The 45,383-nt window shown below is 54.6% G+C and carries 41 protein-coding genes and 1 riboswitch; of the genes, 23 read left to right on the forward strand and 18 right to left on the reverse strand.

Annotation, left to right across the window (positions count from 1 at the left end):
• On the forward strand, nt 1-417 hold a 417-nt coding region (locus tag C0623_11110), incomplete at its 5' end, for a hypothetical protein (GenBank protein PLX98795.1).
• 457 nt (nt 418-874) lie between these two features.
• Here C0623_11110 and C0623_11115 read toward each other — a convergent pair.
• Complete coding sequence (locus tag C0623_11115; protein PLX98796.1) at nt 875-1,321, reverse strand: hypothetical protein; 447 nt, start codon at nt 1,319-1,321, stop codon at nt 875-877.
• 316 nt (nt 1,322-1,637) lie between these two features.
• Nucleotides 1,638-1,823, reverse strand: coding sequence for a hypothetical protein (locus tag C0623_11120; GenBank protein PLX98797.1), 186 nt, complete (start codon nt 1,821-1,823; stop codon nt 1,638-1,640).
• Between the two features lie 111 nt (nt 1,824-1,934).
• Here C0623_11120 and C0623_11125 point away from each other — a divergent pair, with 111 nt between their 5' ends.
• The gene (locus tag C0623_11125) at nt 1,935-2,711 is read left to right on the forward strand and encodes a hypothetical protein (GenBank protein ID PLX98798.1); all 777 of its coding nucleotides are present in this window, start codon (nt 1,935-1,937) and stop codon (nt 2,709-2,711) included.
• 4 nt (nt 2,712-2,715) lie between these two features.
• Here the strand turns inward: C0623_11125 and C0623_11130 are convergent, their stop codons facing one another.
• The 7 genes from C0623_11130 to rpoH form a co-directional block, all read right to left on the reverse strand.
• Nucleotides 2,716-8,514: a hypothetical protein gene (locus C0623_11130; GenBank protein ID PLX98799.1), complete on the reverse strand. Its 5,799-nt coding sequence runs from the start codon at nt 8,512-8,514 to the stop codon at nt 2,716-2,718.
• 37 nt (nt 8,515-8,551) lie between these two features.
• Complete coding sequence (locus tag C0623_11135; protein PLX98800.1) at nt 8,552-9,781, reverse strand: hypothetical protein; 1,230 nt, start codon at nt 9,779-9,781, stop codon at nt 8,552-8,554.
• Nucleotides 9,782-9,820: 39 nt separating this feature from the next.
• Nucleotides 9,821-10,321, reverse strand: coding sequence for a hypothetical protein (locus tag C0623_11140; protein ID PLX98801.1), 501 nt, complete (start codon nt 10,319-10,321; stop codon nt 9,821-9,823).
• A gap of 26 nt (nt 10,322-10,347) precedes the next feature.
• On the reverse strand, nt 10,348-14,649 hold the full coding sequence (locus C0623_11145; protein PLX98802.1) for a hypothetical protein: 4,302 nt from the start codon (nt 14,647-14,649) through the stop codon (nt 10,348-10,350).
• Between the two features lie 105 nt (nt 14,650-14,754).
• Nucleotides 14,755-14,842, reverse strand: a riboswitch (cyclic di-GMP riboswitch).
• A gap of 232 nt (nt 14,843-15,074) precedes the next feature.
• The gene (locus C0623_11150; protein PLX98803.1) at nt 15,075-16,661 is read right to left on the reverse strand and encodes an acetyl-CoA hydrolase; all 1,587 of its coding nucleotides are present in this window, start codon (nt 16,659-16,661) and stop codon (nt 15,075-15,077) included.
• 347 nt (nt 16,662-17,008) lie between these two features.
• Nucleotides 17,009-17,749: an outer membrane protein assembly factor BamD gene (locus tag C0623_11155; GenBank protein ID PLX98804.1), complete on the reverse strand. Its 741-nt coding sequence runs from the start codon at nt 17,747-17,749 to the stop codon at nt 17,009-17,011.
• A gap of 91 nt (nt 17,750-17,840) precedes the next feature.
• Nucleotides 17,841-18,647 carry an RNA polymerase sigma factor RpoH gene (gene rpoH, locus C0623_11160; GenBank protein PLX98805.1) on the reverse strand — a complete coding sequence of 269 codons (807 nt, stop codon included), beginning with the start codon at nt 18,645-18,647 and terminating at the stop codon, nt 17,841-17,843.
• 255 nt (nt 18,648-18,902) lie between these two features.
• On the opposite strand from rpoH, the gene C0623_11165 reads away from it, so the two are divergent.
• From C0623_11165 to C0623_11210, 10 genes are all read left to right on the forward strand, one after another.
• Nucleotides 18,903-19,274 (forward strand): fluoride efflux transporter CrcB, encoded by a 372-nt coding sequence (locus C0623_11165; protein ID PLX98806.1) that lies wholly within the window; start codon nt 18,903-18,905, stop codon nt 19,272-19,274.
• An 84-nt stretch (nt 19,275-19,358) separates the two neighbouring features.
• Nucleotides 19,359-19,700, forward strand: coding sequence for a hypothetical protein (locus C0623_11170; protein PLX98807.1), 342 nt, complete (start codon nt 19,359-19,361; stop codon nt 19,698-19,700).
• Nucleotides 19,700-20,158 carry a hypothetical protein gene (locus tag C0623_11175; protein PLX98808.1) on the forward strand — a complete coding sequence of 153 codons (459 nt, stop codon included), beginning with the start codon at nt 19,700-19,702 and terminating at the stop codon, nt 20,156-20,158. The genes C0623_11170 and C0623_11175 overlap by 1 nt, the downstream gene beginning before the upstream one ends.
• Nucleotides 20,158-20,799, forward strand: a complete 642-nt coding sequence (locus C0623_11180; GenBank protein PLX98809.1) for a methyltransferase — start codon at nt 20,158-20,160, stop codon at nt 20,797-20,799. The genes C0623_11175 and C0623_11180 overlap by 1 nt, the downstream gene beginning before the upstream one ends.
• Before the next feature lie 20 nt (nt 20,800-20,819).
• Nucleotides 20,820-21,224, forward strand: a complete 405-nt coding sequence (locus C0623_11185) for a hypothetical protein (protein PLX98810.1) — start codon at nt 20,820-20,822, stop codon at nt 21,222-21,224.
• 238 nt (nt 21,225-21,462) lie between these two features.
• Complete coding sequence (locus C0623_11190) at nt 21,463-22,020, forward strand: hypothetical protein (protein PLX98834.1); 558 nt, start codon at nt 21,463-21,465, stop codon at nt 22,018-22,020.
• A gap of 86 nt (nt 22,021-22,106) precedes the next feature.
• The gene (locus C0623_11195) at nt 22,107-22,802 is read left to right on the forward strand and encodes a hypothetical protein (GenBank protein ID PLX98811.1); all 696 of its coding nucleotides are present in this window, start codon (nt 22,107-22,109) and stop codon (nt 22,800-22,802) included.
• Between the two features lie 17 nt (nt 22,803-22,819).
• Nucleotides 22,820-22,999 carry a hypothetical protein gene (locus C0623_11200; GenBank protein ID PLX98812.1) on the forward strand — a complete coding sequence of 60 codons (180 nt, stop codon included), beginning with the start codon at nt 22,820-22,822 and terminating at the stop codon, nt 22,997-22,999.
• A gap of 127 nt (nt 23,000-23,126) precedes the next feature.
• Entirely contained in the window at nt 23,127-23,573 is a 447-nt protein-coding gene (locus C0623_11205; protein PLX98813.1) for a hypothetical protein, read from the forward strand.
• Nucleotides 23,557-24,588, forward strand: a complete 1,032-nt coding sequence (locus C0623_11210) for a hypothetical protein (GenBank protein PLX98814.1) — start codon at nt 23,557-23,559, stop codon at nt 24,586-24,588. Before C0623_11205 ends, C0623_11210 begins: the two co-directional genes overlap by 17 nt.
• Before the next feature lie 54 nt (nt 24,589-24,642).
• Here C0623_11210 and C0623_11215 read toward each other — a convergent pair whose 3' ends face one another.
• The 5 genes from C0623_11215 to C0623_11235 all read right to left on the reverse strand — a co-directional run bounded on the left by C0623_11215 (nt 24,643) and on the right by C0623_11235 (nt 29,826).
• Entirely contained in the window at nt 24,643-25,848 is a 1,206-nt protein-coding gene (locus tag C0623_11215; GenBank protein PLX98815.1) for a hypothetical protein, read from the reverse strand.
• On the reverse strand, nt 25,848-26,537 hold the full coding sequence (locus C0623_11220) for a macrolide ABC transporter ATP-binding protein (protein ID PLX98816.1): 690 nt from the start codon (nt 26,535-26,537) through the stop codon (nt 25,848-25,850). Before C0623_11220 ends, C0623_11215 begins: the two co-directional genes overlap by 1 nt.
• A gap of 97 nt (nt 26,538-26,634) precedes the next feature.
• Complete coding sequence (locus C0623_11225) at nt 26,635-27,867, reverse strand: ABC transporter permease (protein ID PLX98817.1); 1,233 nt, start codon at nt 27,865-27,867, stop codon at nt 26,635-26,637.
• 1 nt (nt 27,868) lies between these two features.
• Entirely contained in the window at nt 27,869-29,092 is a 1,224-nt protein-coding gene (locus tag C0623_11230) for an ABC transporter permease (protein PLX98818.1), read from the reverse strand.
• Nucleotides 29,093-29,094: 2 nt separating this feature from the next.
• Nucleotides 29,095-29,826 carry an outer membrane lipoprotein-sorting protein gene (locus C0623_11235; protein ID PLX98819.1) on the reverse strand — a complete coding sequence of 244 codons (732 nt, stop codon included), beginning with the start codon at nt 29,824-29,826 and terminating at the stop codon, nt 29,095-29,097.
• An 80-nt stretch (nt 29,827-29,906) separates the two neighbouring features.
• On the opposite strand from C0623_11235, the gene C0623_11240 reads away from it, so the two are divergent.
• From C0623_11240 to C0623_11260, 5 genes are all read left to right on the forward strand, one after another.
• Nucleotides 29,907-31,907, forward strand: coding sequence for a formate dehydrogenase (locus C0623_11240; GenBank protein PLX98820.1), 2,001 nt, complete (start codon nt 29,907-29,909; stop codon nt 31,905-31,907).
• Nucleotides 31,904-32,611, forward strand: coding sequence for a transcriptional regulator (locus C0623_11245; protein PLX98821.1), 708 nt, complete (start codon nt 31,904-31,906; stop codon nt 32,609-32,611). Before C0623_11240 ends, C0623_11245 begins: the two co-directional genes overlap by 4 nt.
• A gap of 95 nt (nt 32,612-32,706) precedes the next feature.
• On the forward strand, nt 32,707-32,907 hold the full coding sequence (locus tag C0623_11250) for a DUF2892 domain-containing protein (protein ID PLX98822.1): 201 nt from the start codon (nt 32,707-32,709) through the stop codon (nt 32,905-32,907).
• A 144-nt stretch (nt 32,908-33,051) separates the two neighbouring features.
• Complete coding sequence (locus C0623_11255; GenBank protein ID PLX98823.1) at nt 33,052-33,429, forward strand: hypothetical protein; 378 nt, start codon at nt 33,052-33,054, stop codon at nt 33,427-33,429.
• Between the two features lie 131 nt (nt 33,430-33,560).
• Entirely contained in the window at nt 33,561-35,258 is a 1,698-nt protein-coding gene (locus C0623_11260; protein PLX98824.1) for a hypothetical protein, read from the forward strand.
• Nucleotides 35,259-35,269: 11 nt separating this feature from the next.
• Here C0623_11260 and C0623_11265 read toward each other — a convergent pair whose 3' ends face one another.
• The gene (locus tag C0623_11265; protein PLX98825.1) at nt 35,270-37,228 is read right to left on the reverse strand and encodes a hypothetical protein; all 1,959 of its coding nucleotides are present in this window, start codon (nt 37,226-37,228) and stop codon (nt 35,270-35,272) included.
• Between the two features lie 99 nt (nt 37,229-37,327).
• Nucleotides 37,328-38,032: a hypothetical protein gene (locus tag C0623_11270; protein ID PLX98826.1), complete on the reverse strand. Its 705-nt coding sequence runs from the start codon at nt 38,030-38,032 to the stop codon at nt 37,328-37,330.
• A gap of 177 nt (nt 38,033-38,209) precedes the next feature.
• Between C0623_11270 and C0623_11275 the strand changes: the two genes are divergently transcribed.
• The gene (locus tag C0623_11275) at nt 38,210-39,181 is read left to right on the forward strand and encodes a YitT family protein (protein ID PLX98827.1); all 972 of its coding nucleotides are present in this window, start codon (nt 38,210-38,212) and stop codon (nt 39,179-39,181) included.
• Nucleotides 39,182-39,192: 11 nt separating this feature from the next.
• Here the strand turns inward: C0623_11275 and C0623_11280 are convergent, their stop codons facing one another.
• Nucleotides 39,193-39,498, reverse strand: coding sequence for a hypothetical protein (locus tag C0623_11280; protein PLX98828.1), 306 nt, complete (start codon nt 39,496-39,498; stop codon nt 39,193-39,195).
• A 134-nt stretch (nt 39,499-39,632) separates the two neighbouring features.
• Between C0623_11280 and C0623_11285 the strand changes: the two genes are divergently transcribed.
• From C0623_11285 to C0623_11305, 5 genes are all read left to right on the forward strand, one after another.
• Nucleotides 39,633-41,072, forward strand: a complete 1,440-nt coding sequence (locus C0623_11285; GenBank protein ID PLX98829.1) for a GntR family transcriptional regulator — start codon at nt 39,633-39,635, stop codon at nt 41,070-41,072.
• 203 nt (nt 41,073-41,275) lie between these two features.
• Nucleotides 41,276-41,764, forward strand: a complete 489-nt coding sequence (locus C0623_11290) for an NrdH-like redox domain-containing protein (protein PLX98830.1) — start codon at nt 41,276-41,278, stop codon at nt 41,762-41,764.
• A 4-nt stretch (nt 41,765-41,768) separates the two neighbouring features.
• The gene (locus tag C0623_11295) at nt 41,769-42,662 is read left to right on the forward strand and encodes a phospholipase (GenBank protein ID PLX98835.1); all 894 of its coding nucleotides are present in this window, start codon (nt 41,769-41,771) and stop codon (nt 42,660-42,662) included.
• 9 nt (nt 42,663-42,671) lie between these two features.
• The gene (locus tag C0623_11300) at nt 42,672-42,920 is read left to right on the forward strand and encodes a hypothetical protein (GenBank protein ID PLX98831.1); all 249 of its coding nucleotides are present in this window, start codon (nt 42,672-42,674) and stop codon (nt 42,918-42,920) included.
• A complete protein-coding gene (locus C0623_11305) occupies nt 42,920-43,570 on the forward strand; it encodes a hypothetical protein (protein PLX98832.1) in 651 nt (216 codons plus the stop codon). Before C0623_11300 ends, C0623_11305 begins: the two co-directional genes overlap by 1 nt.
• 15 nt (nt 43,571-43,585) lie before the next feature.
• Here the strand turns inward: C0623_11305 and C0623_11310 are convergent, their stop codons facing one another.
• On the reverse strand, nt 43,586-44,806 hold the full coding sequence (locus tag C0623_11310) for an osmotically inducible protein C (GenBank protein ID PLX98833.1): 1,221 nt from the start codon (nt 44,804-44,806) through the stop codon (nt 43,586-43,588).
• Nucleotides 44,807-45,383 lie beyond the last annotated feature (577 nt).

Raw genomic sequence — 45,383 nt, forward strand, 5'->3', positions numbered from 1 at the left:
CTCCAGAGAGCTCTCGGCTCTCTCGTCGGTTTGCTCCTGGCAACGAGTGGTTGCCCCCACCTCGGATATTTCCGGCCTATGGCACGATTCCATCTGCCCCTGTCGTCGGAAGAGGACACCTTTATGCGGGCCGCCGGGATGTATCTTCTGGGAACGTACTTGTCGGCGCAAGGGGATAAACGCCTGGAGTTGAGCCTGGATGGATTGAAGGATATTTATCATAACCTCGGCATAATCAATACAGCCATGGCCCGTCGTCTCCGCCAGGCTGCGCAAAACGATGCCTCGGTTAATGCCCTGATTCTGCTCGATATGTTTGTCAAGAATATGCCGTCTTTGCTGGAAGATAAACTGGAAACCTTACGGCCGCTTTTTTCGTCTTATTTCGCTAAGCCCGGTATTCAGGCAGGGAAATAGTCAATATCGGGTTTTACCTGTTTTGGTTTGTAGCTGATAATCGGTTTTTTATCGGGAGTTTGTTTCGACATTCTGCGGTTATCGGTTCGCTGACTGAAAAACTGCAAACTGGAACAATCTCTTCTTCTGGGTTTTTTCACGCCAAGGTGTGCCCCATTCGACAATGAAATTCGGGATCTTCTGCAATGGCTGGCCGGTTGAATCTGGATGCCCGCTCTGGATTCCGGATTCACGCCAGGATTGAGATGATCATCAGGCTTTGTAACCCCGATAGCGGTTTGCTGGTGTTTGAGCACGATGGTGGTTCCGTGCACGGTCTGGACTGTTGCCGGACGATTCCGGAACACGGTGACGTAGCGCGCTTATGCTTGCCTGGACGTATAGACTGTATCGGGTCGTTAATATTGATTCCGGCTCTCTTTGATCTCGTTGACCAGACCCGCACCACGTATCGTTTCTACGTACTTTTTATCCCCCTGATATATGGTTCATCGCGTTTTATCGGGAATAAATGGTGCGCACCCAAATACCGCCATACTTTTTCAATCGCACCATGAAAGCATAATTCCAGTTCGCCGGTATCACCCGCCTGATGATCAGGTTCCCTCACTGCGCAGATTTTAATCCGGCAGTCACTGGCGTTCCCTGAACGCCGGATTAAAATCCGCTTGCTCGGCGGTCTCATATATGGCCCCGGTAGAGCAGTGGAAATGTTAAAAATGCTTTCTACAGGGGACACTTCTGTAATTCGGGTAGTGTCCCCGTGCAACTTTTCGACTCCGATCGGGAATCCATTGATGATTTTGACCCACCCCCGGTGCTCTTGAGGTCGCCCTTTGGCACCGCGTTCACTGAACCGTAGCCCAACCGCAACCGCCACGGAGACGTGCTGCGTTTGCCTCAAGGCAAACTCCTGAGCAGCAAAGTTGAACAGAAATAATCCTGACCGTACAAAAAAGCCCCCTGCAAGGGAGCCGTTTTCTGCATACTCTTTTATGGCTCAATAAAAGAGTATGGCGGAGTGCGCGGCCGCGACCGCGCGGTTCTCCCAACGTAAACTTTTCTCCGGGGACACTTCCCTGAACTTCGGGAAGTGTCCCCATCTAACAGGTGCCGCCATAAACAAAACCAATCAAAACCGTCGGTATCGAACGACCGGCTCCTGACTTTTCTTGCTTGTCCTGAGCCAGCTGAAGGAGGAGTCTAACGTTGTATTCACTCTAATCTGCGAAGAACCTAATATATAGCTGTTTCGGGCTGCTCTCTTCTTCGGGGCAATGACTGTTATTTATTGCCTGTTTCGAAAGGGAAATCGCCTGTTCAATAATTGCACACGTACCGGTATGCTCTGTATTGTGAAAAGTGTCAATAAATTCAATGGTTTGCATTTTTTTAAATGAATTCATCTGCGCAGAAATTGAACCAGAAGCTCCCGCCTGCCAATGAAATAAATTCAATGATTACAGCATGTTATGGCTATTTTTTAGTTGGCATTCTTCTCGCTAATATAGATAGTCATGAACACAAATCTGACATACAAGCCATTCCAGAGTTTTCTTCTCCTTGCGGTCATCTTTGCCCTGGTCGGTTGCGGCGGCGGTGGCGGTGGCGACGTGGGTACCAATTCAAATAAAGTCATAACGACCCCCGATCCGACCGAGGTCACCGAACTTCAATACCTGACCGATACCTATGGTTTGCAGCAGCCCGATTATATCTCGGTCAACGAAAACAGTCTTGGTCTGGTTCTGCGGGCCGAGTTGATTGCGGCAGAGGATGATGAAATGTGGTTTGATACGAACATCCTGCGAATCGATTGTCCGGCCGACATCGAGCCGGGTTCCTATGACCTGGGGACGGATGAGTCGATCTGCCGTCTGACCATATTCAACGGATTCGCATCAACATCGCTTATGACCGTTGGGGGAACACTCGAGATTGTTGAAAATGGAGAGTGGTTTTCCGGGAGTTTTGAAGCCCTGCATGTTGATGCCAGCTTTGCCGATGAACCGATGAACTGGTTGTCGGCAAGCTTTTCGGCGCCGGTCGGAACCGGTGAGCCGGTAGCCGAATCCGGGCCGCCGGTGCCAACCGGGGCACAGACATTGTTTACCGATCATTGCAGCAGCTGTCACGAACTGGCCTCACTGTCACGCATGGGCCCCTGTGTTTCGGAGCTACTGGAGGTCGACCCGGAACATATACCGATCAGCCTGGTCCCGGATGAAGTTTACGCTCTGAAAGTCCTTATGAACGCAACTGATCCAGTGGATGGTCTGACCCTTCCTCACTGATTCCTCAGTTGCGACCCATCCAGCGGAGTGCGTCTCGAACCGAGTTTTGGTCGAACTTCATGCGGAATTTCACATAAGGACCCTGGGCGGTGTACTCGGCCTGCGAGAAATCATCATCCTGGAAGCCCTGGTAATTGTAGCCGAGGCTGATCCAGAAGTTTTCAGCCGGTGAGTACCCGATCGAGGCGCCGGAGTGATAGAGCGATTGACCAAGTTCCTGAACGGTCAGAGCGCTACCATGCAGTCCGACATCGATCCGGTTGCTGATGTCGTGGCGCCATTCACTTCCGAAGAGCCAGGTCATCCCGGAGTAGTCGATTGTACCGAAATCGTCGGCGGCATAACGGACGCCTGCCTTGAAATTCAAACGATTATTTGCATTGGCACGCCAGAAGGCATTGAGCCGTTCGACGATCTTCCAGTGTGCGGTTTTCGCGGTTGTAGTTTCGTTCAATGAGGTCGCCAGATCGAGCCGGTTCAGGATCAACCAGACCCGGTTGTCGGGACGATAAGCAAGGCCGAAGCTCAGATCAGCATCAGTCGACGTGCTCTGGTCAGATCGATCCGTTGTGAAGTAACTGCCATGCAGGCTGAGGCCCAGGAACGTTTCTGGCTCGACGATTGACCCGGCAAACAGTCCCCACCGCTCTTCCGTGTCACTGGTGCGGTACTCAACCCGGGTGTCGAAGGTCCAGTCAATTTCACGGTACGAAAGGCCAGTTGAAAGAGCCGTAAAATCTTCGGAACTGCCGGATGCCGGTGGTTGATCCGGGTGGAATGAGCTGTTATTAGTTCCTGAGATGAGCTGACTTCGATCAACCGAAAAGTTGAGGCTCAGCTTCGGGTTGATCTGCCAGGTCTGCAGCAGGCCAAGATTGCCAAAGACCCGGCGACCGGCTTCATTGAGGTTCTGTTCCATCGAGGTCCGGATCTGCCCACCGTCCCATGGGGTGGCATTCAGTCCAACCCGGGTGCTGGCCGTATCGGCCGCATCGCCGGCGGTGATCTCCTGCTCGGCAAACAGTGACACCGAACGGTTCAGTTTATAGTTAGCGCCGACCGCCGTCCGGGTCGGGTAATCGCGGTTTTCGTTGTTAGCGATCGACTGCTCGTGACGCAGGGTCAGGTCAAGTTTTTTGGTGACATGATAATCGGCAGCAAAGGTTATTTGGTCAGAAGTTTCCGTAAGTCCGGTTGGCTGGTCGTCTTCAGCGTGGCGCAAGCCGGCACTCAGATTGTAGCGCTTGTCGTGATAATTAAGCGCAGCTTCCTCAACGGTCCGTTTGATGGCGGACGTCAGGTTTTCCTGCTTGTAGAATTCGGCGTCAACATCAAGCCTCTGGCTGAACCGGTAACGCAGATTCGTGCCGAATTTACGCGTTCCCGATTCACTGGCATTTTGCTGGCCGAGACCGAACCCTGCATCCTGCTCGCGCATATAGGCTGACAAGTCGAAGAGTCGGGTACGGTGTTCAATCTCGGCCAACCAGGCGTCACCCTCCGTGTCGAGGAGCGGGGTAGTGGTCCCGGTTGTTGCCCATTCACCGGAAACGGTCAGGCTGTCGGTCAGTTTCAGCTTGGCGTCAACACCGTAAAGATCGCTCGCAACGGCATTCTGCCCTTCGTGGACCAGGCTGGCGCCGATTTCGACATTGCCATTGCCGGTCCGGCTGTAAGCGCGGCCGCCGTAGGTATAATCCTCAGCCCCTTGTGCCCCGGTTTCATAGTCAACGGTAATGAAGATCGGGTTGAGCCCCTGATCGCGGCTCTGTATCGGTTGCTTGAAGAAGATGGTGCCGGCGAAATAATCGATGTCGTAGTCAAGATGTCGTTGTAATGAACGGCTTTCGAGAATCTGCTCACTATGGAACCGGTCGCGGGTTTCGAGAACGATTTTTTCCGAATTGATGACAATGTCACTCTGGCTGAGCCGATAGAGTCCCGAAGTGCCATCCCCCCGGATTTCGTCACGGACAAAACCCTGAGCTGTTTCACTGGCAAAGGCCGAGTAACCGAAGTGTTTACCACTCCATTCAGATTTGAGGCCGGTCAGGCTCCTGTTGTAACGGGAGAGATCGGTTACGTTCATGCCGGTGTTGATGTCACCGAACATGGTATAGAAGCGTTCGCGTTCAATCCTGATAAAGAGCTTCTCGGCGCTGGCGGCAGCGTAACCCTGTTCGGAGGTGTCGCCGTACACCGTATAATATGTTCCCGGATCGATGATTTGTTGCAGGCTCCGATCTTTCAGGTCTTCCTTGTCCGAATCGTAGGCGAGGGTCAACAGCCATTCGCCCCTGATCTGACCCTTGGCGAAGAAAGCGATGCGGCCGTCATCGTAATAGTCTTCTTCCGGCGCGTTCGGATCGAGCGGCTGGATGTTACCGGAAATCGAGTTGTAGCCGGCGGTCCCTTCGCCAAGACCGACCAGAATCCAGTCCCGTTTTTCCGGAGCGATGTAAACGTCAGCCTCAACTTCGGAATCCTCGTAACCGAGAACAATGTGATAGAGGCCGGCTTTGTTGACCGGATCGAATGTTGCCGTCCCCGAGCTGTTGACAGTGAGCAGATTGGCATCGGGAGCGTTCGGCAAGCGGCGGTTCTTGATCTCCGCCGGGATGAGCTCACCATTGCGGACCTCCAGTTTTGCTCCGGCCGGGATGCGTTGGCCGGATTCATCGTAAGTTGCAACCTGGATTTTGACCGGCGTACGCCCATCGGCAATATTGCCTTCGGTATCGATAACTTCGAGACGGGCAATCTTGCCGGTCCGGTTGATCGTGATCTCCTGTTCGAAGCGGGTGTTGCCGAAAGGACCGATGCCCTCGATCTTGAGGTTGTGCTGCCCGGGTTCGCCGAAATCGATGCCGATATAAGTCATCAAAATGGTTTCGCTGTCCGGCTCAGTCATCCTGAAACCAACCCTTTCCTCAGGGATTTCAGTGCCGTCGACAGATAGTTTCGGTTTCAGTTTTGAATCAATTCTGACCCGGATGGCATCGATCCGGTGCGGCAGGTTATGTCCAGCAGCCGGAGAAAGAATGCCGGTTGCAACAGGTTCAGGGTCATTTTCAGGATTCCTTGATTCCAAAGCGGTTTTCAGGGACCCGGCTTTGCCGGACTGCGCTTCGATTTTTTCATTTTCCGGGTCAATAATAATCCGATGCAGGATTCGCAGCTCGGTGCGTCGGTTCAATGCCATCCCTTCCTCGGTTTCATTGTCGGCCATCGGCTCGGCGGCACCCATGCCGACGATGACGAGCTGTTCCGGATCGAGATTGAGTTGTTCCTGGAGTCGACGCGAGACAGATTCGGCCCTGGCTTCGGAGAGCTCGAAGTTGTCACGGTAGAGAATCCCTTCACGCCAACTGATGCGGCGTTCATCGGTATGTCCGACGACAAAGACCTTGATAATGTTGAGTTTTTCAATCTTTTTCGCGGCCTGGTCAACTGACGCGATATCGTCCGGACTGAGGACGGCGTTCAGGGTGCCGAAATGCGGACGTATCAACAGCTCCTTGATGGTGGCGCGCTCTCCCCTGGAGATCCAGATCAGGGTGCTTTCCGCATCCGGCGTGACCAGCCCCTGGCTTGCCGGTGTGTCGAAGTGCAGACGGGCATGGGCCGGCATTTCACCGGTGCTGGTCTCCTGATCAATGAATGTCTGGAAGATGACCGTGCTCTGCCAGGTGTCTGCCTGGTCAGGAAGAACATAAGTAAGCTTTTGTCCGTCAATCTCCGGATCGGTCAAGGTCAGATCGTTCAGACGGGAGCTGCCCGGAAGGTAGGTTGCCTCGGGCGGCAGCTCAACTTCGAGTGTCTGGTTCCGGAACGGAATATCGTTGCCCGCCAGGGTAACGGTATAGGTTGCGGCAGAGCCGATCGCGTAGTCGTTGTTGAGGGCGATTGACACCTCTCCGTTGATCGGCTTGTCGTGGATGTAGAAGTCGGCGCGCCAGAGACTGCCGGGCTGCAGATCGACAAAACGTGACTCCGGGTTGTCGGCGAAACGGGTGTGCTCCTCGCAGCTGACCGCCTCGTATCCTTCCGGCAGGGTAATCGGATCGATCTGGACAACATGGGTGCCAGGGATGACCCCTTCGATGTGGTAGCGGCCGCGGTTGTCGGTCAGTACATAGGTGCCATCCTCCAGGTAAATCCGGACCCCTTCAACGCCGGCTTCGGTGCCGCAGCCGTTCAGGACCCGCCCGGCGATAATGTTCTTGCCGTTGCCGAGTTCATCACGGACTCGAACGGTCGCATCGGCCGGATTGGAAACCTGCCCGGAAACGGCCCGGGCGAGGGCGTCGCTCGGATATTCTCCCGGCAGTATGGCGCCGACCTGGCTGCGGAAATCGATATCGACGGTTGTTCCGGTCGGGATGTCGCCGATTGAGAAAACAAGGGTGCTGCCATCGGCTGAAACGGCCGGGTCGGCAGCAGGGATTCCGTCCACGGTTGTCGATCCCGGTTGATAACGGAAACCGGCCGGCAGCTGCTGGGTGATGCTGACGGTTGTTGCTGTCACGGCTGCGGTATTTTCGACGTTCAGCGTAAAGGTGAAGATGTCACCAGACGAGACCAGGTTACGGTCGGTGCCCATTTGCAGCCAGAGCCCGGAGCTGCTTCCGGTCGTTCCCGGATCGAGCGGAACATCAACCCTGATCGGGACACCGGTGCTGACGGTAATGATTCCACCGTAGGAATCCGGGGTCTGGACAGTGTAGGCTCCGGCCGGGCTGGCTGCCGCCGATGGGAAAATATAGCCGGTTGGCGGGATGACCTGCAATCGATAGTCGCCGGCCGGGATGAGTGGGAACCTGAACCCACCGGGAGGGAAGTTGTAGGTTAATGAACCAGCTGTGACGATGCTGCCACTGACAACCCGGCCCGGGTAGGCTGAGCCATCATCGCCGAGAACAGTTGTTGCATCAAGTCCGGTAGCCTCATCAATGAGAACAACCTCCGCACCGTCTACCGGAAGGCCTGTGGCGCTGTCAAAAATGAAACCGTACGGATCGACCAGGCTGGTTGCCGAGGCCGAATCTCCGTTGACAGGATCAATGTAATCAGCCTGAATCAACTCATCGGTTGTTACTAAGAGCTGACCGTCAAAATCAACCGGAGGCAATGGGCTCAGGTAAACATAACCGATATAAATACCTGTATTTAATCCTGTTTCAGCTAACCGTAATAATTCAAGATCGCCGGAAACAGTTCCTGATACCTGGACCAGAACCGTTTCAGCAGTTGTCGTATCAATGTTTTGATCGGGATCGGTCACCCTGATAACGACAACGTCGTTATTGAGATAACTTGTTGCCGCGGTAAGGGTACCCGGATTCGGTTGCAGGATCGGGTTGAAAGTCCCCGGTGGCGCAGCAGAACTGAATTCAGTGACTGGAAGAGTGGTTCCAAGAGGATCATCAACGGTCCGCAAAAATTCGATTGTTGCGGACGAAGAGGGTGGCGAAACCAGTACTGTCGCGGGGTTCGAGTTCATGGTAAACCCGACGCCGCTGTAGGTGTAGTCAAGGGTCGCGATGTTGTCGATATTATACGCTTGAGCTGTTGCCGCCCCCGCTACCAGGAAACAGGTAACGAGCAACGCCCGTCCCAGGCGATGAAGAGACTTCATCGACAAGGACCGGCGGACCGGGAAGTGCGTCGCCGCACTTCCCGATCTGACGGGTTGAGGTTGCTGACCTCTGCTCACAGGGCGCAACAAGACGCTGAACGCAAATATACATTTGCGCCGGATGCGTTCCGTTACGGTCGTTATGTGAGAACAGGTCAGGTTCATAAGTTCCTAATCAGGCACGCTCAGGTTGCCTGACTCATCAGTCCACAGTGACAATCAGGGTAACCGTCAAGATTGAACTGGCATTCAAATCTCCGACATTGACGCCTGCAGCAAGAGCTGCTTCTGTTACCGCTGTTGTCGCACCACCGTCAATCGACCATTCAGCTGACTTGAAGGTTGTAAACGTAGGGGCCGAGTCAGTGACAGTGACGCCACTAGCGGTAGCACCGCTGGTATTCTCGACCGTGATCGTGTAGGTAATATCCTGGCCGGGTGCCGCGCTGGTCGGGCTGGCACTCTTGTCAATGGTCAGGGTCGCCCGGGTGACGGTTATGGTCGGGTTATTGACCGAACCGGAAGCACCGTCTACCTGCGAGGCAGCCGTCAGGGTCATGGCGTGTGTTCCATCGGTTGCACCCGAGTACGTACCGGCGGTCATGGTGAAGGTTAAAGTGCGCTGTTCGACGACCGGATCACCGACTGAAACGGTGACACTTGCCGCATTCGTTGTGCCAAAATCGTACAGAGTCACGGTACTGTCGGTTGTATTTTCGGTAACAGTATTGATCGTGTACGCAGTAGTCCCAATGTAGACGGTCTCGTTAGCAGCAAGGCCGTGATCGGCCGCCAGACCGGCGATTGTGATCGTGTCGGTTGCTGCGGCAGCGGTCAGGACCATCGAAGCGCCGAGGTCGACAGTGGTCGGGTTTGTGCCTAAGTAAGTCGGAGCACCGAGGTCACCTGTTTCCGCTGACCCAAGGGTCAGGTCGTAGATGTCGGTGCCATTACCTTGACTTCTTATGGTGTAGGTAATGTCCGCATCTGTTCCCTCACTAATGGTCGTGCCAGGTGAAGTGCTGTCATACAGGACCGTCGGTCCGAATGGTTGCTTATCGACAGTAACGGTTGCTGTTGCCGGGACAGGTCCCGCGTTAGGGTTACTGTTCCAGTCAACGTAAGCGGTGTTGGTGATGATGGTCCCGGCGGCCGTAGCGGCCAGTGCTGATGTCGGAGCCATTATCAGGGAGAGAAACAGGGCCGATATCATAATCCCTGTTATGTTTCTGAACATTGTCCTTGGTTTCATCTCTTTTCTCCTTTTTTTGTTAACTTTCTTCATGTCTGTTCGTTGTTTGATTGCGTTGTCGTTGTGATTCGTGGTCAGGTCTGGCGGTTTACCCGCATGCCACCAGAAGCGCGGCGCTGGCGGTCCCGCTCGAGTAAGGTTTAAGGCTTTCAGGTGGTAAGGTATGATTTCGAGGTTCATGGTTTATCTCCTTTCGGGTCTAAAATATTTTGGGGTCAATTATTGAATTATTATTTCAAATGAAACCTGTCCGCTTTCTCCGGGAGGGAGAGTGGGTATCTGCCAGCGGATATGGGTATATTTCTCCGGTGAAGCAACCTTCGTTTCGGTGTTGCCATCCGGGGTTGTGGTCTCGTATGTAAGCAGTGAAGGTTTTCTGAACGATTTGCCACTATCTATCGAGAAGAGTGGCGAAATTTGTTTGTAGGTCGTCACCGATCCGGCCAGGTAAAGCGTGCTGGAAGGAATCGGGTTGTCGATGACAACGTTTTCCGCAACGGCATCGCCGCTGTTACGGAACAGCAGCGTGAAACGGAGAGTGTCGCCCGGCACCGTATTTTCAGTCTTTACATACCGTGTTTGAATGGTGCCGTTGTCTTCGCTAACGACCTGTTTTTCGACCAGGGTATCAATGGTGACCTGGGCCGCTGCGAAGGCAGCAACAGGTAATGCCAAAATGCCGATAATTATGGAGATTGTTGTCAATTTTGCGAGTTTCATAAGCAACCTTCTTTCTTCTTCATTTGTTATTTAATGACGGTCTGGTATATGACGGTAAAGCTTTCAGCTGCCGGCAACGACCCGTTGTATGTCACTGTCCATTTGGCAACACGACCATCGCTGCCGGCCGGTGCGCCGCCGCCCCCATCGGTCAGGGTGATGGGTGTGCCGCTTTGATCTTCATAAGAGATGGTGCCGACGGTCAGTCCGCTATCCGAAAACGGACTCGGATCAATATAAGTAAAAGGTGTTCCGTTGCCGTAAGGATTGACCCCAAGCGCAACGAAATTGCTCATCATGACATCATCGAGAATCACGTTGTTTGCCGGTCCCGCTCCGGTGTTGGTGATAATAATCGTGTAGGTTATGGTGTCGCCGGGCTGGGCGCTGGCCGAACTGGCGCTCTTGAGAATCGTCAGGTTGGCTACCGGCGCGGCTACCGGAGTAAGGATGGCATCTTCCAGGTTGTTGCCCAAGACCGGGTCATAGGTACCAGCGGCAGTAATTTCAGCCGTGTTGGTGATGTCGGTCCCCGCCGTACTGAAGTCGATGTCCGCGGTGATCGTCAAGGCCGCCGAGGTCTGTTTCGCCAAAGTCAGGCCGCTCAGGTCCCAGATCCCAGTGGTTTCATCGTAGGTGGTGCCAGGCTCGGGGGTATGGCTGCTATAGGTTAGTCCCGTGGGAAGCAGGTCGGTTACCTCGAGCCCGTTAGCGCTTGTCGGCCCGTTGTTCAGGACGGTGATGGTAAAAACCACCGTATCCCCTTCCTGGGGCGTGGCGTTGTCGACGATTTTGCTCAAGGCCATATCGGCCTCCTGGACAACCAGGATCACGCTCGCGGTGTCGTTGGCCGTGTTCGGGTCGGGTAGGCTGCTGTTCGTAACGGTTGCGGTTTTGGTGAGCGTTGTGCCGCCGGTGCCGGCATCGACAGTTGCGACGAGCTCTAGCGCGATTGTCGTGCCTGAAGCGAGGGTGCCGACGTCCCAGATTCCGGTGGCTTGATCGTAGGTGGTGCCAGGCTCGGGATTATGGTTGCTGTAGGTCAGCCCTGTCGGCAGAAGGTCTTTGACCTCGATGAGGTTGGCGCTGTCGGGCCCGTTGTTGGTCAGGGTCAAGGTGTAGGTCACCGTATCGCCGACCGTAGGTGTCGGGGTGTCGGCGACCATGCCCAGGGCGAGGTCGGCGCCGCCGACGATGACCGTCACCTGGGAGGTGTTGTTAGTGCTGTCGGTTTCCGCTTCGTCGAGGCTGCTGACCAGGGCGGTGTTGACCAGGGTCGTGCCGTTCGCTGCGGTGACATCTGCGGTCACAGTGAGGGTGACGGTGGTGTAGGCCGGCAGGACGGTGTCGCCGCCGCTCTTGTTGCCGATCACCCAGATCCCGGTACCATCATTGTAAGAGGTCTGGCTCCCGTAGTCGGAGCTCGAAGAAACGTAACTGAGCCCGGCGGGGAGGACTTCGCTGATCTCGAGATTGGTTGCAGTGTTGGGGCCGTTGTTGGTGACGACAAGGGTGTAAGTGATCCTGTCGCCGGTCGAGGGGTTGTTTTGGTCGACACTTTTAACAACCGAGATGTCGGTTCCGGCTACGCCGATAAGCACGCTGTCGGTATTGTTGTCGTTAACCGGGTCTTCCTGGTCTGCCGACTGTAGCGAGGCGAAGTTGAAGAAGGTTGCGGGGTCGTTTTTGCTGATGTTTACGGTACATGTAATCGTGAGTGTGGCGGTGTTGCCCGGGGCTGCAGCAGTGATCGTGCCGACCGTCCAGAGGTTGGTCGTTTCAGAATAGCTGCCGATGTCTGCCGAGGAGCTGACATAGTCGAGTTGACCGGGAAGTTCATCAAAAATGACTACGTTGGTCGCATCGATCGACCCCTTGTTCTCGACGGTGATGGTGAAGACGATGGTATCGCCATCCTGTGGCGTCGTGTTGTCAACCGACTTGGTGATGTCGAGATCGATGTAACGGACGGTGATGTTGATGCTGTCCGAATCATTGCTGGTGTCGGCATCGACCGGTCCGGCGATAACTTCTGCGGTGTTGCTGATGATCTGGCCGGCCGTGCCGCTGGCAACGACGGCGGTTATGGTCAGTGACGTACTTGCTCCTCCGGCCAGTTCCGTAGGAGGCGGGGTGTTGTCGAAAGCCCATATTCCGGTTGCCGGATCGTAGGTGGTTCCGGCCGGCGCGGAATGGCTGCTGTAGGTCACCCCGGAGGGCAGCTGATCCTCGACCTGGATCCCGGCTGCCGGGTTGGCGCCGAGGTTTTCTAGCAGCAGCGTGTAAGTAATGGTATCTCCGACATCAGGCGTAGGATTGTCGACGTTTTTCGTCAGGCGTAAATCGGTGCCGTCAACATAAAGGGGCACGGATGCGCTGTCGTTGGTGCTGATCGGATCGCTCTGGTCGACCGAAGAGATAGCCGCGGTCTTGTTGATGCTCGCATTGCTGGTTGCATTGACCGTCGCGGTTATCTCCAGGGTCTCACTGGCGCCGTTCGCCAGGGGGCCGAGCGTCCAGGTTCCACTCCCGGAGCCAGCAGTGTAGCTGTAGCTGCCGGCGCTGGGATTGCTGCTGACATAGGTGAGTTCGGCTATGTTCCAGAGGTCGGTGAGAACGATTCCGGTGGCATCGTATGAGCCGTTGTTGGTCGCGGTCAGGGTAAAGACGACGGTGTCGCCACCGTTCGGAGTAATCGTGTCGGCCGAAAGGGTAAGAGCGATGTCTGCTCCGGTTACCGCGACAGAGGCAGTGGCGCTGTTGTTGGAAGGATCGGGGTCCACTGCCGGTGATCTGGCAGTGATGGCGGCGGTGTTGGTGATCGATGTCAGGCTGGTTCCCGGATCGACCGAAGCGACAATATCGAGACTGACGTTGTTGTTGGCAGCAAGGGTGTTGATCGACCAGATCCCGGTTGCAGGGTTGTAGTAGCTGCCGGTACCGGTATCGCTGACATAGGTGAGCCCTGGCGGGAGCAGGTCCGTGACCTTGATACTGGTGGCGTTGCTGGGGCCATTGTTGGTCAACGTCAGTGTAAAAGTGACGTTGTCACCTTCGTCGGGGGTAGAGTTGTTGACGCTCTTTGTGAGAGCGAGATCGGCTGCCGGAAGAGCTTTGATGTTGGTGCTGCGAACTTCGAACTGATCGAGGTCGGCATCAGCGGCATCGACGTAGCTGGCGGTAACAAATTCGATTGGTGAAGCCTGCAGTATTTCGTCTGAGGATGCCGGTGCCTCTTCTGTTGTCAGGCTGGCGTTAAAAACTCCCGAGTCGACTCCGGTTTCAGTCAGGGTGACGGTTACGGTGTCTCCGTTTGACACGATGGTGACGCTAACGGTTTCGCGCAGAGTCGGAATGCTGTTCTGGTCTGAATCGTCGACCCTGATAAAAAGTGGTTCTCCGGGATAGAACTCGGTGTCGGAACCATTGCCGGCGATATCGGCAACAAATGCTATGGTGGCGGTCGCAGGTAGTTCGCCGTTCGGCAGAACTTCATCGGAGAGACCGTCTGTGAGGGTCGGGGTGCCGGCGGAGGTGCCAAGGTCGGCAGTCAGGGTCTGGGCGCTGTTGGAGCTGCCGATAAAAAGGCGGATGAGTGAATCGTCGGTCAGGCCGAGGGTCGATTTGAAGATGTCGAACGGCATGCGGTAGTCGAGGTAGTAATCTCCGTCTCCGCCGAAGCTTGAAGTCGGGCCATCGGGGTCGGTCGGAGTTAGAACCCGGTAATTGCCGCTGACCGGGGCGCTGTTGAGCAATTGAGACCAGGTTTTTGTCTCGGCTTTATCGCTCGGATCGCTGATATTAGTCTTGGTGGTATTTGCGGCGAGGTAAATGCTCTCGGGTGCTTTGATACCGTCAAGCATGAGCAAGAATTCATAATCGCCGGCATCGCCGTCGGTGTCGAACAGGAAACCCCAGCCGAAGGGGTCGAGGGCGGTCAAAGAGTTGTCACGCGGGTCTTGGTCGATGCGTTGGCGAAAGTAGATATAGGTGCCATCGTTGTACATTGAGCCAGCCGGGAAATTGGTGGTGTCACCGACGATATCCCTGGACGTAGCGCTATCCTTTTGAGGGTCATCAACGAAGTCGCCGCCGTTGTAATAAAGGGCGTTCCAGTCGCTTTCAGCCGGCCAGGCTTCGGCACTGTTTACCGTGAAATGAAGTGAACCAAGCAGGAAGAAAAAAAACAGAAAAAAGTAAAAGCAGCCGTTTGATTTTTTAAAAATTAAGGCTTTTTTTGCAAGATTTACCGGTCTTGTTGCACATAAGTGTGACAAGAGTGTGACTGTTTTTGTCATTAAATGTGCATTGTTTGGCAATCTTTGCATGCTACCTCACAAAAAAACACCCGATTTATGTTGCCGAAACCGGGTGTTTGCTTGTGCTGGATACGGAGTCTGCCGTTTTGATTCTTCCAGTAAACAACACCCCTCTTCGGCGGCCAGGCTGCCTGTAAAATTCAATAATTACAGGCCCTTAACTCTGCGTCCCCGGATTTCCCCGGGTTTGCTCTTATCGGAGAGGATGTTTATGTTATTCGTCTGCTCGTTCCGTAAACCTCATAACTAATTGAATTTTCGAGTTCGTGAACGATTACGTGTGAATCTGGTTGTTCCTGTAAATATGTGCATCGAGTGTGCCAAACAGGAGTGGATTTCTAACGAAAGGCATTAAGTTACAGGGGGTTATAAAAAAAGCCCTTCCGGAAATCCGGAAGGGCTTTTGCTGTGAATCCTGAATCAGTCGGCGAAATTTATTCGCAGAGATCGACTTTGATGTCCCAGTTCTTGATGCGCATGGTGCCGTTTTCGGCCATATTCTGCTGCATCTTGAAGGCCCGATCAAACAGCTGCGGCTCATGACCGACACCCTTGGCGATACATTCCTTGGTCGACATGTCGAGGTAGTCGGTAAGGATCGGCTTGTACTCCGGATGCGCACATTTCTCGATAATGAGCTTGGCCCGCTCCTTCGGAGCAACGCCACGCAGGTCGGCCAGACCCTGCTCGGTAACCAGCACATCGAGGTCGTGCTCGGTGTGGTCAATATGCGGAGCCTTCGGCACAACGCAGGTAATGCCGAGCGGGTCGGTTTTGCTCGGACGGGTTGACGGGCTGTGCATGATCTTCAGGTAGCCGTTCCGCAGGTAGTCACCGGAACCGCCGAGACCATTGATCATCCGGGTGCCGCCGACCAGGGTCGAGTTGGCGTGGGCATAGATGTCGAACTCAACCGGAGTGTTCATGGCGATAACGCCGAGACGACGGATCGGCTCCGGAGCGTTGGCTATGGACAGCGGACGCATGACAACCTTGTCAGCATACTTGTCCCAGTTTTCGAAGAAGCGCGGGAAGCCCGGATCTTCGGAGAGGGAAAGTGAACAGGCCGAAGCGAAGTTGAGGTTACCGCCGTCGATGAAGTCGAGCATGGTGTCCTGCAGAACCTCGGTGTATACCGACAGATTCGAGAACGGGCCCTTGGCGAGGCCACCGACAACAGCGTTGGCGATGGAACCGACACCCGACTGCAGCGGCAGCAGGTTCTCAGGCAGGCGACCCTTTTTAACTTCGTGAGCGAAAAACTCCATGATGTGGCCGGCGATCGCTTCCGAAGTGTCGTCCATATCGGCAAAGGCACGGCCCTTGTCGCGGTGCTTCGATTCAACAACAGCAATAACCTTGTCGGTGTCGCACGGCACATACGGGGTGCCGATACGGCTGTCAGCCGAGGTGATCAGGAACGGTGCCCGATTCGGCGGCTTCTGCTGCATGTGAATGTCGTGCATTCCTTCGAAGGAAGGCTGGCCGGTGTTGACTTCGAGAATAATCTTGTCGCACAGGCCAATCGCTTCAGCCACGATACCGCAGGAAGAGGTCAGGGCGAGGCCACCATCTTCAGTGATCGCGGAAACCTCGAAAATGCCGATGTCATAACGGCCATTTTCGGTGTAGAAGCCGTAGCTGATGTCCTGGGCAAAGTGGCCGAGGTGCTTGTCACCCATGCGGATGCGGCCGGCGTTAATACCCTTGGCAATGTTCTTGCCGGTCTGGTAAGGCCAGCGGCGATCAATCATATCGAGGGTCGCCCAGCGGTCTTCGGTCTCGGCGCCAACCGAGGCACCGATGAAGAGGTTGAATCTCATTTTGCCTTGCAGGTTATTCGCTTCCACATGGTCAGCCAGGGCAATCGGAACCGCCTTGGGATAACCGGCCGGGGTGAAACCGGACCAGACCAGGTTTTCACCTCCCTTGAAAAACTGAACGCAGTCTTCAGCCTTCATAACCTTGTTGAGCAGGGACTTGCGACGAACGCGACTTTCGAGTGTACCGTAATCTGCCATCTCTCTCCTCCTGATAATTTTTCGGAATAACCGGGGTGAAATTTAATTCCGGTCAGTAATAAATCGGGGTAATAAAACAGTGTCGACGCAAAAATCCGACATCCTTAAACTCTTTTATTTCAGTGACTTGCTGTGAGTTTTAAGTAAAAAAAGCCAGGGTTTAATTACACGGTGAAGACCCTGGCACGTCATTTTAAAATCCTGTTATAGGATGCTGACTTTTATATAATGGCGTTCGGCCCAAGTCAAGAAAAAATCCGGATTTTAATATTAAAGAACAGTTCTGGTAAAAGCTTGCCATCCGAAGGTTTATGGACGGTTTGACCGCAGGAATGTGGCCGGAACGGTCAGAAATATTTTTCGAGAGATTTTTTTGCTTTCGGAATCAGTTTACTGTCGGGGTATTGGGTGTAGAGATGATTGAACGATTCGACCGCTTTTTCCTTGTTGTCTTTTTGCAGGTAGGCCTGGCCGAGCAGGTAATAAAGGTCGGCCCGGTCTTCAAACTCCGGAAAGTCAGTGAGGATCGCTTCGAGCCGGCCAATGGCGGCATCCGGTTCTTCGGTGCGGACATAAAACCTGCCGATGGTCAGTTCATGTTCGGCGAGGCGATTCCGGCAGAACGCGATATATCCCTTGACCTCGTCGGCGCGCGGGGTGTCGGGATAGAGCTTCAGCAGGTTGCGAAAGGTAATAATACTGTTGTTTGCGGCGGTCTGGTCGAGTCCGGCCGGCAACACCTGCTTGTAGTAGGACATGCCGAGATAGTATAGAACCGTTTCCGCCCGCTGGTTGTTCGGATGGTTTTTCAGGAAAGATTCGTAAGAGGCGGCCGCTTCAACATATTTTTCATCCTGATAGTATGCTTCGGCTATTTTCATTTCGGCCAGAATATTCAACTCGGGGGAATAGTAGCTGTCCCGGACTTTCTCCCAGGCGGCAATAGCGTCAGGGTAGAGCCCTTTTTCAAAAAGGCGTTCACCTTCCTTGAAATAGTATGCCGGCGAGTTGGTCCGGATGTTTTTGTCGGAGGAACAGCCGACAATGAAAGCGACCGCTATGAATATGATTAAAATATTTCTGTACATTCGATTTATCCAGCCCCGGTTATTAACAACGGCATGCACGGTAAGGTAATACCGGTTGTTTGTCAATGCTCTTGCCGTTCCCGGGGTCAGGTCAGATTGCTTCTTTCAGTTTACGCAGGGCATTCTGCTCGATCTGGCGTACCCGCTCCCGGCTGACGCCGAGATCATCTGCCAGGTCCTGCAGGGTTCTGTTCTCTTCATTCAGGATACGTTCCCTGATGATCTTCTGCTCCCGCTCGTTCAGTGATTGCATCGCTGTCCTGACCTGACGGCTAAGCAAATCGCTTTGCTCTTTCTCGAGCAATAGGTCTTCCTGGCTGCTCCGCTCATCGGCCAGGCTGTCGCCGAGGGTATAGTCATTCCCCTCAAAGAGTTCGACATCAATCGAGGCGTCACGGGCCATCATCCGGACACTCATCTCCGCAACGTCATTTTCCCGGAGGTTCAGTTCGCTGGCAACCAACTGGTTGGTATCGCTGCCGGTCAACTGTTTCAGCTTCTTCCGGGTCTGGTTAAGTTTGAAAAAAAGTTTTTTTTGGGCCTGGGTTGTTCCGATCTTGACCAGCGACCAGCTGCGGATGATGAAATTATGGATATAGGCCCGGATCCACCAGACGGCATAAGAGATCAGGCGGATGCCCCGGTCCGGATCAAATTTTCTGACCGCCAGCATCAGGCCGATGTTCCCTTCCTGCACCAGATCCTGCATCCGCATGCCGTACTGGCGATATTCGTTGGCAATCTTGACAACGAAGCGGAGGTTGGCGCAGATTAACTGATGCGCCGCATCGAGATCACTGTCGCTCTGGTACTTTTTGGCCAGACTGAATTCCTGCTCCCGATCAAGGATCTCGAATTGATTAATCTGGTTCATGTAGTGTTCAAAGCTGTCGGTCATTATTGGCAGATTCAAGGTATTCACCGTTTTCTCCCTGGATGAATTGTTTTTATTATCAGCCGATTAGCACTCTCTTATCGTGAGTGCTAAATAATATCAAAAATTGCATGTCGGGTCTAGGTCGATACAACGGAAAATGAACTGTGCGGATTGACAGCCCCCCTTTACCGGAGACCGCACTGCTCAATGCCGGTTGACAGCAGCCGGTTGCCGCGGAATAATGGCGACAACCTGTTCGCTTAATTGGATAAACTCATGCAGCTACTCTATATTGGCCTGTTCGGTGCTCTCGGCTGTGTTTCACGCTACCTCGTTTCGGGCTGGACCTACAGCCTGGCCGGTCGGAACCTGCCTTACGGCACCCTGGCCGTTAACGTGATTGGCTCTTTTCTGCTCGGTCTGCTGATGGAAGGAAGCCTGCGCAGTACCGTACTGACGCCGGAAATTCGCCTCGGAATCACAGTCGGCTTCATGGGCGGTTTCACAACCTTTTCAACCTTTTCTTTTGAGACAATGCGGCTTCTCGAGGATGGCAGTTTTATCCACGCCGGTGCCAATATTGTATTGAATGTCGTCGTCTGTATTCTCTTCGCCGGGCTGGGAATCTTTCTCGCGCGGCAAATGTGAGGAATGGTGGCTTTAACGAGCTCTACTGCGAAACCGACTTCTCGAAACGGCCTGCCGAAACCATCAGGCTCCCAGGAGAACGAAATGTCAAAAATGGAAGGTGAACAGACGCTGATGCGCATCTTTATCGGTGAAAATGACCGCTGGCATAAACAACCCCTGTACGAAGCTCTGCTTGAATTGTTCCGGACCGAAGGGCTGGCGGGTGCCACGGTGCTCAAGGGTGCGGCCGGATTTGGCGCCAGCAGCGTCACCCACACCGACAAGATTCTGCGCCTCTCCAATGATCTTCCGGTGATCATCGAGGTCGTTGACAGCCAGGAAAAGATTGATGCTGTGCTGCCGAAAATAGATGGCATGTTTAGCGGTGGGATGATCACCATGGAGAAGGCCCACGTAATCTATTATCGAGGAGAGAGAAAATAATGCTCGGTAAAATTGCCCGATTACTCAACAGTGATCCGACGGCTGACTCGCGTAACGAGCGGGAGCGGATCGAGGTTGCAACCTGTGCCCTGCTACTCGAAATGGCGTATGCTGATAAGTCGCTGCATGAGCTCGAAGAGCGGGTTGTGCGTGACATTGTCGCCAGTAAATTCGAACTGTCGGCCGAGTCGGTCAGCGAGCTGGTCGAATATGCCCAGCAGGCACGGGATGAGAGTGTCGACCTGTTCCGTTTCGCCCGGGTGATCAATGAAAACTTCTCAATCGAGGAAAAGCACGAAGTCATGGAAGCGCTGTGGCGGATCGTTTACGCCGATGGTGTGCTCGATAAGCATGAGGATGCACTGGCCCGGCAACTGACGTCCCTGTTGCGGATCTCCCCGAAAAAATCGATTGAACTGAAGCTCAAGGTGCTCGAAGAAATAGATCCGGATCGCTGATGTCCAGCCTTTTGCAAGTCGTCCCGTTGTCACAATCCCTGCTCGGCGATATCCTGCGCGATGGTGATCTGGCCGTCGATCTGACGGCCGGCAACGGCCATGACACATTGTTTCTCAGCCGCTGCGTCGGCCCGACCGGCCGGGTGATTTCGTTTGATCTTCAGCGTGCGGCAATCGACAAGACCGTGCATCGACTTGACGATGCCGGTATCGAGCCGGTTCATATCGGCCCGCCGGTGCCAGCAGTCTGGCACAATGTCCTGTTGATCAATGATGGGCATGAACGGATCGGTGAATATGTCGATACATCGGTCAAGGCAGCGATTGCCAACCTCGGCTACCTTCCCGGTAGCGACAAAAAACTGATTACCCGCCCGGAAACGACTCTCAAGGCCCTGAACGGAATAGCCGAACGGCTGGCGCCGGGGGGGAGGCTCGCCGTCGTTGTCTATACCGGTCATGCCGGGGGCGAGGTCGAGGCCGCAGCGGTCGCCGGATGGTTTGCCGCTCTCGATTCGCTGGCCTGGGATGTTCTGCATATCGATATTCACAATCGCCCGCAGTCACCATTTCTGCTGGTCGCCGAAAAGACCCAACCGAAAAATAATATTGCATCTCGCCCCGATATGAGTAAAATCTAATCCCAGGAGGGGGTCGGGAGATGCTGATGCAATTAAGGTCTGTTGTTATCGATACCAATCCGGAAGACCGGGCGCTGGTCAAAAATGTGTTGGTCGACCTCGGGCAAAATGTCGATGTTTGCACCAGTTTCGAATTCTGTCCGGTTTTCCAGCGACAGGCTGGGCAGTGCCAGCTTTCAAGCCCCTGTTATGATATCCAGATTGTCGGTCAAACCGATCGGTCAACCCGGGCCGGTATCGATTTTATCCACTGGCAGCGCGAGTGCGGCTGCAAGTTGGCGACAGAAAACAGTGCTGCCATGTCTGATTCGTGGTCGACCGAGCAGATCCAGATTGCCGAAGGACTCGGAATCCGTCTCTTCACCAAGCCGTATCTGGTCAGGAATCTTGTTGACTGGATTTACCGGATCAAAAACCGCCACTGATTTTTAACTCTGTCTCATCCCTTTGTGCTACTCTTCTCATTGACAGCAGTGCCCGGTCTGATGTAATCAAAACAATAATTTAGATAAATATCCGGAGATTTTTATGTCACTCATCAACCGTCTGATATCATTGTTGTTGTTCATCCTGATCTGCGTTGTTTTTTCAGCTTCGACCGCTACCGCCGGGATCAAGGAGCGGGAAAAGGTCGAACAGGCGATCCTCACCCTTGACGAAATTATGGAGATCCCGGAAAAGGGGATACCTCCGACCTTGCTGGCCAATGCCGAGGCGATTGCGATTATTCCAAACGTAATCAAGGCCGGAGTTGTGATTGCCGGCCGCTTCGGGCGCGGCGTTCTGCTGGTTCGCAATGAAAGCGGAGAGTGGGGGCACCCGATATTCATTACCATCGGTGGCGGCAGCCTCGGCTTCCAGATCGGCGCGCAGGCAACGGATGTCATCCTGGTCTTCAAGAATCGTCGTGGCACCGACAAGATCTTCCGCGGCAAGATGACTCTGGGGGCTGATGCCGCCGCCGCGGCCGGACCGGTTGGCCGTCGGGCCGAAGCCTCAACCGATGAAACGTTCCGCGCCGGCATTCTCTCTTATTCACGAAGCCGCGGACTATTTGCCGGAGTCTCCCTGATCGGGTCGGTCCTGAGTATCGATGATGACTGGAATCGCGGCTTTTACGAGCGTAAGGTCAAGCCGGAGGATCTGATTTCCGCGATCGGCTCAGCACCGGTTGTTGCCGGGGATTTGAAAAAGAAAATACGGGCCTACGCTGGGCAATAGAATTTATTCATGTTTAATCCGGAATCAGTCCCCCGGTTGCGAAATGTTTCTCGACAGTTAACAGGCGACATCGAGCGGAGGTGCACATGAGCGAATCTTTGACGATCGATTACTGCTATGAGTTTTCAGCGGACTCAAAGAAAAAATTCAGGATCTCCCTGGATCGCACCAACTTGCTGATGCCGCCGGCAGCGGTTGAATCGCCGCCGGCCTGGACCGATCTCGATTTTCACAAATGCCCGTCCTGTACCCTCGATCAGAATCAATTTCCCCAGTGCCCGGTCGCCATCAACCTGGTCTCCCTTGTCGAGGAGTTCCAGGAGTGTCTCTCGTATGATGGCGTGACAGTGACGGTCACAACCGAGGAGAGAGTCTACACCAAGGAATGTGATGTCCAGATGGGGCTGAGCCCTTTGCTCGGTATCATCATGGTCAGCAGCGGTTGCCCGACCATGGAACTGCTCAAGCCGAATGTCCGCTTTCATCTGCCGTTTGCGACGCTCGAAGAGATGGCCTATCGCAGCTTTACCATGTATCTGCTCGGGCAGTTTTACAAGCAGCGCAATGGCGGCGAAGTCGATTGGTCGTTCGACGGGTTTAAAAAGATTTTCAAACAGGTTGGTGACCTGAATCGGGCCTTCTCCGCGAGACTGCAGGCGGCCTCGCAGAAAGATGCCAGCCTCAATGCCCTGGTTAATCTCTACTGCATGGGAGAGATGACGCCCGGCGCCATCCCGGGGATTCTCGATGAGATGGAGAAATATTTTGCGGCTTACGAGTAATCGAGGATTGTTCTGGCTTGTCGGCAATTGGCCTGAGCAGAACCTTGGCCGACATGAAAAGTTGCTGCCATAAGGTTTCGGAGACCTGCCATTCTGCCGTTTCGGCAGAAATCTTGCCATGCGGGAAGACTCGAGATTATGTCTGCGATCTTCAAGGTTTGCCGGAAAATACCTGCCTGCCGTTTATGGGTGTTTAATAGAAGAAATAGTCTTTCAACGCCCTGCCTGTCCTGCCGTTCAATCCATTAAATAATTCTGTGCGTCTTTTTGGTAGAGGTTGTCTTCAGATAGTGCGACTTTGGAGGCGTATTATGCTTCGGATTCATTGATATTCAGTTTGTAGTTAAGGGGGCGGCTACTTTGATTAAGATATGTATCGTTGATGACGAAGAATCAATACGAGATTCCTTGAAGCTGTATCTCGAGGAGCAAGGGCATGAAGTAAAGGCCTTTGTCAACCCCCTGGCAATGGTAGAGCATTGCGCATCCTGTCATTTGCAAGACGATCCCTGTTTTGATGTCCTCTTTGTTGATCAGAGTATGGCGGCAATGACTGGAATCGATTTTCTCGAACATTCCCATGATATCTGTAAACTGAACCCCGATTGTAAATTTTTAATGTCGGGAGCATTGAATCCACAGACGATTTTACGCGCCAATGCGCTGGGGATAAGAACCTTACAAAAACCGGTGGCACTGAATTCTATAGATCGGATCGTATCTCTGGTTGCCAGAGCTAAAGACAGCCCGTTGGATGATCATGGAAGATGAAACGACCCCCCGTGCCGCTGATCATCAGGCAGCCAAGGATAATTGCGTGAAAGTCGATACCGGATTTAATTTCGAGAAAACCTGTTTGACCGTCGAGGCTCCTGGCCACGTTGATAACGACGTAATCGACAACTTCTTCAATTCTGTGCAGCTCCGTGGTGGGCTTTACGCCGGAGAATCGTTGCGGCTGGTGACGCCCGGTCTATCTATCGATTACGGAATTTATAATCTGAGAAATAATGGGACTGTGGAGGGTGGATACACCGTAGGCCTGCTCCTGACTTGCGATTCAGAACTCACCTGCTTCGATAAAGAAATTGTCGTCGGTGACGTCGTTTTTTTGCCCCCGAGTGCAGAAACGAATGTCATTGTCGGAGGGCAGGCGAGTTGGAGCACCCTGACCTTTAGCCGCGAGGACTTTGAAGATTATTTCAGTAGCCAGACAGATGCTCGAATAAACCCGAGGTCTTTAAACCGGGTTGCGATCATTGGAAAAAATCGCGTGACCATCAACCTCCTGCGTTTTGTCAGGGGCGTTCTCCTTTCAAACAGAAAGCCGGTTTCGGTCCCGGATTATCATCAACTCAAGCAATCGTTGACGCATCACTTGCTGGAATTATGTTTTGCCGCGGTATTCGCTGAAAAGCCGGTCCCGGTTGATCGAAAAACAACCAATAATATCGGAATTGTCGAGTCGGCCGAAGCCTACCTTAATCGCCTGGAGATGGAAGCGATCAGTGTTCTCGATCTGGCGAAAGAACTCGGTGTCAGCATCCGCAAACTCCAGTATGCCTTTCGTGATATCCTGGGGATTACACCCAAGCGCTACCTGCAGATCCGCCGACTGAACCTTGTCCGAAAACAACTGATTCTCAAACCGGATAAAACGATAACAGAGCATGCCTCCAAGGCCGGTTTCTGGCATATGGCGCAATTTACCAAAGACTACAAGGCCATGTTTGGTGAATCTCCTCGCGAAACCCTCGATAAGCATAAAAGGCTTAAATCGACGTAATACCAAGGATCGTGTCCATGCTACGCCTACCGCAAGTGCCCCGTTCGCAATTTTTTAAAAATACCAGCGCAGAAGCAGGCCTCCGTTGTCGCCGGCCGAACCGAACTCGGAGCGGGGAATGAAAATGCCCGGCACAACCGCTTGAGGGTCTTCGCCGAAATTGAAGCTGTAGAAAAGGTCGAGACTCAGGTTGTCGGTGAGCGATAACTGCAGCTGCGGCCGCAGCAGGGTCGAGTCGTCTTCGAGATTACGGATGAGGAGTCCTGAGATTGATGCCAGCGGGTGGAACTCCCATGACGGGCCGAGCAGCAGGTACTGCTGACCGGTCAGGAAGGCGAGGCCTTCATTAAAAGGGGCCGATGTTGCCGCGAGCAGGTACTCTTCCGGCCTCTCGGCGCCGGCGCCGTTGTAGAGATATTGACCGAGCAGAACCGCTCCATTATTGAACCGGTACCAGAGCTCGATCGCACCGATCGTGAAGTCCTCATGCAGGTCGCCACCCGGTTGGCCGACATCCTTGCCATTATAATAGCTGGCTTCCGCCTTGACGCCGAGGGTACCGAGATTCCCGGCAACGCCGAGGCCGAGCATTCCCCGATCGCGCAGGGTCCCACCGATGCCGAGCAGGTCGATGCCGCTCTTGTTGACGGAGAAGGTCACCAGGTAGCTGTTCCGGTCGCGGTCAGCGCCAAAGACAATGGTGCCGCCGATCTGGCCGCCGAGACCGAAATAGTAAACAGTCCGAACCGCATCGACACCGGGGCGGACATCGGTATCGAGGGCATCCGGCGGGAACGGGGCAATGATGTCGAGTGGTGAAAAAATAACGATTCGACCGAAGCCGACAGCCTGCCTGCCGATCGACCAATCAAGATCCTGGTAGCTGCCGCCCAGAGTGAGACGATCTATCGACAGCCGGTTCGACCAGCGAGCGCCGTGGTTCGAGTCGTGTTCGAGGTCGAGTCGCCGGTTCGGCGAATCCGCGGGCAGCAGAATCTGTGTCGGCGGGCCACTGTACAGGGCGAGATTGTCGATTGCAAGTTCGGCTTTGATCACGTCGCCGATATCGGTTTTCATGCTCAGCCTTTGACTGTTGGCCGAGAAAAAACCGTCATCGAGCTGGCTCCAGGTCGGGCTGTCGTACCAGCTGTTCAGGGTTTTGATGTGACCGTCGATGGTCGGCGCAGAGAAGAGATTAGCCGCCGTCGGCAACGGGAGCAGAATGCACAGGGCGATGATGAGGAGGCTGCGACTGAACATTATTCGTCCTGGCGAATGTCATCTTCAAGGCGGCCATCGCGCAGGCGGATCACCCGTTCGGCATGGGCAATGACCATCGGGTCGTGTGAGCTGAACAGGAAGGTTGTTCCTTTCTCCCGGTTCAGCTCACGCATCAGGTTGAGCAGGTCTTCGGCCGTATGCGAGTCGAGGTTGGCGGTCGGTTCATCGGCCAGCACAACCGCCGGCTCGGCGGCGATCGCCCGGGCCACGGCAACGCGCTGCTGTTGACCACCCGAGAGATCATTGGGACGTCGATCTTCGAGCCCGTCAATTCCGAGTTCGGCGAACAGGGTCTTGATCCTCTCCCGTCTCGCGTCCGGTGCGACCCCCTGCAGCATCAGGGTGAATTCGGCATTCTCAGCGGCGGTCAGCACCGGGATGAGATTGTAGGACTGGAAGATAAATCCGATCCGCCTGAGCCGGAAGTCGGCCAGCTCCTTCGGCTTCATCTCGTTGTAGTTGTTGCCGTCAACAGCAATAGCGCCCTCGGTCGCCCGGTCAAGGGCGCCGATGATATTGAGCACCGTCGTCTTGCCGCTGCCGGAGGGGCCGGCCAGTACGGAAAACTCACCCGCCTTGATAAATAGATTCAGTTCCTGCACGGCGGCGATATTCTGGTTTCCGGACGGGTAGATCTTGGTTATGTTGCGCAGAGCTATAAGAGACATGATTTTTCCTTGAAAAATAGTTGGCAGTTATCAGTTATTTCCTGTGTTTGTGAATTTTTTTAACTGTTTACTGATCACTGACTACTGTCTACTTGTTTTAATGATGCCGCATCGCCTGGGCCGGTTCGATCCGGGCTGCCTTGGCGGCCGGATACAGGGATGCCACCACGGAAAGCACCAGTACGTAAACCGACATCTGCGCCATGTAGGCATAATCCCAGGTCGCCCGCAGGACCGGGTCGAAGACAACGCCGCCGAATTCCATGGTGTCAGGTACGAAATTTCGCAGATCAATACCGACTTCGGCAAGGTACCAGGTCAAAAGACTTCCGAGGATATTGCCGAGAATCATCGCAATCAGTCCGATCATGAAGGCTTCAGCCATAACCATCTTGCGCAGCCTTCCGGGGGTTGCGCCGACCGCGAGAATGACCCCGAATTCACGAATCCGTTCCATAACCGACATCAGCAGGGTGTTGACAACGCCGATCGTCACGATCAGCACGATGATCAGGAAAATTAACTTCTGACTGGCGTAATCGAGCTTGATCGCATTGGCGAGATTGGCCATTGCGACTTCCCAGCTGACCGCGTGAAGGTCTGAGCCGGCGGGAAGTTGCCTGGTGATGACCGGAAGCAGCTGCTCCTCGAGATCGGAGTTTTCGAGAATGACGGCGAGTTCATGGATCGCGTCACGGTCGCCGGTCATTCCGGCGGCGCGCTGCCGCCCGACCATAACCAGCGAGCTGTCGACCTCGCGAATTTTCGATTCAATGACGCCGCGGATGCGGAAGAGTTCACTGACCAGTTCGCCTTCCGGTCCCTGGGCGGTCACGACAAACTTGTTGCCGATGTTGAGCTTCAGCTCGCTGAGCAGGCGGCTGCCGACAAGCGCATCGCGGCTATCGAGAGAGCGGATCAGCCTGGTCGCATCGATGTTCTTGAGTAATGGATTGACGTCGTTCTCGGCGGCCGGATCTATGCCGGTGAGCAGGATGCCGCGGCTTTCCCGGCTCGACTGAGTCAATCCCGGCAGGTAGATGCGGGGGAGCGCAGCCTTGACCCCTTCAAGCCGGGCAATATCCGCCGGCAGGCTTCCCATGTTCCAGGAAAGTTTGTCATCGCGCGAAGAGGCATAATCGCCCCGGTAAACCGCAATATGGCCGGAGCCGGAACGAACTCCGCTGTCGACCATCTGGGCATAAACGCCAAAAGCGAGATTGTGGAAACCCTGGACCAGCATCAGGCTGAAACTGATGGCGATGACGGTGATGATGGTTCGGCGGCGGCTGCGCCAGATGTTGCGCCAGGCGAGGGTTGCAGTTTCCACGTTATTCCTCCCTGATCGCTTCGACCGGCTGCAGTTTGGCGGCCCGGCGGGCCGGGAAGTAGCCGGCGAGAAGGGAAATGACGATCAGCAACCAGGCCGGGTCAATAAAGTTGCGCTGTTCGAAGATCGCCTTGAGGCGTGGCTGGATCGTGCCGCCGGCATAGGTGACCGGGGTAATCCAGGCGGAGAGGTCGATGCCGACCGTTGCCATGTAGTAACTCAGGCTGAGGCCGAGAACCAGCCCGAATGCGACCCCGATCAGCCCGAGCAGGAAAGATTCCAGCAAAACCAGCCGCTTGATCTGGTGCGGGCGGAGGCCGAGGGCCATCAGGATGCCGAATTCGCGGGTCCGCTCCATGACCGACATGAAAATCGTATTAAGGATGCCGAGGCCGGTCGCGATGTAAAGAATAATAACGAAGATAAAACGGGTGATGTCAAAGGAGGCAATCGCTTCCCGCATCTCCGGCAGCAGTTTGCCCCAATCTGTTGCTTCAAACCGATCATCCAGCAGCGGAGCAATTTGTGCACTCAACGACTCGGCCTGCAGCGGATCATCGACGGCGAGGGTGATTTCATGAATCCTGTCATCGAGGGCCATGACCCGCTGCAGCCAGGAGATCGGCACCAGGACCAGACTGTTGTCATGGCCGCCGTGGCCGGTCCTGAAAATGCCCCGGACCGTCAAAATATCATTGCCGATCGATCCGTCGGCGGCCTGGGTGACAAAAACCAGCTCATCGTCCGGCTCGACGCCAAGTTTTTTGGCGAGGGCCGATCCGAGGACGGCGCCACCGCTATCGTCGGCGTCGAGATATTCTCCGGCTGTGATCTGCCGGTGCAGTTTGGTAACAGTCTTTTCCTGTTCGGGATAGATCCCGAGAAGTTCGGCCGGATAGCTGCTCTCAAGATGTGAAACCAGTCCGAAGCCGCGCAAGCGCTCGCTGAGACCGCGGACCTGTTCGATCTCGGCAAGTTTCCGGTGCAACGCCGGATCAGACGCGAAATTCTTGTAGAGGTCGCGATCATCAAGGTAATTATCGGTGGTAACGATGATATGCCCGTAGTATTGCTCGGTCGTCGAGGCGAGGACATCGACCAGCATTCCGGAAAAAACCCCGAGTGAAAGAGAGAGCAGGGCGAGGGAGACGATCATCGCCGACAGGGTCAGCAGGGTGCGCCGTCGATTACGCCAGAGGTTTCGGGAAGCGAGTCGTAGCAGCATATCTATCGTTTCAGGTTGCGCAGCGAAAAGAAGCTTTTCTTGATGCCGATGTTGAAGTCGATGTCGGAGTAACGGATAATCGTCTGTTCCTCGGGTTCATCGACCGGCAATATGGTCATGCGCAGCGGGATGATACGCCCGTCGATCTTCCTGACTTCATCGAAGACCATGTCGCGTACCTTGATCATCTCTTCGTCGAAATAGGAAACGGTTCCCGGAACCTCCATCGGCCGCAGGATCTCGTAGACAATCTTGCCCCAGACGACCACCGCATCCGGTTTCGGAATGCATTCGATCAGGTAGCGCTCCGTGCTCTCCTCGATCAGCGTGAAGGTGTAGTCCTCGTCGATCTTGTTCGCCTTGACCAGGTCGTCGTTGGTGATATGACTCCCCATCCAGGCGCCCCCCATCATCGAGGGCGGCACCTTGATCACCCGGTCGATTTTCGGCAGGTAATTCCAGACCTCCTTGTCGACCTTGAGGGTGGCGACGCCTCTCTCTTTTGATGGTTCGAGGATGCGCACCAGGAAATGATCACGACCGAGCGACCAGGCATCCATCGTCAGTGAACGCTCCCAGTGTTTGGCGCGGATGTTCATCTCCATGCGAGACCTGGAGGAGAGCCCCATGTACTGCTCCTCGACCTTGCGGATCAGCCCCTTGAGATCGGCGGACCATGCCGGATGCGGCATCAGAAACAGCGTAAAAAGAAGAATTGTGGCAACTCGAAACATATTGGCCTCTTGGAGTGTCGGCTCAGTTGTTCTATTATACAGACAAAACCCACGACTTCCAGAATGAATGGATACACGCTATGCAAAAGAATCAATTCCGATCGGTCTGTCCTTATGATTGTCCCGATACCTGTGGCCTCCTCGTTGAAGTTGGAGAGGGCCAGGTGCTCTCGGTCAAGGGCGATCCGGATCATCCGTTTACGGCCGGTTTCCTCTGTGCCAAGATGAACCGGTATGCCGATACGGTGCATCATGCCGGTCGACTGACTACACCGCTGTTGCGGACCGGGGTGAAGGGTCGCGGAGAATTCAGGCCGATCGGCTGGGATGAGGCGGCCGCCATGATCGCCGATAAATGGCAGACAATCATCAGCGAAAGCGGCGCAGAGTCGATCCTGCCGTATTCTTATGCCGGAACGATGGGGCTTGTGCAGCGTAACGCCGGCCATGCCTTCTTCCATAAAGTCGGCGCCTCGCAGCTCGAGCGGACCATCTGTGTCGCCGCCAAAAGTGCCGGCTGGGAGGCGGTGCTCGGAAGTACGCCGGCTCCGGTTCCGGAGACAGTGCTCGCGAGCGATCTGGTTCTGCTCTGGGGGATTAACGTTGTCGCGACCAATATCCATTTCGTGCCGTTGCTGAAACAGGCAAAAAAGAATGGTGCGAAGGTGGTGATGATCGACACCTACGCCAATCATTCAAAGGATCTCGCCGACGAGCTTATCCTGATCCGCCCCGGCAGCGACGGTGCCTTGGCCCTCGGGATCATGTATATCCTTGAACGTGAACGACTGGTCGATGAATCGTTTATTGCTGAACATGTTTTCGGCTATGAAAGACTGCGTGACGAGGTCCTGCCGTTCAACACGCCGGGCAAAACGGCGGAGCGGACCGGCCTCGATGTGGCGGTGATCGAGCAGCTGGCCCGGGATTACGCCGGGGCATCGGCTCCGTTGATCCGGCTCGGCTCGGCGCTGTCACGTTATGCCAACGGAGGCATGAATATCCGGACCATTTCGACCCTGCCGGCTCTGGTCGGAGCCTATGGTAAAGCGGGAGGCGGCTGTCTGGGGAATACCTCGACCGGACATTTGTTCGATATGTCGGTTATCGAGCGCCCCGATTTCCTGCAGGCACCGAGCCGTCCGGTCAATATGAATCAGCTCGGCTCGGCGCTGAACAGTCTTGATGATCCGCCGATCAGATCACTTTATGTCTATCATTCCAACCCGGCCGCTATTGCGCCTGACCAGAATGAAGTGATCCGGGGGCTTGAACGGGACGACCTTTTTACGGTTGTCCATGAACGATTTATGACCGACACCGCCCGCTATGCCGATATCGTTCTGCCGGCCACCAGCTCGGTTGAGCATTCAGATATCTACAAGTCTTACGGTTCATACACCCTGCAGCGGTCAAAACCGGTGATTGCGCCGGTCGGTTCCAGCAAGTCGAACTGGGAGACCTTCTGCCTTCTGGCCGCCGCCCTCGGATGCGATGAGCCGTTCTTTGCCATGAGCGAAGATCAACTGATCGATCAGCTGATTGAACGGTCTCCGGTCAAAGACCATATCGATGTCGCGGCCCTGAACCGTGGTGAGTGCCAACTGCTGCCGGCGGACAATCCCGGACCGCCGTTCGGAACGCAATCGGGGCGGATTGAAATTGAAAATTTTCAACTCGACGAGCCGCTGCCCCGTTATCTGCCGACAGCGCCGGCGAATTATCCGCTCCGGCTGATGACGGCACCGGCGCTGCACATCCTCAATTCGAGCTTCTGTGAGCGCGACGATGTCCGGCAGGCCGAGAAGGGGATGCGGCTGCAGATGCATCCGGATGAAGCCCGGAAGCGGGGGCTGGCCGACGGTGCCCTGGTGCTCGTCGCCAACGATCAGGGCGAGGTCACATTTTTCCTGACGGTCACTGCCGATGTCCCCATCGGAGTGGTCGTTGCCGAGGGCGCCTGGTGGCGCGATGCGGCGCCGGGGAATCGGACGGTCAATGCCCTGACGTCGCAGCGCCTGACCGACATGGGGCGGGGAAGTACCCTCTATGACAATTTTGTCGAAGTGAGAAAGACATGACTTTTACTGCTGCCGGTCCAGATAAAAACACCCATTTACGAATCGCCGCCTTTCCTTTTTTTACGGATCTTTCAGAACAGGGGCGTTTGCTCCTGCTTGGTGCATTGCAGCCAATGCTGATTGAACGGGGTACAGAACTCCTTGATGAAGGCGCTTTCTGCCAGGCGCTGCTGTTGGTCGAGTCGGGTGCGATCAGGGTTTTCAAGATGTCTCCCGCCGGCCGTGAAATCACCCTCTACCAGGTTGCCCCCGGTGAGAGCTGCGTTCTCGGGACCTCCTGCGTCGTCAATGATTTGCGCTATCCGGCCCAAGCTGTTTGCACCGTCGATACCAGTGCACTGGCTGTCCCGGCACCAGTATTTCGCCAGCTTTACGAAGAAGAGCCAGCAGTTCGTTCATTCGTCATGGATCTGTTTTCACGCCGGCTTTCCGACATAATGGTTTTGGTCGAGGAAGTTGCATTTCGACGGATGGACGAGCGGCTGGCTGCTTTTCTGCTTGAAAAAGGAATCGTTTCTCCCGGTGTTTTCAAGCCGATCGAAATGAGTCACGAAGAAATTGCTTCTCACCTGGGAACCGCCCGTGAGGTCGTCAGTCGAGTTTTACAGCAATTTGTTGATGATGGACTGGTTCATCTCGAAAGAAAAAAGGTTGTCCTGTTGAAAGCTTCTGATTTGCAGCTTCGTTCAGGACCGGAAAAATAATTACACTTTTGTGACTCGGGTCACAGAAACATGGAAAGACTTCCGGTAACCTCCGGTTAAAGACTGAACACTCATTACTTAACGGAGGTTGTGCCATGAAACAGAATGTACACAAAATTGACAGGATTCTTCGACTATCGCTGGGGGCTGCCCTGCTGATTTATTTCTTTACCGGTCCGTCCGATTATAGTGTTTTTGGATTGCTCGGGATTATTCCTCTGCTAACAGGTCTCGTCGGGTTCTGCCCACTTTACGCGGTCCTCGGCATTGATGGCTGTAAATGTAACAGGAGTTGATCAATAAAATCCGCCAGTGTTGTAAAATAAGGGACACTTCCCGCTCCCAGGGACGTGTCCCTTATTGCTAATGCAAAGATTACTGGTCTAGTCAGGTTTGTTTGGTTATAATCAACAAAAAAACCAACAATGCGGAGGATAATAATGACGATAAAAACAATGAAATATGTTTTGGTTGTGCTCATAAGTATGGCTTTTCTCTCCGGAGGAGTTTTTGCCGGTCAGGGGGCTGACCCCGAGTCTTGTGCAAAGGTTTACACGTGTGCCTGCGGCGATGGGTGCTCTTGTGACACCGTTTCTGCCAAACCGGGAAAATGTTCATGTGGCAAGGACATGATGGAACGGAACGTTCTCAAGGATGATGCTGACAATATCTATGTCTGCGGCTGCGGCGCCGGATGTAATTGTACCGCCGCCTCGGCTGATGGCACCAAGTGTTCGTGCGGCAAGGAACTGAAAGCCTATCCCAAGGCGAACAAAGCGGGGTGTGCCTGTTGCCAGAAGGGGAAATCTGACGGCTGACCGATTGATCTATGGTGATTTGCCGGGGCACTGCATGACTGCAGTGCCCCTTTTCATGCTCAGCAAATGCTTGACGGTTCGGCAAGTCTGGATTAAATTGCCCTCCGGACACCTGTAAACTGGAGAATTGAATGGCCAAAATCGAATTGCCCGGCGAACGCAAAGTCAAGCATCTGACCCTGATCCGTGAACCGCGGACAATTACCCCGCAGGAATTCAACGCCCTCAGCTTTGCGGAACGTCTCGAGATGGTGCGGGTTTCCGACAGCGAGTTCCGCTACCGCTTGTTGACCGAGGCGCGGGACGGAGGCCGCATCATGGAGCGGCTCTCCGGGCAGGATGTCTATCTGATGCTTAAGGAAATCGGTACCGAGGCCGTTGAACTGGTGCTGCCGATGATCAGCCCGGACCAGTTCACTTTCTGTCTCGATCTCGATTGCTGGAATGGCGACAGGATCGATTCGGTCAAGGCTCTGCAGTGGATCGAACAGCTTTTTGAGTGCGAAGAAGAGAAGATCCTGCAGATCATTCGCGAGATGAATTTCGAGCTGCTGGTGCTGATTCTGAAGATGCATGTCACGGTCCTGCATGGCCCGGATGATATCGATGAAGATGATGTGCGGATTGAGGCGATGCGCCGCGACGGCGGCTACGAATTCGATTTCAAAAACGGCGAGGAAAGCAAACTTTTCATCAAGCTTTTCGAAGTGCTGTTCCGGAGCGATCCCGGTTTCTACACCTATCTGATCGAGTCGGTACGTGGTGAACACGATTCACTGCTCACCGAGTCGGTTTACCATCAGCGAACCGGCCGTCTTCACGACGCCGGTTTCCCGGACCCCCTGGAAGCACGGGCGATTTACTCCTGGATCGAACCGGAAGAGATCCGGCTCGGTGAGGGGAAACTGCCAATGCAGCCGTCTGAGGATGGTGTCGCGCAACCGGCATTTATGCTGATTGAGGCAAATCCACGAGATCTTCTTGCCTCAGCCCTGGCTGAATGCCTGACCCCGTCCGCCAACTGGGAGCTCGCCTGCCTGGCCAACAAGATCCTGCTCGCTGATGGTGTCGATCTTGATGACCGGCCGTCCGTCCGGGACTCCCTCGGGCGGATGTATGAAACCTTTAACCTCGCCCTGGAGTACCTGTGTGACGACAAGGCCGGGGCTGTGGAGTTACTGAAAAGCACCTATTTCCAGCATCTCTTCCAGGTCGGATATAACCTTAAAATCAGGTTGCAGCGCCGGGCCAATAAGTTGTTAAAGACCGCTGCCGGCCCGTTTTTTGACCCTCCGTACAAACAGTTTCTCGAAGCGCTCGGCCGGAAGCAGCCGCACTATTTTACCGGCCTCGATGATCCGGCAGAAACGGTCGAGCGCAATTTCCGCAGTGCCATCGATCTGGTTCGGGCAGAAAAATGGCTCGACATGATCGAACGCCAGCGCCGGTTGTTTGCTGACCGTCTGCCGTTTGATCTCCCTTCAGAAGAGTCTTTTGATCTTGCCGGGTGCAAACCGGAGCAGGTCGAAGATTTGACCCTTTCCCGGCTTTTCCTGACGGCGTTGGCCAATCGTGTACTCGGACGTGACTTTGGCCCCGAGCCGCTGGCCGCAGAGGAGCTGCCGGGCCTGCACGGTATGATCAGTCAGGTGGGCAAACTTGACAGCCGCTTGCGCGAAGAAACGGTTGCCTGGATCGAGACCCTGGTTGAGGGGAGCGGTGGTTTTGCTGACTGGTGTCTCGATATCTGGGAGCTTGAGTTCTGTTCGGTCGATCCGGAACGGATTGATCCGCGATTCATTGGCGGGCTGCTTGTCCGTTTCGAATAGCTGGTATTCGTCTACTTGGGGAGAAAAACCTGGACCCGGGTATACTCGCCTTCCTTGCTGTTAATTTCAATTTCGCCACTATGCAGTTTGATGATGTCGTAGCAGATGCTCAGGCCGAGGCCGGTGCCGACACCGGCCTCTTTTGTTGTGAAGAATGGATTCAGGATCCTCGCCAGGTTCTCTTCCGGGATCCCGGTGCCGTTGTCGGTGATATCAAGGCAGATATGCGATTTTCCGCGCTTTTCGACAATTGAAGCCTGCAGGCTGACCTTTTTCTCTGCCCCTTGCTGCCGGTGCTTCTTGTTGACGGCATATCTGGCATTGCTCAACAGGTTGAGAATGACCTGCTCAATCTGGTGAGCGTTGCATTTGATCGAACCGATATCCTGCGGAATCGAAACATCTACTTCAATTCCGTCCGCCCGGAATTTGGCCCGGGTCAGCGACAGCGGTTCATCAACGATGGTTGTGATATCGTGCGTTGAATGGCGCCCCTGGTCATCGCGGGAAAAAGAGAGCAGTGTTTTGACGATGTCGGCAATGCGGACCCCCTCATGAATGATTCTGTCGAGCAGTTCAAGATCATTCTCGGCAGTCAACCGCCCTTTCAGAATCTCGGCATAATTGATGACGCCTCCGATCGGGTTGTTGATCTCGTGGGCAACTCCGGCCGAGAGTTCGCCGAGTGAAGCCAGTTGTGAAGAGCGGATCGCTGTCGTTTCCAGTTTTTTCTGCTCACTGATGTCGACAAAATAGCCATACAGCTTCTCCGGCCCCTCTTTGCCCATCTGTACCGAAACAATGTCCTGAACCCAGACGGTATGGCCATCGGCGTGAATGGCGCGATAGGTAAAGTCATGGTCGCGGCCTTTGCCGGTTTCAATAGTGCAGTAATTGAGGGCGTTCTGCTGTTCATCAGGATGCAGGGTCTTGACCCAGGCGTCCATATTGGTCCAGTAGTCGACCGGGTAACCGAACAGATCAGTGATCCTGGGGCCGACATAGACGAACTGTTGCGTATTAACGTCGAGTTCCCAGGGGACGGCCCGGGTGTTTTCGACGAGGTAGCGGAATCGCGCTTCCCGCAGCCTGATCTCCTCGGTGCGCCGATGCACTTCACGCCTCAGCACCAGGACCACAAGTGAAAGAATAATGAGGCCGCCAGCGGTTGAGAGAATGAGAATGACAACCCATTGCGGGATGCGGTAGCCGCCGGTTTTTCCGGCCAGCCAGTAATCAATCTTTTCATAATAGATTGATCCGGGATCATTTTTCCAGCGGGAGAGGTATTCATCAATTTTACTGATTACCTCGGTATTCTCTCCTTTGTTCGTCGCGAAAAAAACGGAGAACGGCTCAAACTCAATTGTCGTTGGTACCAGGTTGTATGCTTTTGCTTCGCGGAAACCGAAATGCTGAGGCACGACGCCGGCATAAACTTCTCCATCCCGGATCGCTGCAAAAATATCATAATGTGTCCGGTATTCCATGATGACAGGTGAAATCCCGAGTTTGTGGGCGGTTGCGATGAAGTTCCTGCCGTTAATGTCTCGACTGGCAACGGCGACCTGCTGTTTGTCAAGGTGGGATATATCCGATATCACGGAATTGGGTCTTTTATAGAGTCTTCCCCAGATGTCGGCGACCGTTTCCCGGCTGAAGTCGAGAGTTTTGGCCCGTTCTTCCGAATAACCGATGGTCGTGATCAGGTCGATTTCACTATTCTGGACACGCTGCAGGCATTCGCCCCAGGATCCGGGGACAAAGGTGAGGCTCCACCCTTCCTCACGAACAATTTCCCGGAGGAGATCGGGATAAAGACCCTGTGCCGTCCCTTCAGCGTCGATGAAGTTCAACGGTTTCATCGGGAAGATACCGACCCGGACCTCATGCCTTGCTTCGGCAAAGACCGACGAGTTGACGATAAGCGCCAGAATACATATCAGGACCAGCCTGAACAGTCGTTTCATAATAAACCCGGTCGGTTAATTAGTATTTGTCAAAGGACTCCAGAATATAACATGTATAATCAGCGACCTCTACTGCGATCGTTAGTATGGATTAATAGCTCAGCGCCGATTTCCCATGATTCGCAGCAGCATCAGGAAGAGATTGATGAAATCAAGGTAGAGTCGCAACGCGCCGAGGATTGCTGCTTTCTTCTGGCTCTCTCCGTCGGCAAACCCGGCCTCTCCGATCTTTTTGATCTTCTGGGTGTCGTAGGCGGTCAGTCCGACGAAAATAAAGACACCGATGTAGCTGGTGATCCAGTAGATCATCTCGCTCTGCATAAAAAGATTCACTACAGACGCGATAATAATGCCGATCAGACCCATGAAGAGAAAGCTGCCCCAGCCGGTCAGGTCTTTTTTGGTCGTGTAGCCATAGATACTCATTGCGGCAAAGGTGCCGGAGGCGACGAAAAAGGTGCTGGCAATTGAGCTGCTGGTGTAAATCATGAAGATCGCGGCAAAGGTCACGCCGTTGAGGCCCGAATAAATGAGGAACATCAGGGTCGCCGTCATCGCGCTGATACGATTGATCGCCGCCGAGAGGGCGATGACCAGTCCGAGTTCGCCGATAATCAGGCCGTAAAAAACCATCTTGTTGCCGAAGATCAGATTCAGCATCTGCTGGCTCGAGAGGGTAACAACTGCCATCAGGGCGGTCAGGGCCAGCCCGGCCGTCATCCAGCCGTAAACCTTCGGGAAAAAACCGGTTGAGTCGGCAACGGTCGGAGCTGCAGTATAAGGGTTGTTCTGGTTCGGTATCATGTTGTCTCTCCTCTGTTTTTCAGATAAGGCATTCTAGCAAAACATCGGGGAAAAAGCATCTGAATCAGGTCCAGCTCTTTTTCCTTCCGGAAGCGGCCCGGCAATACTTGACATCGGCTGTTCTCCCCCGTATAAAGCCATCGATTGTTTGTTCATTCTGCCCAGGAGGATTCCCGGATGGTTAAGGTTCTGTTCCGCAAAATCCATAATGAAGCCTCGTTTCTGAAAAGCCATATCGATCTGCACGGACCGGCAAAGGTGGTGCTGTACCAGTTAGCCATAGCTGTCGGTGCGATGATCTCTGCCTTCGGCTACAGCATGTTCATGGTTCCGTTCAATCTTGCCGCCGGCGGCATCGGCGGCCTCGGGGTTATTATTAATCACTATACCGGCTGGCCGGCCGGCGGGCTGTTCATGCTGATGAACCTGCCGCTGCTCGTTCTCGGTTTCTTTCACCTCGGGCGCTGGCGCTTTCTCTTTTCATGCCTGCTTTCAATCGCCGTCTTTTCGATCACGGCCGACACCTTCAGTACCTTCCTGCCCGGCATGATGAAAACCTATCCGATTTCCGACGACCTGTTGCTCAATGCGATTTATGGCGGTCTTTTTTTCGGGCTCGGGGTCGGTATCGTCTTTCGTTACGGCGGCGCCTTTGGCGGCACGGTTATCCCGGCCCGGATCCTCCACGCCAAAACCGGATATCCTCTGAGCCAGACCTTTTTCTACTTCGATGGCGGTATTATTATCCTGGCCGGCATGGTCTTCGGTTGGGAGCTGGCGATGCTCGGGATGCTCTCGCTTTTTATCGGCGGCCTGGCCACCGATTTTGTACTCGAAGGGGTGAGCCAGGTGCGCACCATTACCATCGTCAGCTATCAACCGGATGAGCTGAAGCGGGCGATTCTGCTCAACCTTGGGCGGGGAATCAGTCAGTGGGAGGTCAAGGGCGGTTATTCCGAGCGTGACTATACGATGCTTTTCTGCACGATCAGCCGGGCCCAGGTTCAGGATCTGAAAGCGATTGTCGCCGAATACGATCCGGAAGCTTTTCTCGTCGTCGGCGTCGCCCAGCAGGCTGTCGGCAGCTTCAGTTTTCAACGGCACTTGCCCCTGAAAAAAAGGCGTCGCGCCGGCAGCAGTGAATCCTGAGGCCGTCCGGGTCAGGTCGTCGCGAGTTGCCAGGGGAGGCAGGCCTGCTTCAATTCGATCGGGTCGGCAATGTGCATCCGGGCGTCGCTCAGCGCTGTTACCGCGATTCTCCCTTTGCGGGAAACGACAAACTGTTGGCCCGCCGGAACCAGGTGATCGGCAGGATCTCCCGGCTGGGTGATCCAGAGATCTCCGTATCGGCACGAGATGACAAGCTTGCGGGCATCGCCATCGATCGAGACGATTTCTCCATTTCCCAGTACCATTTCCATAATGATCTCCTTCCATTCATTCGCAACTGGTCCCATGATAACCATTAACAGCCGGTAATAACAGATTCAGTTGTCCTTTTTTGTAACCATTACAGTCGGCTTTTTATGTAACTGTATCCATTGGATATGCGGTAGACTGTATCTAGCCTTTGCAGGGCGAGGGGGGGTAAACTTCGAATATGAGCGAAATCAACAGCGATGCTGAACGCAAGGTTCCACTCTACGAGAATGTCGCCAACCGGATATCGTACCTGATTGAACAGGGTACCTTCAGGCCGGGCGACAAGGTCCCGTCTATACGCAACCTGAGCCAGCAGTTCGGGGTCAGTATCAATACGACCAAGCAGGCCTACGCCTATCTCGAAGACCGTCGCCTGATCGAAGCGCGGCCGCAATCGGGATATTTCGTTTCGGCCCGTCTGCCCGATGTGCCGGTCGATCCGCAGATTTTAAAACGGGAAATCAGCCCGACCGAGGTCAGCCTCGGTGATCTCTCCCGGATGATCCTGCGTGACTCGATGAATTCCGAGCTGCTGCAGCTCGGAATCAGTTCGCCCGGGTATGACATGCTGCCGATCGATAAACTGAACCGGATGATCGCCAGCGAATTGCGTCGAAGACCGGAACAGGCGGTCGAATACTCGGTTCCACCCGGAAACAGCCGGCTCCGCACCCAGATTGCCAAGCGGATGCTGCTCGCCGGTTGTGCTCTGCGGCCCGATGACATCGTCACGACGACCGGCTGTATGGAAGCTGTATTCCTGGCGCTGAAGGTTCTGTGCCAACCGGGCGATACGGTCGCCGTTGAGTCGCCGACTTTTTTCAACTTCCTGCAGTTGATCGAGGCCCTCGGATTGAAAGCTCTGGAAATACCGACCTCACCGACCGATGGACTCAGCCTCGAGGCGCTCTCTTATGCCCTTGAGCATAATGCCATCAGCGCTTGCCTGGTCGTTACCAATTACAGCAATCCGCTCGGCTGCATCATGTCAGATGATCGGAAAAGAGAGCTGGTCGAGCTTTTGGCAACATACGATGTCCCCCTGATCGAGGATGATATCCATGGCGATATCGCATTTGTCGATGAGCGGCCGAGTGTTGCCCGTTCTTATTCTCGCGATGGCAACGTTCTGCTCTGTTCTTCCTTCAGCAAGACGGTTGCTCCAGGCTACCGGGTCGGCTGGATTGCACCGGGGCGTTATCAGGAGGAAATCGAGGGGCTGAAGATGGCGACGACCGTCGCTTCGGCCAGTCCGACCCAGATGGCGGTTGCCGAGTTTCTCGCAAATGGCGGATATGAAAGACATCTGCGTAAATTGAGGCGTGATTCAGCCAGTCGTGTTGCGCAAATGAGTGAAGCGATCGGTACCTATTTTCCCGAAGGGACCAAGGTGACCAGGCCGCGCGGCGGATTCTGCCTCTGGCTCGAGATGCCGGGCGAGGTCGATGCTCTTAAACTCTATGCCGACGCGGTCAGCGAGGGGATTACCCTTGCCCCGGGCCCGCTCTTTTCGGCGACCGGCAAGTTCAGGAACTGTATCCGCCTCAATGCGGCCATGTGGAGTGACCGGATTGAACATGCCGTCGCTACATTAGGTCGGCTGGCCCGGGCTTTCTGAGCGGGGTGTCGAGAAAAAACTTGGTTTCACCGTTTCGCTTGTCTATTATTGTCTCTCGGTAACAGTTCTGCATCGGTATGTGATGATCCGGGCCGGAAAGAAGGATCTCCCTGGAAATCATTCTATCGACAGCCATTACCCAATAGTGTCAGCGGCCCCGGGCAACGGTCCAGGCCCGGTCCGCAGGGCTCACAGGAGTAATTATGCGTATTATTGTTTTAACAGCCCTTATTCTTCTATTGGCAACGATGCCGCTTTCGGCAGAGATCTACAAGTGGGTCGATGACAATGGCAACGTTCATTTTACCGATACGCCGCCTCCCGGCCATACCGATAGCGAGGTCGTCAATCCGCAACCGAATGTCGTTGCAGGGTATGGCACCGTTTCCGGAGAAAGTTCGGCGCAGGCAGCCCCTGCGCAGACGCCCCGGGCCGGTGTCGCGCCGGTCGACTTGCCGATCGTCGAGTTGTTCGTCACCAGCTGGTGCGGCTACTGTAAAAAGGCTGAAGCGTGGTTCAAGGCCCGAAATATCCCTTATGTGAAATATGATGTTGAAAAAGATCGGGATGCGGCGCGGCGCAAGGCATCGCTGACCCAGAGCCGCGGCGTTCCTTTTGTCCTGATCGGAAGTGTCGGAATCCCGGGCTACTCGGAAGCGGCATTTGAAAAAGCCCTCCGCCAATATCAGTGAGGTTATGATTCGCGGCTTTCGTTCAATATGCGTTGCGATCGCCCTCGTCTTGTTTCTGGCAGGACATGCTCCGGCGCAGACCGACGCAGATTCGGCATGGGAGAATCGGGTCAAACTCGAGGAGAGGGCCCGGGATAATCCATTTTTTATTGCCCCGCACCGCCCGAATTACATTCTCCCCGTCAGCTACAATACCCGGCCGAATACAACACCTTTTACGCCGGGCACCGAAGACTTCGATCATACCGAAATGAAATTCCAGTTCAGTATGAAGCTGCAGGTGGCCAGGGATGTGTTTCACAACAACGGCAAGATCTATTTCGCTTACACCAACCTTTCTTTCTGGCAGGCCTACAACAAGGATGCCTCGAGTCCGTTTCGTGAGACCAACCATGAGCCGGAGTTATTCCTGACCGTTGACAATGACTGGAATTTTCTCGGCCTGACCAACCGGGCAAACAGTATCGGTGTTGTTCACCAGTCGAACGGCCGCAGCGGTGCCTTGTCGCGGAGCTGGAACCGGATCTACGGTCTCTTCATGTTTGATCGCGGCAACTTCCTGTTTGCGCTTAAACCGTGGTACCGAATTCCCGAGGAAGAGAAGAGTTCGCCGACCGATCCGACCGGCGATGACAACCCCGATATCAACAAGTTCCTCGGCTCCGGTGAACTCTATGCCTTCTACAAGTGGGACCGGCAGACCTTCGGATTGATGCTCCGCAATAACTTGCGCCGGCATGACAATAAAGGGGCCATACAGCTTGACTGGAGTTTCCCGGTCAGTAGCAACCTGAAGGGGTATGTCCAGTATTTCAGCGGCTACGGCGAAAGCCTGATCGATTATAACGCCGCGGTACACCGGATCAGTCTCGGCGTTCTTCTGACCGACTGGCTTTAGGAGGAACAGATGGATTTGCGCCAACAGGTTGTCCGTTTTCGTGAATTGCTGGACCGCAGCGGGCTCGAGATTGACGACTTTGAATTGAATGTCAACAGCGATGCCTTCAGGAAGTTGCTTGACGGCGGCGCCGGCAGTCTTGAAGTTCTCTGTCGCCGCAGCGGCATCGCGATCAATTATCAATATGACGGAACCGCATCCTGGCTTGATCAGCTGGCCGCAGATCTCAGCCAGGGGAAATTCCGGAAGGATGGCTGATGCCGCTGCTGGTTGACAGCCCGACCGAGTTGACAACGGCCGCCACCGACTTCGCTCTTGGCCTGCTCGCCGTCGCCGGCTGGTTTGGCCTCTACCGGCTGCCGCACCGGAACCTGGCCCGCCGACTCTGGCTGGCGCTCCTTGCGGCGTTGGCTGCCTCCTCTTTTCTCGGGGCCGCCGCCCATGCCATACGCATGGATAAAGCGGTCAACGATCTGCTCTGGCAGCCGCTCTATTTTCTCCTTGGCCTGACCCTCACGCTGCTGGCGCTGGTCGCCGTCGCCGGTTGGCGCGGCGAGCCGGCAGCCGCCGGCGCCGTCAAGTGGCTGCTGCCATTGCCGTTTCTCGTCGTTGCAGTGACCTGGCTCGGTTCGGGTTCTTTTATCTGGTTTGTCCTGTTTGAAGCGCTGATCATGATCTTTTGCGCCGGCGTTTATCTTTCGCTTGTCCGGCGGCGCCATCCGGGAAGCGGCTGGGTGCTGGCCGGCATCATGATCAGTATCCTGGCGGCGGTCGTTCAGGCGGCCGGACCGTACAGCTTTAAGCTGATCTGGCTGTTCGATCACAACGGCCTGTTTCATATCGTGCAACTTCCGGGAGTGGTCTGCTTCGTTGTCGGGGCCCACAAAAACCTCACGGCGAATCTCTGATCGCAATCTGTTCGCTTACTCTTCTTCGACCAGCCGACTGGTGATCTTGACCTCCGAGTGAAGCGTCTTATGGACCGGACAGCGATCGGCTATTTCAAGCATCCGTTGTTGCTGCTCCGCATCGAGCTCTCCCGTCAGGCTGATTTCCCGCTCAATATGATCGATTTTGCCGGTCTCCGAACTGCAGTCGTCGCAATCTTTTGCGTGTATTTTCTTGTGCGTCAGCGTCACCGTGACCGCGTCGAGGGGCAACTTTTTATGGTCGGCATACATCCGCAGGGTCATGGCGGTGCAGGCACCGACCCCGGCGACCAGCAGGTCGTATGGCGAAGGGCCGTGGTTGGTTCCGCCGACGGCTATCGGCTCATCGGCAACCAGCGGATGACCGTTGGCGACGATATCGGTATGAAACCCCTGCTCGAGACGGGCCACCACCTTATTGTCGGGATGGGTAACGTCCGGGTCCTTGCGCCTGATCTCCAGGAATTTTCCGGCCCAGGTTGCGGCGATCAACCCGGCATAATCCGCATCCTGAGCATTGCTGAGCAGATGGTCGGCGGTGTCGAGTGAAATGAAACTTTTTGGGTGCCGGGCCGCCTTGAAGATTGTCGCAGCATGGTCGATCGAGACAATTTTATCGAAGGGCGAGTGCATGACAAGCAGCGGTTTTTTGAGGTTTTGCAGCGCCTCTTCGAGATGGCTTTCGCGCAAGTCGTCAATAAACTCTTTCCTGATGCGAAACGTCCGGCCGCCAAGGTCGACTTCGGCTTCCCCCCGCTGCAGGATTTCTTCTTCATTCTCCTTGAAGTGGTCAATGATATGGGCCGGATCGGAAGGCGCGGCAATCGTGATAATCGCCCGGATCGAATCGATTTTTCCGGCGGCATTGATCACCGCGGCACCGCCGAGCGAATGCCCGATCAGCAACGCCGGCGGCATCTCTTCGCGGCGCATGAATTCTGCTGCCCGGACAAGGTCGTCGACGTTCGAAGAGAAACTGGTTTCAGCAAACTCTCCTTCGCTCGCCCCGATTCCGGTAAAGTCGAAACGGAGGACCGCGATCCCCTGGCAGGCCAGGGCCCGGCTGATCTGAACCGCGGCCTTGATGTTTTTGCTGCAGGTGAAGCAGTGGGCGAAAATTGCGTAGGCATGCGGTTTACGGTCGACCGGCAGCTCAAGCCGTCCAGAAAGATCCTGGTTGTCGCTGTTGGTGAATGTTATCTTTTCGGTTCGCATCGTTGCCTCCAGACTGAAAGTTTACAGGTCAATCATAGCATTCGAAACGGTCTTTGCCTTGCCGGTCATCGGTTTTACAAAAAAGGCCAGGTGGAGACACTACCCGAAGTTCAGGGAAATATTCCCTGACCTGGATACTGAAAACATGAAGACAGAAGACGAGAGAACCGCGCGGTCGCGGCCGCGCACTCCGCCATACTCTTTTATTAAGCCATAAAAGAGTATGCAGAAAACGGCTCCCCTGCAGGGGGCTTTTTTGGTTTGTCTGAATTGTTTCTGTTCAACTGTGCTGCCGGGGAGTTTGCCTTGAGGCAAACGCAGTTCGTCTCCGTGGCGTTTGCGGTTAGGCTGCGGTTTAATGATCGCGCTGACGGGAGCGACCTCAAGAGCTCCAGGGGTAAGTCAAAATCATCAATGGATTGCCAAACGGAGTCTAAAAGTTGACGGGGACACTACCCGAATCCCAGGGAAGTATCCCCCTGAAGACAGAATACAGGAAGAACCGCCGGGTCCCGGCCCGGCAGCCGGGTTCATTTCTTTATTAAGCGATAAAGAAACGAACCAAAGAAACCGCTCC

It is taken from the genome of Desulfuromonas sp. (assembly GCA_002869615.1).
Lineage (GTDB): Bacteria > Desulfobacterota > Desulfuromonadia > Desulfuromonadales > UBA2294 > BM707.

Coding starts and splice junctions, on each gene's coding strand:
- C0623_11145 (PLX98802.1), bottom strand. CDS start 14,649: ATGCAAAGATTGCCAAACAATGCACATTTAATGACAAAAACAGTCACA.
- C0623_11240 (PLX98820.1), top strand. CDS start 29,907: ATGCAAAAGAATCAATTCCGATCGGTCTGTCCTTATGATTGTCCCGAT.
- C0623_11310 (PLX98833.1), bottom strand. CDS start 44,806: ATGCGAACCGAAAAGATAACATTCACCAACAGCGACAACCAGGATCTT.
- C0623_11270 (PLX98826.1), bottom strand. CDS start 38,032: ATGATACCGAACCAGAACAACCCTTATACTGCAGCTCCGACCGTTGCC.
- C0623_11235 (PLX98819.1), bottom strand. CDS start 29,826: ATGTTTCGAGTTGCCACAATTCTTCTTTTTACGCTGTTTCTGATGCCG.
- C0623_11255 (PLX98823.1), top strand. CDS start 33,052: ATGACGATAAAAACAATGAAATATGTTTTGGTTGTGCTCATAAGTATG.
- C0623_11250 (PLX98822.1), top strand. CDS start 32,707: ATGAAACAGAATGTACACAAAATTGACAGGATTCTTCGACTATCGCTG.
- C0623_11275 (PLX98827.1), top strand. CDS start 38,210: ATGGTTAAGGTTCTGTTCCGCAAAATCCATAATGAAGCCTCGTTTCTG.
- C0623_11295 (PLX98835.1), top strand. CDS start 41,769: ATGATTCGCGGCTTTCGTTCAATATGCGTTGCGATCGCCCTCGTCTTG.
- C0623_11120 (PLX98797.1), bottom strand. CDS start 1,823: ATGAATTCATTTAAAAAAATGCAAACCATTGAATTTATTGACACTTTT.
- C0623_11150 (PLX98803.1), bottom strand. CDS start 16,661: ATGGCAGATTACGGTACACTCGAAAGTCGCGTTCGTCGCAAGTCCCTG.
- C0623_11195 (PLX98811.1), top strand. CDS start 22,107: ATGAGCGAATCTTTGACGATCGATTACTGCTATGAGTTTTCAGCGGAC.
- C0623_11220 (PLX98816.1), bottom strand. CDS start 26,537: ATGTCTCTTATAGCTCTGCGCAACATAACCAAGATCTACCCGTCCGGA.
- C0623_11155 (PLX98804.1), bottom strand. CDS start 17,749: ATGTACAGAAATATTTTAATCATATTCATAGCGGTCGCTTTCATTGTC.
- C0623_11245 (PLX98821.1), top strand. CDS start 31,904: ATGACTTTTACTGCTGCCGGTCCAGATAAAAACACCCATTTACGAATC.
- C0623_11175 (PLX98808.1), top strand. CDS start 19,700: ATGCTCGGTAAAATTGCCCGATTACTCAACAGTGATCCGACGGCTGAC.
- rpoH (PLX98805.1), bottom strand. CDS start 18,647: ATGACCGACAGCTTTGAACACTACATGAACCAGATTAATCAATTCGAG.
- C0623_11125 (PLX98798.1), top strand. CDS start 1,935: ATGAACACAAATCTGACATACAAGCCATTCCAGAGTTTTCTTCTCCTT.
- C0623_11170 (PLX98807.1), top strand. CDS start 19,359: ATGTCAAAAATGGAAGGTGAACAGACGCTGATGCGCATCTTTATCGGT.
- C0623_11140 (PLX98801.1), bottom strand. CDS start 10,321: ATGAAACTCGCAAAATTGACAACAATCTCCATAATTATCGGCATTTTG.
- C0623_11285 (PLX98829.1), top strand. CDS start 39,633: ATGAGCGAAATCAACAGCGATGCTGAACGCAAGGTTCCACTCTACGAG.
- C0623_11230 (PLX98818.1), bottom strand. CDS start 29,092: ATGCTGCTACGACTCGCTTCCCGAAACCTCTGGCGTAATCGACGGCGC.
- C0623_11300 (PLX98831.1), top strand. CDS start 42,672: ATGGATTTGCGCCAACAGGTTGTCCGTTTTCGTGAATTGCTGGACCGC.
- C0623_11180 (PLX98809.1), top strand. CDS start 20,158: ATGTCCAGCCTTTTGCAAGTCGTCCCGTTGTCACAATCCCTGCTCGGC.
- C0623_11130 (PLX98799.1), bottom strand. CDS start 8,514: ATGAACCTGACCTGTTCTCACATAACGACCGTAACGGAACGCATCCGG.
- C0623_11190 (PLX98834.1), top strand. CDS start 21,463: ATGGAGATCCCGGAAAAGGGGATACCTCCGACCTTGCTGGCCAATGCC.
- C0623_11135 (PLX98800.1), bottom strand. CDS start 9,781: ATGAACCTCGAAATCATACCTTACCACCTGAAAGCCTTAAACCTTACT.
- C0623_11260 (PLX98824.1), top strand. CDS start 33,561: ATGGCCAAAATCGAATTGCCCGGCGAACGCAAAGTCAAGCATCTGACC.
- C0623_11305 (PLX98832.1), top strand. CDS start 42,920: ATGCCGCTGCTGGTTGACAGCCCGACCGAGTTGACAACGGCCGCCACC.
- C0623_11185 (PLX98810.1), top strand. CDS start 20,820: ATGCTGATGCAATTAAGGTCTGTTGTTATCGATACCAATCCGGAAGAC.
- C0623_11215 (PLX98815.1), bottom strand. CDS start 25,848: ATGTTCAGTCGCAGCCTCCTCATCATCGCCCTGTGCATTCTGCTCCCG.
- C0623_11165 (PLX98806.1), top strand. CDS start 18,903: ATGCAGCTACTCTATATTGGCCTGTTCGGTGCTCTCGGCTGTGTTTCA.
- C0623_11210 (PLX98814.1), top strand. CDS start 23,557: ATGATCATGGAAGATGAAACGACCCCCCGTGCCGCTGATCATCAGGCA.
- C0623_11265 (PLX98825.1), bottom strand. CDS start 37,228: ATGAAACGACTGTTCAGGCTGGTCCTGATATGTATTCTGGCGCTTATC.
- C0623_11290 (PLX98830.1), top strand. CDS start 41,276: ATGCGTATTATTGTTTTAACAGCCCTTATTCTTCTATTGGCAACGATG.
- C0623_11280 (PLX98828.1), bottom strand. CDS start 39,498: ATGGTTATCATGGGACCAGTTGCGAATGAATGGAAGGAGATCATTATG.